General features: G+C 46.7%; 56 protein-coding genes and 1 riboswitch (1 of these 57 running past the window's edge). Of the genes, 3 read left to right on the top strand and 53 right to left on the bottom strand.

The window, feature by feature from the left end:
• The 29 genes from H7T88_RS13300 to pth all read right to left on the bottom strand — a co-directional run.
• On the bottom strand, positions 1–309 hold the beginning of the coding sequence (locus tag H7T88_RS13300) for an aminotransferase class IV (protein WP_221788858.1). The gene continues 585 nt to the left of window position 1, outside the view; the window shows 309 of its 894 coding nt (coding positions 1–309); its start codon is at positions 307–309; its stop codon lies off the left edge, out of view.
• Between the two features lies 1 nt (position 310).
• Positions 311–889 (bottom strand): aminodeoxychorismate/anthranilate synthase component II, encoded by a 579-nt coding sequence (gene pabA, locus H7T88_RS13295; RefSeq protein ID WP_090924635.1) that lies wholly within the window; start codon positions 887–889, stop codon positions 311–313.
• A 77-nt stretch (positions 890–966) separates the two neighbouring features.
• The gene (locus H7T88_RS13290; protein ID WP_154960454.1) at positions 967–2580 is read right to left on the bottom strand and encodes an anthranilate synthase component I family protein; all 1614 of its coding nucleotides are present in this window, start codon (positions 2578–2580) and stop codon (positions 967–969) included.
• Between the two features lie 225 nt (positions 2581–2805).
• Positions 2806–3744 carry a cysteine synthase A gene (cysK, locus tag H7T88_RS13285; protein ID WP_090924634.1) on the bottom strand — a complete coding sequence of 313 codons (939 nt, stop codon included), beginning with the start codon at positions 3742–3744 and terminating at the stop codon, positions 2806–2808.
• Between the two features lie 400 nt (positions 3745–4144).
• Complete coding sequence (locus tag H7T88_RS13280) at positions 4145–5095, bottom strand: peptidyl-prolyl cis-trans isomerase (protein WP_154892084.1); 951 nt, start codon at positions 5093–5095, stop codon at positions 4145–4147.
• A 23-nt stretch (positions 5096–5118) separates the two neighbouring features.
• Complete coding sequence (gene hslO / locus H7T88_RS13275) at positions 5119–6036, bottom strand: Hsp33 family molecular chaperone HslO (protein WP_154892085.1); 918 nt, start codon at positions 6034–6036, stop codon at positions 5119–5121.
• 77 nt (positions 6037–6113) lie between these two features.
• Positions 6114–6884 (bottom strand): type III pantothenate kinase, encoded by a 771-nt coding sequence (locus H7T88_RS13270; RefSeq protein ID WP_090924631.1) that lies wholly within the window; start codon positions 6882–6884, stop codon positions 6114–6116.
• 6 nt (positions 6885–6890) lie between these two features.
• On the bottom strand, positions 6891–7757 hold the full coding sequence (gene nadC / locus H7T88_RS13265; protein WP_221788857.1) for a carboxylating nicotinate-nucleotide diphosphorylase: 867 nt from the start codon (positions 7755–7757) through the stop codon (positions 6891–6893).
• Positions 7754–9391, bottom strand: a complete 1638-nt coding sequence (gene nadB / locus H7T88_RS13260; protein ID WP_221788869.1) for an L-aspartate oxidase — start codon at positions 9389–9391, stop codon at positions 7754–7756. The genes nadC and nadB overlap by 4 nt, the downstream gene beginning before the upstream one ends.
• A gap of 35 nt (positions 9392–9426) precedes the next feature.
• Complete coding sequence (gene nadA / locus H7T88_RS13255) at positions 9427–10365, bottom strand: quinolinate synthase NadA (protein WP_090924628.1); 939 nt, start codon at positions 10363–10365, stop codon at positions 9427–9429.
• Between the two features lie 297 nt (positions 10366–10662).
• Complete coding sequence (ftsH, locus tag H7T88_RS13250) at positions 10663–12705, bottom strand: ATP-dependent zinc metalloprotease FtsH (protein ID WP_221788856.1); 2043 nt, start codon at positions 12703–12705, stop codon at positions 10663–10665.
• Positions 12706–12805: 100 nt separating this feature from the next.
• Positions 12806–13345, bottom strand: a complete 540-nt coding sequence (gene hpt / locus H7T88_RS13245; RefSeq protein ID WP_090924626.1) for a hypoxanthine phosphoribosyltransferase — start codon at positions 13343–13345, stop codon at positions 12806–12808.
• Between the two features lie 52 nt (positions 13346–13397).
• Positions 13398–14837, bottom strand: a complete 1440-nt coding sequence (tilS, locus tag H7T88_RS13240; RefSeq protein ID WP_090924625.1) for a tRNA lysidine(34) synthetase TilS — start codon at positions 14835–14837, stop codon at positions 13398–13400.
• Between the two features lie 43 nt (positions 14838–14880).
• A complete protein-coding gene (locus H7T88_RS13235; RefSeq protein ID WP_221788855.1) occupies positions 14881–15828 on the bottom strand; it encodes a protein kinase domain-containing protein in 948 nt (315 codons plus the stop codon).
• A complete protein-coding gene (locus H7T88_RS13230) occupies positions 15812–16564 on the bottom strand; it encodes a VWA domain-containing protein (protein WP_154960444.1) in 753 nt (250 codons plus the stop codon). The genes H7T88_RS13235 and H7T88_RS13230 overlap by 17 nt, the downstream gene beginning before the upstream one ends.
• An 84-nt stretch (positions 16565–16648) precedes the next feature.
• Complete coding sequence (gene spoIIE, locus H7T88_RS13225; RefSeq protein ID WP_221788853.1) at positions 16649–19156, bottom strand: stage II sporulation protein E; 2508 nt, start codon at positions 19154–19156, stop codon at positions 16649–16651.
• Positions 19157–19654: 498 nt separating this feature from the next.
• The gene (locus H7T88_RS13220) at positions 19655–20182 is read right to left on the bottom strand and encodes a S1 domain-containing RNA-binding protein (RefSeq protein ID WP_090924622.1); all 528 of its coding nucleotides are present in this window, start codon (positions 20180–20182) and stop codon (positions 19655–19657) included.
• 198 nt (positions 20183–20380) lie between these two features.
• Positions 20381–20716, bottom strand: coding sequence for a septum formation initiator family protein (locus H7T88_RS13215; RefSeq protein WP_090924621.1), 336 nt, complete (start codon positions 20714–20716; stop codon positions 20381–20383).
• Positions 20709–21302, bottom strand: coding sequence for a spore cortex biosynthesis protein YabQ (yabQ, locus tag H7T88_RS13210; RefSeq protein WP_221788850.1), 594 nt, complete (start codon positions 21300–21302; stop codon positions 20709–20711). Before yabQ ends, H7T88_RS13215 begins: the two co-directional genes overlap by 8 nt.
• A complete protein-coding gene (gene yabP / locus H7T88_RS13205; protein WP_090924619.1) occupies positions 21299–21583 on the bottom strand; it encodes a sporulation protein YabP in 285 nt (94 codons plus the stop codon). Before yabP ends, yabQ begins: the two co-directional genes overlap by 4 nt.
• Before the next feature lie 169 nt (positions 21584–21752).
• On the bottom strand, positions 21753–22031 hold the full coding sequence (locus tag H7T88_RS13200) for an RNA-binding S4 domain-containing protein (protein WP_090924618.1): 279 nt from the start codon (positions 22029–22031) through the stop codon (positions 21753–21755).
• Entirely contained in the window at positions 22031–22303 is a 273-nt protein-coding gene (locus tag H7T88_RS13195) for an HU family DNA-binding protein (protein WP_090924617.1), read from the bottom strand. Before H7T88_RS13195 ends, H7T88_RS13200 begins: the two co-directional genes overlap by 1 nt.
• Before the next feature lie 304 nt (positions 22304–22607).
• A complete protein-coding gene (yabN, locus tag H7T88_RS13190; protein ID WP_221788848.1) occupies positions 22608–24101 on the bottom strand; it encodes a bifunctional methyltransferase/pyrophosphohydrolase YabN in 1494 nt (497 codons plus the stop codon).
• Positions 24102–24334: 233 nt separating this feature from the next.
• On the bottom strand, positions 24335–26101 hold the full coding sequence (locus H7T88_RS13185) for a putative polysaccharide biosynthesis protein (protein ID WP_221788867.1): 1767 nt from the start codon (positions 26099–26101) through the stop codon (positions 24335–24337).
• 353 nt (positions 26102–26454) lie between these two features.
• Positions 26455–26997: a stage V sporulation protein T gene (spoVT, locus tag H7T88_RS13180; RefSeq protein WP_090924614.1), complete on the bottom strand. Its 543-nt coding sequence runs from the start codon at positions 26995–26997 to the stop codon at positions 26455–26457.
• Between the two features lie 345 nt (positions 26998–27342).
• Positions 27343–28488: a peptidylprolyl isomerase gene (locus H7T88_RS13175; RefSeq protein WP_221788847.1), complete on the bottom strand. Its 1146-nt coding sequence runs from the start codon at positions 28486–28488 to the stop codon at positions 27343–27345.
• A complete protein-coding gene (mfd, locus tag H7T88_RS13170; protein WP_154960448.1) occupies positions 28472–31999 on the bottom strand; it encodes a transcription-repair coupling factor in 3528 nt (1175 codons plus the stop codon). The genes H7T88_RS13175 and mfd overlap by 17 nt, the downstream gene beginning before the upstream one ends.
• Before the next feature lie 340 nt (positions 32000–32339).
• On the bottom strand, positions 32340–32570 hold the full coding sequence (fin, locus tag H7T88_RS13165) for an anti-sigma-F factor Fin (RefSeq protein WP_090924611.1): 231 nt from the start codon (positions 32568–32570) through the stop codon (positions 32340–32342).
• 109 nt (positions 32571–32679) lie between these two features.
• Complete coding sequence (gene pth, locus H7T88_RS13160; RefSeq protein WP_221788846.1) at positions 32680–33240, bottom strand: aminoacyl-tRNA hydrolase; 561 nt, start codon at positions 33238–33240, stop codon at positions 32680–32682.
• Between the two features lie 116 nt (positions 33241–33356).
• Between pth and H7T88_RS13155 the strand changes: the two genes are divergently transcribed.
• A complete protein-coding gene (locus H7T88_RS13155; protein WP_090924609.1) occupies positions 33357–33557 on the top strand; it encodes a hypothetical protein in 201 nt (66 codons plus the stop codon).
• A 104-nt stretch (positions 33558–33661) separates the two neighbouring features.
• On the opposite strand, the gene H7T88_RS13150 is transcribed toward H7T88_RS13155, so the two are convergent.
• From H7T88_RS13150 to H7T88_RS13090, 13 genes are all read right to left on the bottom strand, one after another.
• Complete coding sequence (locus H7T88_RS13150) at positions 33662–34615, bottom strand: ribose-phosphate diphosphokinase (RefSeq protein WP_017691370.1); 954 nt, start codon at positions 34613–34615, stop codon at positions 33662–33664.
• Between the two features lie 99 nt (positions 34616–34714).
• A complete protein-coding gene (glmU, locus tag H7T88_RS13145) occupies positions 34715–36106 on the bottom strand; it encodes a bifunctional UDP-N-acetylglucosamine diphosphorylase/glucosamine-1-phosphate N-acetyltransferase GlmU (RefSeq protein ID WP_260510897.1) in 1392 nt (463 codons plus the stop codon).
• A gap of 353 nt (positions 36107–36459) precedes the next feature.
• Positions 36460–36744, bottom strand: coding sequence for a septation regulator SpoVG (gene spoVG, locus H7T88_RS13140; protein ID WP_017691372.1), 285 nt, complete (start codon positions 36742–36744; stop codon positions 36460–36462).
• Between the two features lie 188 nt (positions 36745–36932).
• Positions 36933–37760: a pur operon repressor gene (gene purR, locus H7T88_RS13135; RefSeq protein WP_090924607.1), complete on the bottom strand. Its 828-nt coding sequence runs from the start codon at positions 37758–37760 to the stop codon at positions 36933–36935.
• 97 nt (positions 37761–37857) lie between these two features.
• Positions 37858–38712, bottom strand: a complete 855-nt coding sequence (gene ispE / locus H7T88_RS13130) for a 4-(cytidine 5'-diphospho)-2-C-methyl-D-erythritol kinase (RefSeq protein WP_154892105.1) — start codon at positions 38710–38712, stop codon at positions 37858–37860.
• A gap of 148 nt (positions 38713–38860) precedes the next feature.
• Positions 38861–39037, bottom strand: coding sequence for a small, acid-soluble spore protein, alpha/beta type (locus tag H7T88_RS13125; RefSeq protein WP_090924606.1), 177 nt, complete (start codon positions 39035–39037; stop codon positions 38861–38863).
• Positions 39038–39249: 212 nt separating this feature from the next.
• Positions 39250–39525 (bottom strand): biofilm formation stimulator Veg, encoded by a 276-nt coding sequence (veg, locus tag H7T88_RS13120; RefSeq protein ID WP_090924605.1) that lies wholly within the window; start codon positions 39523–39525, stop codon positions 39250–39252.
• A 198-nt stretch (positions 39526–39723) separates the two neighbouring features.
• Positions 39724–40620 (bottom strand): sporulation peptidase YabG, encoded by an 897-nt coding sequence (yabG, locus tag H7T88_RS13115; RefSeq protein WP_090924604.1) that lies wholly within the window; start codon positions 40618–40620, stop codon positions 39724–39726.
• A 57-nt stretch (positions 40621–40677) separates the two neighbouring features.
• Positions 40678–41580, bottom strand: a complete 903-nt coding sequence (gene rsmA / locus H7T88_RS13110; protein WP_423246136.1) for a 16S rRNA (adenine(1518)-N(6)/adenine(1519)-N(6))-dimethyltransferase RsmA — start codon at positions 41578–41580, stop codon at positions 40678–40680.
• Positions 41581–41584: 4 nt separating this feature from the next.
• Complete coding sequence (rnmV, locus tag H7T88_RS13105) at positions 41585–42130, bottom strand: ribonuclease M5 (RefSeq protein WP_090924602.1); 546 nt, start codon at positions 42128–42130, stop codon at positions 41585–41587.
• A gap of 155 nt (positions 42131–42285) precedes the next feature.
• Positions 42286–43470: a resuscitation-promoting factor gene (locus tag H7T88_RS13100; RefSeq protein WP_090924601.1), complete on the bottom strand. Its 1185-nt coding sequence runs from the start codon at positions 43468–43470 to the stop codon at positions 42286–42288.
• Positions 43471–43739: 269 nt separating this feature from the next.
• Positions 43740–43993: riboswitch (cyclic di-AMP (ydaO/yuaA leader) on the bottom strand.
• Positions 43994–44234: 241 nt separating this feature from the next.
• Positions 44235–45002, bottom strand: coding sequence for a TatD family hydrolase (locus H7T88_RS13095; protein WP_154960451.1), 768 nt, complete (start codon positions 45000–45002; stop codon positions 44235–44237).
• Between the two features lie 376 nt (positions 45003–45378).
• Positions 45379–46656, bottom strand: a complete 1278-nt coding sequence (locus H7T88_RS13090) for an HD domain-containing protein (protein ID WP_221788845.1) — start codon at positions 46654–46656, stop codon at positions 45379–45381.
• Positions 46657–46984: 328 nt separating this feature from the next.
• Between H7T88_RS13090 and H7T88_RS13085 the strand changes: the two genes are divergently transcribed.
• Positions 46985–47239, top strand: a complete 255-nt coding sequence (locus H7T88_RS13085) for an AbrB/MazE/SpoVT family DNA-binding domain-containing protein (protein WP_017691383.1) — start codon at positions 46985–46987, stop codon at positions 47237–47239.
• Between the two features lie 234 nt (positions 47240–47473).
• Here H7T88_RS13085 and rsmI read toward each other — a convergent pair whose 3' ends face one another.
• From rsmI to H7T88_RS13035, 10 genes are all read right to left on the bottom strand, one after another.
• Complete coding sequence (gene rsmI / locus H7T88_RS13080) at positions 47474–48358, bottom strand: 16S rRNA (cytidine(1402)-2'-O)-methyltransferase (protein ID WP_154892097.1); 885 nt, start codon at positions 48356–48358, stop codon at positions 47474–47476.
• On the bottom strand, positions 48359–49138 hold the full coding sequence (locus tag H7T88_RS13075) for a tRNA1(Val) (adenine(37)-N6)-methyltransferase (RefSeq protein WP_221788844.1): 780 nt from the start codon (positions 49136–49138) through the stop codon (positions 48359–48361). It abuts the gene before it with no gap.
• A 75-nt stretch (positions 49139–49213) separates the two neighbouring features.
• A complete protein-coding gene (yabA, locus tag H7T88_RS13070) occupies positions 49214–49582 on the bottom strand; it encodes a DNA replication initiation control protein YabA (RefSeq protein WP_090924596.1) in 369 nt (122 codons plus the stop codon).
• A 28-nt stretch (positions 49583–49610) separates the two neighbouring features.
• A complete protein-coding gene (locus H7T88_RS13065) occupies positions 49611–50411 on the bottom strand; it encodes a PSP1 domain-containing protein (RefSeq protein WP_090924595.1) in 801 nt (266 codons plus the stop codon).
• Between the two features lie 114 nt (positions 50412–50525).
• Positions 50526–51497: a DNA polymerase III subunit delta' gene (holB, locus tag H7T88_RS13060; protein WP_221788843.1), complete on the bottom strand. Its 972-nt coding sequence runs from the start codon at positions 51495–51497 to the stop codon at positions 50526–50528.
• Positions 51498–51506: 9 nt separating this feature from the next.
• Positions 51507–51950 (bottom strand): YaaR family protein, encoded by a 444-nt coding sequence (locus H7T88_RS13055; RefSeq protein WP_090924593.1) that lies wholly within the window; start codon positions 51948–51950, stop codon positions 51507–51509.
• A 354-nt stretch (positions 51951–52304) separates the two neighbouring features.
• Entirely contained in the window at positions 52305–52634 is a 330-nt protein-coding gene (darA, locus tag H7T88_RS13050) for a cyclic di-AMP receptor DarA (RefSeq protein WP_047914178.1), read from the bottom strand.
• A 62-nt stretch (positions 52635–52696) separates the two neighbouring features.
• A complete protein-coding gene (gene tmk, locus H7T88_RS13045; RefSeq protein ID WP_090924592.1) occupies positions 52697–53344 on the bottom strand; it encodes a dTMP kinase in 648 nt (215 codons plus the stop codon).
• A gap of 287 nt (positions 53345–53631) precedes the next feature.
• Positions 53632–55410, bottom strand: a complete 1779-nt coding sequence (locus H7T88_RS13040) for an aminotransferase class I/II-fold pyridoxal phosphate-dependent enzyme (protein ID WP_221788842.1) — start codon at positions 55408–55410, stop codon at positions 53632–53634.
• 188 nt (positions 55411–55598) lie between these two features.
• The gene (locus tag H7T88_RS13035) at positions 55599–55784 is read right to left on the bottom strand and encodes a sigma factor G inhibitor Gin (RefSeq protein WP_090924590.1); all 186 of its coding nucleotides are present in this window, start codon (positions 55782–55784) and stop codon (positions 55599–55601) included.
• 414 nt (positions 55785–56198) lie between these two features.
• On the opposite strand from H7T88_RS13035, the gene H7T88_RS13030 reads away from it, so the two are divergent.
• Complete coding sequence (locus H7T88_RS13030; protein ID WP_090924589.1) at positions 56199–56723, top strand: hypothetical protein; 525 nt, start codon at positions 56199–56201, stop codon at positions 56721–56723.
• A gap of 291 nt (positions 56724–57014) precedes the next feature.
• Here H7T88_RS13030 and H7T88_RS13025 read toward each other — a convergent pair whose 3' ends face one another.
• Entirely contained in the window at positions 57015–57455 is a 441-nt protein-coding gene (locus H7T88_RS13025) for a hypothetical protein (RefSeq protein WP_090924588.1), read from the bottom strand.
• Positions 57456–57671 lie beyond the last annotated feature (216 nt).

The following is a 57671-nucleotide window of genomic DNA, read 5'->3' as shown; positions in this document are numbered from 1 at the left end:
CGAAGGTAGTCCAAGCGGCGCTTCACCAGCAGATACTGTATAACGCACGTACGCATCCTTAAGTTCGTTTCCCTGCATCAGACGGGATATCCAGTCTTTGACTTCCTCTGCTGTCACTGTAAAAGGAATGCCCAACTCTTCACAGCCTGAAGCCATGCGCTCCAGATGCCTTTCCAGAAGGTAGGGTACTCCTTGGTATGTTCGAAAGGTCTCGAACATACCAAGTCCGTACAAAAAGCCGTGATCCGTTACAGGAACCACAGCGGACGCCAGTTGAACCAGTTCCCCGTTAATCGCGGCATATTGCATATTATACGTTCGCTTTTTGCTGTGCTAGGAAATTGCGAAGCATCTGATGACCATGATCTGTAATGATGGATTCCGGGTGGAACTGTACCCCTTCAATCGCATACGTTTTGTGACGCAGACCCATAATCTCTCCTTCAGCTGTTTCCGCTGTAATCTCCAGACAATCCGGCAGACTACTACGTTCCACGATCAATGAATGATACCGAGTTGCCGTAAACGGAGAAGGCAGCCCCGTAAATACCGATGTACCCTGGTGATGCATCTCCGATGTTTTGCCGTGCATCATCCGATCCGCTCGAATGACATTGCCTCCAAACGCCTGCCCGATCGCCTGATGTCCAAGACAGACGCCAAAGATGGGTATGCTTCCTTTGAAATGTTCGATAACTGCCAAGCTGATCCCCGCTTCATTCGGTGTACATGGACCTGGAGAGATCAGAATATGATCCGGTGCCAGTGCTTCAATACCTGCCAGATCAATCTCGTCATTGCGGCGAACTTCCACCGTCTCCCCCAATTCACCCAGATATTGGACCAGGTTGTAGGTAAAGGAATCGTAATTGTCGATAACCAGAATCATAGGTCTGCTCCTCCTCATATTCCACCGCAGATTACGGCGGATGCCTTGTTTATTTTAACTTATTCCATTTCATTGCTTCATTCTGTTCTGTTCGTGTGTTTCTGCTCGCGTTGGGGTTCTCCTGCTGATGCCTGCGCTGTGTCAGCCTCCACTCGTTCACTGTAGTTCACAGCTCGCATCATTGCTCTAGCCTTGTTGGAACACTCCTTGTACTCGCGATATGGATCGGAATCAATGACAATACCTGCACCAGCCTGCACATACCCCGTCCCATCCTTAATCGCAAGAGTGCGTATAACGATATTCAGCTCCATATTGCCACTGTAGTCTATCCATCCGATTGACCCTGTATATGGCCCCCGTCGTACTGGCTCAAGCTCTTCGATAATCTCCATCGTGCGTACTTTCGGAGCACCCGTTATCGTTCCGCCAGGAAACGTTGCGGCAATGACATCAAACACAGTTAATCCTTCCGCCAGCTTGCCTTCCACCTGTGAAACCAGGTGCATAACATGCGAATATTTCTCGATTGTCATTAATTCAGGAACATGAACCGATCCATACGCAGCAATTCGCCCGATATCATTGCGCTCCAGATCAACCAGCATAATATGCTCGGCTCGCTCCTTCTCACTGCCAAGCAACTCATCTGCCATCGCCTGATCCTCTGCTTCATCTCGTCCTCTTCTTCGTGTTCCTGCGATGGGCCGCGCACTCACTTTGCCGTTCTCCACTTTGACGAGCAATTCTGGCGATCCACTGACCAGTTGGAATTCGGGACTGCGAAGCATTCCCATATAGGGTGACGGGTTCACGATACGCAGCCATTCATAGATATGCTCGCTACTGGATTGGAGCTGCTTTTCATGTCGCAGGGACAGATTAACCTGAAATACATCGCCTTGCCTGATATACTCCTGTACCTGAAGAACAGCTTGTTCAAAATCCTTTTGTGGGAAGGACGTCCTCCATCCCTCTGTTTCCCGTTCGGATTCTTCTGTGCGTAGGGCAAGATGAACCCGCCTGTGACGGAGCTCTAACGCTTGCTGTTGCTCCTCTGCCTGAGCGAAACCCATGATATGAAGCCAGCGTTGCTGCATGGCTACCGCACGTTTCCCAGCCGCAGCATAGAGACTCTGTAGATTGGCCTGTTCCTGCTGTTCAGCACTCACTTCCAGATGCACCATACAGAAAAGAGCCTGCTGCTCATGGTCGTATGCCCATATTTCCTCAAAGCGCATCCACCAGTAATCTGGAAGTGTGGGATTATCCTCAGCAATCGTTGGCAGTTTCTCCAGTGATCTGGCTACATCATAGCTGAGGTATCCGGCGCAACCGCCTGCAAAATCTGGTGCTCCGTCAACCTTGGGTGCTCGGTAAGGTGATGTCCACCGTTTTAGCACATCCAGCGGATTGCCCTGATCTGTTCGACTTGTTCCTTGGAACACGTCATGAATTGTGGCTTCCTGTCCTTTGCCGGAAACGATGGATACCGGATTTAAGCCGAGGAAAGTATACCTTCCGCCTTTACCATTCTCCAGCACAATTGCGTTAGGAGATGCTTGCTGCCACGCTGCCTCCCACGTTAGCGGTAAACCACCATGATACGGTCCCTCATCCGACTTCGTTATATATGGTAACATTGTCCAGCCTTGTCCAGCCCATGCTTCCCAGTCGGCGTATGTTGTCATCAGATGTGTCACTGCGGCCCGCCGCCCTTTCCTGTGTCACTATATAAGTTGTGCAACCGAGTGTTCAACTTATATAGTTCTTATTGTTTGATAGTATACTAAAGCGCCGTTGCTTTTAAAAGCATTACGCAAAAAATCCTCCCTACCCGTCAGGGCAGGAAGGATTGATATAAACTGTTCAGAAACATTAAGCTTATCCGGTAAAAGATAGGTCCTATGTCTGAATTACGCCTCGAAATTGTAAAGCGGTGTGCTCAGATAACGTTCGCCATTACTTGGCACGATAACGACAACGCGTTTACCTGCACCCAGTTGTTTGGCTACTTGAAGTCCTGCGCGAATCGCTGCACCGGATGAAATACCGGACAGAATACCCTCTTCTTTTGCAACAGCACGAGCCGTTTCAAATGCATCATCATTCTCGATGTGAATGATCTCGTCATATACTTCTTGATCCAAAATTTCAGGAATAAAGTTTGCTCCAATTCCCTGAATTTTGTGAGGACCCGGTTTGCCACCAGCCAGAATTGGTGATGCTGCCGGCTCTACAGCCACAATTTTGATTCCAGGGAACGCTTCTTTCAACACTTCACCTGTACCTGTGATTGTTCCGCCAGTACCGATGCCCGCAACAAATGCATCAAGCGTGCCGCCTACAGACTGGATCGCTTCAACGATTTCAGGACCAGTCGTTTCGCGGTGAATCTTCACATTTGCTTTGTTTTTGAACTGCTCCGCCATGAAGTAGGACGGGTTTTCTTTCAACAACTCTTCGGCTTTTTTGACTGCACCATTCATTCCTTCTGCTCCAGGTGTAAGTACAAGCTCAGCACCATAAGCACGAAGCAGGTTACGACGCTCCAAGCTCATCGTCTCAGGCATTACAATAACAGACTTGTAGCCTTTAGCAGCAGCAACCATCGCGAGGCCGATCCCCGTGTTACCGCTTGTTGCCTCAATGATCGTACCACCCGGTTTCAGCTTGCCTTCTTTTTCCGCTTCTTCAACAATGCTAACTGCGATCCGATCTTTAACACTTGATCCTGGGTTCTGGTATTCCAGCTTCACCAATACTTCAGCACTACCTTCAGGTACGATATTGTTCAAACGAACAAGCGGAGTACCTCCGATGAGTTCAGTTACGTTATTAACTACTTTAGCCATATGAATGCCCTCCTTAATGGTATAAATGGTACTTAACTCCTGTAAACTTATGCGGTTTCTGCAAGTCAGCCTCTGGATGTTTATGAAGAACTGCGGAAATCCGGTGGTTATCCGATCCTTTCTGCATAAAGAACCACGCAAACAGGTGTAGGTAGCGCCGAGTTTTCCGAAAGTTTCTTTATTACATTGAAAAAACATTTGAATTCATGCATCTCATGTCATGATGTATTTATATCCGAGTAAACGAGTAGGTTTTGATTATTTTCATCTTATCAACGTTACACGCCATTGTCAATATGAGTACTCAAAAAAATACTTTGCCTTGGGCCCTGAGACCGTAGACAAAGTATTTTTATCAAGATGCAACTTCTATAAGACAGGAAAATTGTCAATCTTCGTTTCAGGAGGCAGGAATCTCGGAGATGATCACAGCCTCGTATTTATCGCGCAGCATCTGCTCTACCTGCGGAAGTGGATCAGCCTGACTTAAGGCCAGCTCCATACGAATCTCTTCATGTACTTCCTTTGCTGACTGCTCCTGGCGTTCGGCTTTGTCATTCAGTTTGATGATGGCATAACCGTCCTCAACTTTCACTGGACCAGCAATATCACCGATTGACATATTGGCAGCCCTTTGCAAAATGGATTTAGGTTGGAAAGGGTCGTTCTGATCAATCCACCCTAGTTTACCTCCCGCATCTCGGGAGTAACTATCCTCTGATTCGGAACGAGCCATTTCTTCGAAATCTTTCCCGTTCCGAAGCTCCGTCAATATAGCCTCTGAATCAGACTTTTCTTTTACCACAATAATAGACAGATCATATTTCTCAGGGGTGATATAGTCTTCTCGATGCTCTACCCAGTATTTTTGAATATCGTCATCCTTCACCTGGATACCTGCGGTAGCAATCTTTTCGAGCAGTAGACGGTAACCTGCCTCTAATTCGAGATCCTGCTTCGACAGGCCAAGCTGTGATTTCATGGCATCATAGTATGACTTCTCTGAATCATACCCATCCATCGCTCCAGCCATTTCTCTTGCAATCTCTTTCGGAGTAACCACCAAATTGCGTTGAAGGGCTTCAGCATAAACCGCTTTTCGATTCAACATCTGCAGCAGGATTTCACTGCCATAACGTCGTTTTAATGCATCTGTCCAATCTTTATCCGTAATCACTTCACCGTTAATCGTTGCAACCGTACTTCCCTCTTCCTTGTTGGCATCATGAGGTGTCTCTGCATCTTCTTTCCCCTGATGAAGCACCTGCATCGCCATGAATGTACCCATCACGAGCACGCCAAGTGTCAAAATAACGACCGCCGTCCATAATCCTTTTTCCTGTCTGGTCATACCTCATCCCGTCCCCGCATCGATCAATTCTTGGCTTGTTCTAGGATGGCCTCTAGCTGCTCTTTGTTAAAATCATACGCTTCATTACAGAATTGGCAGACCACTTCAGCTTGCCCCTCTTCTTCAATTAATTGCTCCAGCTCGGACTGGCCTAGACTGATTAAGGTTTGTTCCAGACGTTCACGAGAACAACTACATCTAAAACGAATATCCAGTTCGCCCATGACCTGCACATCCGGCAGGAGACGGCGCAACAATTCCTCTAGCTCGAGTCCTTCGTTCAACAAGGTTGTCACCGGAGGCAGTGCACCAATGGCATTCTCGATTTCTGTAATCTCGGGATCAGTGAGGCCTGGGAGAAGCTGAATAATAAATCCGCCCGAAACAATAACCGAGTTATCCGTATCAACCAGCACACCCACTCCAACAGCAGAAGGCGTCTGTTCTGACTGAGCAAAATAATAAGTAAAGTCTTCGCCCAGTTCGCCCGAGATAATCGGAATGCTACCACGGTACGGGTCTTTCAGTCCCAGATCCTTCGTTATATTTATGAAACCTTCTGTACCCACCGCCCCAGCTACATCCAATTTACCAAAACGATTGCTGGGCAGATGTACATGCGGATTGGAAACATAACCGCGCACCTCACCTTTGGCATTAGCGTCCGCTACGATCTGGCCTATTGGGCCATCTCCGTTCACTTGTATAGTTAGTTTCTCATCACCTTTAAGCATGGCACCCATAATGGCTGCTGTCGTTACTGTACGCCCCATAGCTGCTGTAGCCGTGGGAAACGTATCATGTCTTCTACGCAGTTCTTCTACCAGTTCTGTGGTCTGAACGGCAAACGCTCTTACCTTTCCATTCATCGCTGTACCACGGATCAACCGGTCATGTTTGTTGTTGTTTTCCAAGTCATTCAGCCTCCTTTGGCGTGTCATTTTAATATCCTAACAGAAAAAAACGGCTCAACATTTAAGCTGTAATCCCAGCCTGCTGTATGCCGCCCTTTGTATGTCTACCTTTCCCGGTTCCGCTCGTAGATGACACGTAGCCCCTCAAGCGTAAGCAGTGGATCAACTTTCTCAATGCTACGGGTTTCTTCTGCAATCAGAGTAGCAAGACCTCCTGTGGCAATAACCATAGGTTCAGCCTTCATCTCTTCGCGAATTCGTTCTACGATGCCGTCCACTTGGCCAGCATAACCATAGATGATGCCGGACTGCATGGCATGCACGGTATTGCGCCCAATCACCTTCTTCGGCTTCTCCAGCTCAATTCGCGGTAGCTTCGCTGCTCGCTCGTAAAGAGCTTCGGTAGCAATGTGAATACCGGGTACAATCGCACCGCCAAGGTAATGGCCCTTCTCGTCAATGCAGTCGAACGTCGTGGCTGTACCAAAATCAACGACCACAAGCGGGCCGCCGTATTTTTCCACGGCCGCCACAGCATTCACGATCCGATCCGCCCCTACTTCACGCGGATTCTCATATCGTAGATTCAGGCCGGTCTTGATACCGGGCCCAACCAGCAATGGCTTTTTGCCCACATATTTCACACACATCGTTTCGATGACACTCACCAGTGGCGGAACCACTGATGAAATAATGACACCCTCAATGTCTCGGGCAGAAATACCGGACATATGAAATAAATTATAAATCAATACGCCGTATTCATCCACTGTGGACTGACGAGATGTGCTCAGACGAAAATGATGCAACAGTTCACGGCCCTGATATACCCCGAGCACGATGTTACTATTGCCCACGTCTACGACTAGAATCAAGGAGGTTCACCCCTCTTTCTTTTCGTTTAAATCCAGGCTGATATCCAGGCTCTCAAAAGAATAGGTTAACCTGCCAACCGAAATTACATCCACACCCGTTTCCGCTATTCCTCGAATCGTTTCAAGTGACACATTGCCGGATGCTTCTATCTTCACATGCGGAGCCTGTTCACGAATCAGAGCGACTGCTTCTCGCATCCGATCAGGCCGCATGTTATCCAGCATAATGATATCTGACCCAGCTTGCAAGGCTTCCTGTACTTGAGCAATGTTTTCCGTTTCAACTTCAATCGTCATCGTATGCGGAATAACTGCCCGTGCTCGCTGCACAGCTTCTGTAATGCTACCTGCACCTTTAATATGATTGTCTTTGATCATAACGGCATCATACAGTCCAAACCGGTGATTGGCTCCGCCCCCCACACGTACAGCATACTTTTCCAGCAAGCGATGGCCTGGTGTTGTTTTGCGCGTATCGACAAGTCTGGTCTTCAATCCATCAAGAGCATCTACGTAGGAACGTGTTCGGGTAGCAACACCGGACATACGCTGTAACAGATTAAGTGCGAGCCGTTCCCCAGTCAGGAGCGAATGTGTACTCCCTTCAACTTCAGCCAATATGGTGCCAGGAGTGACTGTATCACCGTCTTTTACCTTTGCCGTATAACGGAGCTCTGGATCTACGACTTGAAAAACAAGCTCAGCAATCGTCATGCCCACTATGACTCCATGATCTTTGGCATGAATCACAGCCTTGGATTCACTACCTGCTGGAATGGTCACATTCGTTGTGACATCCCCTGCACCTACATCCTCGCGCAGCCAGCCTTTGATCGTCTCAATTAGTTCCTCATTATATCCGTTCAGTATCATGACATCCATTCCTCCACAATCGCTTGTTCTCGCTGCTGCAGACTATGCTTCTGCCATATTATATCGTCTCGTGCAGGGAAGTCCTCACGGTAATGTGCTCCTCGGCTCTCCTCACGGTGCAGCGCTCCGCTGGTTACAAGCCACGCACAAGTCAGAAGGTTCGCATACTCCAGTTCTTCTCTTTGGGTAAGTCTTTGATCAAAAAAAGACAACTCCTGTTGCAATTTATCCATTGCCTGTTGCAAGTTCTTTCCGTTTCTTCGCAGTCCCACTTGACGAACCATCATCTTTTGCAGACGTAAACGTCTTTCCGATACCGGCTTGGAATGTTGCTGTTCTTTTGCACGGCTAATATTCTGATTCTCCATGCTCTGAGATTTCACATCTCTTCCAAGTGGTTCTTCGATGGCCGGCAACGCATGGATACGATCCACGATTCTGCGTCCAAATACAATCGCTTCAGATAAGGAATTGCTCGCTAGTCGATTAGCTCCGTGCACGCCGGTAGAGGATACCTCGCCACAGGCAAATAAACGGGGGATACTGCTCTCACCACTCAAGTCCGTCTTTACTCCGCCCATCATATAATGCGCGGCAGGTGCAACCGGAATCCAATCTGTAGTCATGTCGAGACCGTAACGCATACAAGTTTCATAAATGGTAGGAAAACGATGCTTCACCATCTCCGGCTGCTCATGGGTAATGTCGAGGTAAACAAAGGTACTATTCGTCAGTTCCATCTCGCTGACAATCGCTCTAGCTACAATATCACGGGGTGCCAGTTCAAGCTGGGCATGATATTTCTCCATGAATCGTTCACCCTTCACGTTGCGGAGGCAAGCACCTTCCCCGCGTACCGCTTCAGATACCAGGAAGCGGGGTGCTCCCGGGTAACATAAGGATGTCGGGTGAAACTGGATGAATTCCATATCACGAACTATAGCCCCCGCACGGTATGCCATAGCTACCCCATCAGCTGTAGCTACATCCGGATTCGTCGTATAACGATACAGCTGTCCCGCACCGCCTGAGCAGAGCACTGTTGCTTTTGCTTTGACAAACACCTTTGAGCCGTCTTCTTTCAGAATCAGAGCACCGATACATTCTCCTCGATCCGTAATCAAATCCACCACAAAGTGCTCATCCCAAACGTCAATGCCTGGATGCTCGTGAACCTCAACAGCGAGTGCCCTTACGATCTCATATCCAGTCGCATCCCCATTGGCATGTAAAATACGGCGGTGGCTGTGCGCACCTTCCTGCGTCAACGCCAACTCGCCGTTCTCCAGATCGAACAATGTTCCCAGACGGATCAGTTCTCTGACACCGTCCGGGCCCTCATTAACCAATACTTCAACTGCCTCGGATCGACACAAACCGGCTCCGGCAACAAGAGTATCTTGCAAGTGGTACGCAGGAGAATCATCTTCAGCAATAACAGCCGCAATCCCGCCCTGCGCATATCTGGTGTTACTCTCAAGTAAAGACTTCTTCGTAATCATCAGAACACGATGCTGTTCGCTAGCCTTAATTGCGGTAAACAAACCAGCAATGCCTGAACCGATCACCAGTACATCGGTCTCCACCATTGGCAGCGCAGAGAGGTCAAAATCATATATATATTGCGGTATCATCTTATTCACCTGTCTCGGAGCAAGAGTAACGCATGTTACTTCACCAGTAACATGCGCTCTAGTGATTCTCTGGCTTTATCAGCAACAGCCGGTGGGACATAGATCTGAGGCTTCATCGTCTCCAGGCATTTGACCAGCTTCTTCAGGTTGTTCACCTTCATGTTCGGACATACCAGGAACTTGGTCGCAAAATGGAACTGTTTATCCGGACTGTCGAGGCGAAGCTGATATCCTGTGCCATCCTCCGTGCCGACAATGAATTCCTTAGTGGAGGATTTCTTGCAATATTCCAAAATGGCTGTTGTGCTGCCTACAAAATCCCCCATTTCTACAACTTCAGGGCGACACTCGGGGTGCACCACAAACTCAGCATTCGGATATTTAGCCTTCATCTCAACAACATCTTTTACCGTGAGCATATCGTGTGTATTGCAGTAACCTTCCCAGATGATCATCTTCTTGTCTGTGTGCTGCTGTACATAATGCCCCAGGTTTTTGTCCGGTACCCAGATGATTTCTTCGGAATCCACAGACTGGATTACACGAACAGCGTTTGCTGATGTACAGCAAATATCTGTTTCTGCTTTGATCTCAGCCGAGGAATTAATGTAGGTGACTACCTTGGCGTTCGGGTGTTGTGCCTTCAGCTTACGTAATCCGTCCACGTTCACCATGTCTGCCATTGGGCACCCGGCACGTTCATCAGGGATCAAAACGGTTTTGCCCGGAGCCAGAATTTTAGCGCTTTCACCCATAAAATGAACACCACAGAATACAATAACATCCGCATCTGTTTGCGCTGCCTTCTGGGCCAGCAGGAAAGAGTCTCCGCGGAAATCTGCGACTTCCTGTACTTCATCACGTTGATAATAATGAGCAAGAATAATAGCATTACGTTCCTTCTTGAGTTCCATCAGCCGCTCACGCAGCTCACGATTCATCTCAGCCTTGCGCTCTAAAGCCAGAGCTTCCACCTGTGATCCTCTCCTTATCGGGACAGCGTCAAGCGCTGTTTCATGGACTAACCTATGTCGTTATGTTCGCTGGTGAAACGAATCACAAGCGGTTTAACAACTAATGTACACAACGTTCACGACTCTGTCAATAAATGAAAAAAGGCAGGATATACTGCCTTTTCCCCCTTATGCTATCCGGTTCGCCATATAGCTCTTGATTATCTGTTTCTTCTGATCTTGAATAAATCCTACAAAAAAAAGAGAGCCACAAGGGCTCTCTTTTCATTCCGGTCACATGACCAGACATGTTACATATTAAGATGTTGGCTTTGAGCCACCATCATTCGGATCATTGCTGCCCTTATCCAGGTCAGGAGCTTCGTTTGGAATATCTCCAGCTGGTGGCTCAGATGTTTCATCTTTGCCTTGAATGCGAACGCGAACATCACCGATGTTATCAATGATTGGCTCGCCGCCTTCATTTGGCGTACCTTCTCCTGAGTTATCGCCTTCTGCTTTTGGTGTCAAGGAACCTGTTTCAATCAATTGCTTGATCTGATCCATTTCCAGTGTCTCCACTTCAAGCAGTGTTTCAGCGATCAGATGCATCTCTCTTGTATGTTTGGTAAGGAGAGCTTTACACTTCTCATAACAGTCGTTAATAAAGCGTTGCATCTCTTGGTCGATCTCATATGCGATGGAATCCGAGTAATTCTGTTCATGACCGATATCCCGTCCAAGGAATACCTGTCCTTGTGAACTTCCGAATTGCATTGGACCCAGTTTCTCACTCATACCGTATTCCATAACCATGCTACGAACGATACCTGTCGCTTGTTGGAAGTCACTGTATGCACCGGTACCGATCTCACCGATAAACAATTCTTCCGCCACGCGACCTCCGAGAAGTCCGGTTACTTTATCCAGCAACTCCTGTTTGGTAACGAGCATACGGTCTTCTTTTGGCAACATGATTACATATCCACCCGCACGTCCGCGCGGAATGATGGTCACTTTATGTACCATATCAGCATGTTCCAGGAAGTATCCTACAATGGTATGGCCTGCTTCGTGATAAGCAACAATGCGTTTCTCCCGATCACTGATGACACGGCTTTTCTTCTCCGTACCAACGATGACTCGGTCAATCGCCTCATCCACTTCACGCATGGAAATATCTTTTCTGTTACGGCGTGCTGCGAGCAATGCCGCTTCATTCAGCAAGTTCTCCAGGTCTGCACCCGAGAAACCTGTTGTACGCTTCGCGATGATGTCCAATTTCACATCTTTCGTGAGCGGTTTATTACGGGAGTGTACTTTCAGTACAGCTTCACGGCCCTTGACGTCTGGACGATCCACTGTAATTTGACGGTCAAAACGGCCTGGGCGCAACAACGCAGGGTCCAGAATGTCTGCACGGTTCGTTGCGGCAACGATGATAATACCTTCGTTTGCACCGAATCCGTCCATTTCAACGAGCAATTGGTTAAGGGTCTGTTCACGCTCGTCGTGACCTCCGCCCAGACCAGCACCACGCTGACGTCCTACTGCATCGATCTCGTCAATAAAGATGATACAAGGCGCATTTTTCTTTGCATTTTCGAACAAGTCACGTACACGTGATGCACCGACACCGACAAACATTTCAACGAAATCGGAACCGGAAATGCTGAAGAATGGTACACCTGCTTCACCGGCTACAGCACGAGCAAGCAATGTCTTACCTGTACCTGGAGGACCTACGAGCAATACGCCCTTCGGAATACGTGCCCCAACGGCTGCGAACTTCCGAGGGTCCTTGAGGAAGTCTACGACTTCAACAAGCTCTTGTTTCTCCTCGTCTGCACCCGCCACATCTTCAAATGTAACGCGCTTCTTCTCTTCATTGTAGAGGCGAGCACGGCTTTTACCAAAGTTCATTACTTTACCGCCGCCGCCTTGAGCCTGATTAAACAGGAAGAAGAACAGCAGGAACATAATGATCAAAGGAATAAAGGAAGTCAGCAACGTCAACCAGATGCTGTCACCTTTCATTGGTTCCTGATGATATTCAAATTTGTTAGCTTCACTTGCAGCTACAAGTTCGGTAATTGCCTCATCCGTAGGAGGAATATACGTTGAGAAATTTTCTGATTTGGCCCCATCAGGTGCTTGTTTGTATCGGCCGGTCACGAGATATGTCTGACCATTGAATTGAACAGTCACTTCGGCGATATTGTTGGCTTTAACCTCAGCACGAAACTGATCATATCTAGGGTTTTCTATAACATCGTTTCCATCTGTGATAAATCTAACTAAACCCACCACAACTAAAAAAAGAATCAAATAAAAACCAGAATTCCGGATGAACCGATTCATCCCCTACCTCCTCTCGAGACACTTTAATTATTTTAACATAGCCCGACATGGCTTCTCAATAGAAGCCAAGAACAGCTCAAGGCTTCGGCCTTACTAGATATCAGCTTGTGTAGATTTCTGGTTTCAGAATCCCGATATAAGGAAGATTCCGGTATTGCTCGGCATAATCCAGACCGTACCCCACGATGAACGCATCAGGGATATCAAAGCCCGTGTAGTGAGCTTCCAGTTCCACTTTACGGCCGGATGGTTTATCGAACAATGTCACCACACGTACGGTTTCAGCACCGCGGTTTTCCAACAATTCAATCAAATAGCTGAGGGTCAGTCCGCTGTCGATAATATCTTCGACAATCAGAACTTCACGTCCTTCAACGGATACATCGAGATCCTTGATGATTTTGACAACACCGGATGACTTGGTAGATGCACCATAACTGGATACGGCCATAAAATCCATCTCAACCGGTACCGTTATGTTCTTAACCAAATCAGCCATAAATATAAACGCACCTTTGAGCACGCAAATGACCAAAGGGTTCCGGTTAGCATAATCGGCACTAAGTGTTGCGCCTAATTCCTTAACCTTACTCTGAATTTCTTCTTCACTGATCAATACTTCTTGAATGTCGTTCTGCAACTGTGCGAACCTCCTAAGTTATACTATGAAAGCCTTACCTGAACCATAACCACTACCCCTGAATCGCTGAATCGCCTACAGTCATGTACAGGATTGCGGAAGTGCTCTCCCTGACAGGAGCCATATCGGACCGGCGAACACCCGGTAACCAGATGACATTGCCTGCTCCATCACAAACCACAGGAATGCGTGGTCTGACAGATGGGGGAATCTTCTCGTCGATGAAAATATTTTTCACCTTTTTGCTCCCGTTTAATCCCATTACCTTCATGGTATCTCCAGGTAACCGTGAACGTACAACCAGCGGCATCTGAAGCCCATTCGCATCAAATGCGGCCTGATCAGCCGATTCCGGTACATGATAGTTTTCGGGACTCATCGGCATCAACCGGATATATCGGTTAATCTCGGTGAGTGAAAGCTCATAAGTTCCGCTCCATTGTGCAAGACGATACTCGTAAGATTGACCCTGTGCACTTGCCCGTTCGCCAAAAGAAATCAGATCATACTCCCGGGCACATACGAGTGTCTGTCCTATATCCAGGCTCCAGGTCGTCACCTCGGTCTCCATGACCTTGCGCCGAATAGTTTCAATACGGGTAAAGTCGACAAAATCACTGTCCAAAGGCAGATAATTCAATATTAGTTTAATCAACCTTCGTTGTAAAGCGACATGTAACTTCAAGAAGGAAGGCACCTCAAAGGTCTGCCTTCCGCCGTTCACCTGCACTAGACACCTGTATGTGTCATGAGTACTCTGCTCCATGAAATCGTCTTCGTCACCCACAATTTCGGCAAGTCGATTCAGTGACGGCGTGAGTTGTCCATTATATTGCCCCAAAAATGGAAGCACATCCAGACGAATCGCATTACGCCGATATTTTCGTTGATCATTACTCTCATCATGAAAATAAGTAAAACCCTGTGTAATACAAGCTTCTACAAGGTCTGTCTTGTTTATACGAAGGCATGGACGGATAAGTTCCACATTTTTTTCACGACGTTTGAACTTCATACCTGCCAGCCCCGAAAGCCCGCTACCTCGGAGCAAATGAAGCATAACAGTCTCGGCCTGATCATCGGCATGATGTGCCAAGGCAATACTTGCTGCCCCATATTTGTCAGCCACTTCATGCAAAAAGGCGTAACGCCGGTTCCTCGCTGCCTCCTGTGGACCCTGACCTGTCTGTTTCATATAGGAAGGTATATCGGCTTTGACCCACTCAAATGCAAGGCCAAGCTGACGTGCCACATCCATCATCTGACGGGCCTCTTCATCCGACTCCGTCCGAAATCCATGATGTACATGGGCACAGATCAATTCAAGCGGCACATGTCGCTTGCTGATCTCATGCATGATATGCAAAAAAGCTACCGAATCCGGCCCGCCCGATACAGCGATGACAATCCGGTCTCCGGGAACCCATAACTGATGCTCTTCCGCTGCATCCAGTACGTTATCCACCAGTGTCTCCCAGCGTGAAGCTTCCATACCTGTTCCTCATTCCTTGCGTTATGTATATGCACGCCCAACATCAAAAACGTAGTGCATAGATAAGTACACCGATAAGTAGAATTACCGATAGAGCAAATGCATTTTTCAGCCATCGCGGTGTGCTGCTTCTGGAACGCCGGCGCATCTGTGTAGGACGTGCCATTAATTCCTTCCACGATTTTGCAGCATGGTCTGCATTCTGGAATTGTCCCCGTAGGGCCACTATAATCCATTCACGAAAAGGGGCCAGCCGTTCGCTTTTTTCCACCAACATCACAAGTTGACTCACATTCCGCAATTGTGGGAGGCCATCTGCAGCCAAAGACTTCAGCGCGTCCGCTTCCAAAATGTGAATCATCAAAAGCGCATAGGCAAACACATCATATGTAGCATCCGCAGTTCGGCTACCTGCATTCCAAAATCCCCGGTCATACCATTCCGTGAACTGTTTAACACTTCGTCCAATGGACGTTACCCCGCCATAATCAATCAGCTCGACATGACCGTAATCCGACACGAGTACATTTTGAGGTTTGAGATCGCCAAATACCCAGCCTGCCTGATGTAATTGAGCGAGTCTCTGCAACAATCGTAATCCAACCAGCAGTGTCCAGTCTGTTCCCTGACGCCGAATGAAATGATGGAGAGCCTCACCCCGAACGTAGCGCATCACATAAAAAGGAATATCCCGTCCACGAACGGCATAATCATCCACATCTTTAAGATAGGAAGGAATGCCGCTCTGCCGAAGGGCTTCATGATTACGCTGTAATTGAAATGATTTGAGTACATTGATCTCCGATTGCAAATCAACCGGGTCAAATCCCATTTTGAGCGCATAATGTCTGCCATTCTCTCCACGCTGGACGAGGAAAACAACCCCATTGGCGCCTCTGCCCAGCAACTTTCGAATCGTATACCGACTTCGGTTCCATTTCCCCGTAATGACGGTTCCTGGCGGGAAAGAGGCATCAGACAACGTTGTCACCGAGCATCCCTTCTCTTTCAATGCGATAGTTCCCTTCTATTTCCTGCTGTTCCTCCAGTGTACCATAACGGTAAAAATCAATCACCTTCTGAATTGCAGGGCCTGTCGGCGTTGCCCCCTTTGTCTGCAACCGTCCGAACAAAGAACGAACACGCCCGGGATCATCGGTCCAGTCGATATCCATTACTGCATCCTCTCCGCTGTGGCGGCCTGGGAAATGAAATACAGATAACCGACTTTTGCCTACTCGTGCCTGCAGGCTTAACATCAAATCCCGAATCCCTTCTTCTACTGCTGCCAGCTTCGGTTTCATACTAGCACTGACGTCAATCAGAAGTGTGACCTGCAGGGCGGCATTTTCCGTCAGATTGTCAATCACTTCCACAACCTGCGAGCGCTGGGATGGTTCCAGATCCGTTACTGTCTTGGTCCCCTTCTCTCCCAAAATTTGTGTTAACTCTCTATTAACCGCCTGTTGAATGGTCTGAACCACTGTTTTTCTTGTCATCATCTGCATCGTATGGGCAAGCTGTCTTGTGCCTACAGTCTGACTGATGCCTCCGCCAGCTCTCGCAATATCCTCAATCTCCCGACTACCCAGCTCGCCAATCGTGCCATAATCAATTACACCTACGACATTGACTGTAATCCCCTCTTCCCGTGCCTCAGCCGCTGCCAGTACCGGGCTTACCCCCACATTGGAACAACCGTCAGTGATCAATAAGATTTGTTTCATCCGATATCCCTCCGTTTTTCGTACTCTCCAACTCTATGACTAGCATTGCCAGATTGAAGAGAGTTCAAACGGATTCGCATAGGTTTAACTTACGGTGCGAGGACGCTCCATACGATTAATACCAGGCACACGTAAGGTGGCCCACTCCGGGCGATAATGTTCAACTTTGCCAACCACGACGGTCATGTCATCCAAAATCTCTTGCTGCTGATAGCGAATAACACTCTCAAGCAAGCAATCTGCGAGTTCCTGCGGATCATCCGTATGAATCTCCTGAATAAGTCGTTTCATCCATAGCTCTTTATTGACTGCATATCCTGGAGCATCATAGATGCCGTCCGTCATCATGATCAAGATATCACCCGGCTGTAACTGAAGGGTGACCAAATCGACCTCAATATCTTTAATGATCCCAATCGGTAGATTGCTCGCTGAAACTTGAATAACCTCCTGCCCACGTTTAATAAAGCTTGGGGTCGAACCGATTTTCATAAACGTTGTCTCTGCCGTATATTCATCGATCAATGCCATATCTACGGTGGCATACATCTCCTCTGGAGAACGCAGCATCAGCACAGAATTGACAGATTTGATTGCTAATTTCTCGTCCATGCCCGATTGAAGCAGTTGCTCCAAAATATTTAATGCAGCACTGCTCTCCATACGAGCCCGTTCCCCGTTGCCCATCCCGTCACTAAGTGCCACTGCAAACGTACCGTTGCCAAGTTCCACAGTGCTGAAGCTGTCTCCCGACATCACATCGCCTCCTTTAGCGGCGGCAGCTACACCTGTCGTGATCTCGAATGTCTTCGCTGAACCGAAGGTTACGGTTGCCAGTCCCTGACGGGGATCAGTCATGGTCTCATGCAACACAGCAATATGCTCGTCCAGCACGTTAGAGATCAGCGGAGCGATCATTTTACGGCATTCATCGAATCCTCTCGTATATGCATGTACAATCTCAATCTCCACATTGCCAGCTTCCAGATTAATAATTTCTATAGAATGAATAGATAGTCCCAATGACTCCAGTGCATCCCGAATTTGTTCTTCCTGCTGTACCATCTCCTCACTTTCGCGTTGAATTTCTTTGGCCAAGTCCTCCATCACCTGTGATACACCTGACAATTGCTCAGCAACCAGCTGACGGCTGTCCATAATCTGGCGTTTCCATTGCATATTATGCTGATGCAGGCCATATTGGGCACGCATCACTTCGAGTACCTCCTCCGGTTTGGCACACACCCGGTTCCATTCCACCGGAATTTGGTCACCTGACATCTCCGGGTTTGTCTCAATGGAACTCATCACATCGGTCATATAGCTATACGTTTGAATAAACTTCGCATCCCAGCATTGCGCACGCTTGAAGCACCCCGCACAAGTACCCTCAGCAACCGCGTTCATGAAGTGATCCATCCCGCCTTCTTTATGTACCGGCTCCCCCGTGCCGGACATCTGATCGAAGCTGCGTGACAACTGACGGAATACCTGTGAGAAGCGTGTTACTCGCTCCGCCGTAATATCCCGAATGCGTTTCGCATATTCATGCTGGGATTTGGTATGATCCTGTGTGCCTGGTACGTATTTGGAGATTGCTGTGAACATGCTTTTGGGTGTTAACATAAACAGGACGATAGCTGCACACGTCTCCCACAAGGAATTCATCACGTCACTTGGGCCGCCCAAGTAAATCGATAGAATAGATGAACCTAGCAACATTCCTAGGGCAACCCCCATACGTTTCCCCTCACGAAGCATACCTGCCAACATCCCGGCAAAAGCAAGCAGACTCATCTGATACACGGCAGACATATCGGCGAGACTCAGAATTAACCCCGTAATCACTCCAACCGATGCACCCAGGGGGGCTCCGCCCACCAGCGCAAAGACGAGAATGAGATAACGGGAAAGCATATGCTCCACCGAAAGAGACTGAATGGTCCACCCAACTGCCCCAGTCATCACGGAAGCCAGCAGGATGATCAGACACAAAATCTCCTCGTTCTTTAGGCTGAACTTTTTTTTGCGATACGTAAAAATGGGGATAGCCTGAATGAATACAAGGGTTAATACGAAACTTAGCACGGAATCCATGGTGAGCATCAACATCGCATACCAACTGAACGAAGGCCCAATCACAACGGCGAATAGCTTCACCATAAAAGTTGTCGTAAACACCATCACTGGTGCATAAGATAATTCAGCACGGTCGTAAGACTCGAGCCCTCGGAACAGCAGATAGAAGATGGCAATCTCAGAGGCTACAATTAGCGAAACCGGGAATGGTGCAAACAGACTCCCTGCGAGTAATGCCGCACCAACGGGTATCATATAATCCCTGCGCATAAAAGCAATCACGGCAAAGTATGCAATCGCAAAAGGAGTTAATTCATTGAGGATCATCGCCTTTCCCAATAAGAACCCCATAAAAGTAAGTAGCAACACCCACTTGCGAGATGCCACAGCCTGGACAGCCTTGCGGGAACCCAGCCACTGTTTCAGACGTACCGACAGCTCCTCCCGAGCTGCAGCACCCCCCTTGCCTGCTTTCATCCCCGGAAATTGAATGACATTCCACTTCTCCATCATGCTCAAGGCACCCCATTCGATTATTTGATTTCGTGTTTCACTCTCGATGGTTCTGATTATAGATAGAATAGAAGACATAGTTTGTCAGAATAGCTGGACGAGCTTCAAAAAGTTTACGACAAAAGAAACCGCTGCGGCGCGATGGTGTGAAACCCTCGGCCTTATTGTGCTTTCCAGCATTTTTGAGCAAACTGTTGAACGGTGGCATGTCTGATTTTGAACGAGAAGTTAGAGGGTGTCGTCATGATCTGAGCAGAATAACTGGAGAATGCCATGGAAACCTGTCGGTAAAAAATGGGAGACGACAAATGTTCTTATTCTCCCCTGCACAATGTAAATCATGAAGAAATCATGTCGCGTTTCACCTAAAAATAAACTCCTAGCCGATGTTTCATCGAAATATGAAATGGTCATCAGATTATATAAAATAAGCACAAAAAAACCGTTAGCCAGTAGGCTAACGGTTTTACTTATATATTCAAATCAGGTTGAAACAGATTACACACGCTTAGCGCCGCGGCCACCACGTTTGCCTTCTGTATTCTTCTTGAGCGAAGAGATCCGTTCCTCGCTATCTTTCAGGAAGCGTGACATTTTATCCTCAAATGAAGGTTTGCCTGCTGCGGGCTTGAAAGAACGGCCTCCGCGGTCACGGTTAAATCCACCGCCGCCACCACCACGACCTTGGCCACCACTTGGGCCTCCGCCGCTGAATCGTTCGCGATCTCCTCCACTGCGTTCCGGTCTAGGAGCTCTTGGGGGTCTGGATTGAGTTTGTTGCTCTACCGGTTTGTCAACAGCCTGTTTGATGGAAAGTCCGATCTTGCCGTCTTTGTCAACGTTGATAACCTTTACTGTGACTTGGTCATTCAGCTTCAGGTGGTCGTTGACATCTTTGACGTAATTGTCGGCGATTTCCGAGATGTGAACGAGACCCGTGACACCTCCTGACAGATCCACAAATGCTCCAAAATGCGTGATTCCTGTCACCTTGCCCTCTAACTTGGTGCCCACTTCAATTGCCATAGAATAAAATGATCCTCCCTTAAAAATATACAACCCGATTTTTTGAATGCCAAAATCATGCTGTGCTAAATGTAATTATACCTTATGCCATAAACCAAGGTCAACTGAGCACTACCCCATTGTAACGCCTATTTTTTCCGGTTTACGCGCATAAGACTCATGGAAAACAAACCTTGCTTAGCAAAAGACTGGATTCCATCAGTTCCCTGACCCTTCGACCTGAATTGGTGTTTCTTCAGGAAGATAGTAACCTTTTTTTCGTGCCAGCTGTCCTATGTATTCAGGGTCCTTCAACCGACTGACCTCATACTTCAGCTGCTCGAGCTGTTTCTGCGTATCCTGCTGCGAAGTTTGCTGTGTGGCCAAGTAATCACTCTTGTCCGAAATTTGCGCATTCTGTACAAGAAACGTATATCCTGCCCAGATCGCGAATACAGCAACAAATGTCAACCAAAGCATCAGACGCCTTCGTGCACCAGCAGATTTTCCCTGGTTAGCTGGGCTCTTCTTACTACCCACAGGTGTTCTACTCATTCCCCGGACGACCTCCTTGAAACCAGCGTTTCCATATCGCTGCAATTCTTGTACCCGCTTGGATCATCCATCGAGGCGTTACCCAATATCTCAGTAGCGGCCTAAACATCCAGCGGAACAACTTGCCGAAAGGGATTAAACATTGCAACACCAGCTTGCCCAGGAATAGCAGGATCGCGATGATGAAACCAAATATTACACGAACCAATCTGTATATTCCCTTCGCTGGCACAACAATCAGGATGTTAAGGATATGTCCACACCACTGGATGAGTGTTCTCGCGAGTTTAATTAACATTACCACAAAATGCTGGGTTGTAACACTTAAAAGCCAAAAATAGAAGCAAACTCCGATAATCAGCCCCAAAAAGACATAAAACCGCAACTGTCCGTGGTTTCCGGCATACAACATCCGGAAAACGAACAGTGCGGAAGCGACCCAATACAACAGGTCTAACGTGTGGATGCTCCACCTCGGAAATCGCAGCTGTCCTGACAGTACCCGGTAACTGTCATAAGCTACACCCATCACAACTCCCGATAACACCATCCAGGTCAGTGTGATCCACTGCGCATCCAGAATCATCGGAACATCTTGCCAAACAGGCCTTTACTGTTTTTGGACTGGGAACCGGGATCGAGATACTGAAGTGAACTAACCGTACCCTCAATGGATAAAAGACCTTCCTCCAGGCTCAGGTTCTTGATATGTAAATTGTGCCCCCGGATCGTCAGATGCCCAAGTTCGGTCTGTAGCAAGAACTCCTCACTGTCAAAGCTCTCCACATTCGAAACCCCTGTTAGATCCAGCAGTTTCCTATTTTGCATGTTTAGATAGTGTTGTTTAGCTTTTCCGTGCTCAGCCATGGCATGTACCCCTCCTTCTTTTGTACCTAGCTTATGGATGAGATACCCAGATTAGAACTCCTGTCTCTTTGATCTTTCCATTTGTCTATGGGAAAAAACATAAAAGCGTCCTCCCTTTACTGGGAGAACGCTTCATTTAAATGATCTAAAGATGTATCAGAAATTTCTGTTACCAATCCATCCCGTTATCCTTGGCAATCGGCTCTTCCTTAACCAAGGTATAGAGGCTGCTTGCCTCATCCTTCTTGGTACTCTCAGCAAGACGCTCCACCTTCACGGTGACTAGCTTCTGACCGAACTGAACCGTCAGCTCATCGCCTACCTTTACAGCAGCGCTGGGCTTGGCTTCCCGTCCATTTACAAGAACACGTCCCTGTTCAGAAACGTCCTTGGCTACAGTACGGCGTTTGATCAACCGAGATACCTTCAGGAATTTATCAAGACGCATTATTTTACAGCTTCTTTAAGTTTGTTACCTGCTTTGAATGCAGGAACAGTGGACTCAGGAATCACAATCTCATTCCCTGTTTGTGGGTTACGTCCCGTACGACCAGAACGTTTGCGGGTCTCAAAAGTGCCAAAGCCGATCAATTGTACTTTGTCTCCGCTGGCAAGTGCATCTGTAATTTCTCCTAAAAAGCCGTTCAATACGGACTCGACATCTTTCTTTGTCAAACCGCTTTTGTTTGAAATGTTGTTGATCAGGTCTGTTTTGTTCATGTTAAAAGCCTCCCAAATTGAAAAAAAAGTATCTGCGAGCCTTGGCTGTTTTAAAATAACCAAGTTGATTCTCGCACGGTTACTACACATGTATTCTGGCTTTCATGCTAAATTCCTGCCTTGACCAACGACTTTTTTTAACTTATGCCGTTGCATGACAGAGAATCATCTTAGTCCAGTACCCGATATGATGTCTCTTCAAACACCAGACTCAATATAATGCTGAACACACGTTCGTATCATCATAACACACTGCCGAGCCTGATGGAATACGGTGTCTGGGTATTTTTACAAATCAGTAAAATCAGAGCCCGGCCTTCTTTGCCTGTTGCCAGAACCGTTCCATCTCTTCTACCGTACTTTCCGCAGGTGTTTTGCCCTGTTCACGCAACCGATCCTCAATGTACTGAAACCTTGCCACAAACTTGCGGTTCGTGGCGGCAAGAGCCTCCTCCGGATCTGTGTCAATAAAACGTGCCACATTCGCCGTGGCAAATAACACATCACCGAGTTCAAGCTTGCGTGCTTCTGCATCATGCCCTTGCTGTACCGCTTCTCTGAGTTCAGCCAGTTCTTCTTCGATCTTGGCAAAAACGCCCTCCACATCATCCCAGTCAAAGCCAACTTTGGCGGCCTTCTTCTGGAGCTTATATCCTTTCATAAGTGCAGGCAGATCACGGGGGATACCGTCCAGTACGGAAGTTTTTTCTACGTCCTGGCCTTTACGTTTTTTCTCCTCTGCTTTCATCTGTTCCCAGTTTTGCAGGGCTTCATTCGCGTCTTGTGCTTGATTATCGCCAAATACGTGCGGGTGACGGAAAATCAACTTGTCATTAAGTCCTTCTATAACGTCATATACGTTGAATGTGCCAACCTCTTCCTCCATCTGAGAATGCAACATAATTTGCAACAACAGATCACCCAGTTCTTCTTTCATGTGATCCGGGTCATCCTCATCGATAGTTTCAATCACTTCGTATGTCTCTTCAATCAGGTTTTTACGAATCGACTGATGTGTCTGCTCCTGATCCCATGGACAGCCACCCGGACTGCGAAGAATGTTTACGATCTCGTGCAATCGCGCGAAAGAACGGCGGCGTAATGCATCATCTGTATTTTTCGGCACATAGATCAGTGACAGGTTGCCATATCCCGGGGTACGATCCAACTCATGCAGTGGTACCTTATGGATGACTTCCTGATCTTGTACGCCAAGTGCATGGCCCACAAACACCGGATAATCATCCGGGTATACTTCCATTAGACATAGCTTCACATCGGATGCAGTAAAACCGTCGTAGACTTGTCCAATCAACGTATGCAGCTGGGGTTGTATCAATTCGGGGCTGAGGCTACTTGCATCAAGCAGTTGAAAGCCTTCAATAGGGTCGAATCCAAGTCGGATAAAGGCTTCATCCAGGAAGCTCTCTCCGCCCATAATACGTAAGGAAATGCCCTGCTGCGGACAACGTTCTTTCAAAAGTCGTACACTGGCTTCGGCCACCATTGGATGGCCTGGTACAGCATAGACAATCTCGGTGCCTGCATCGCCGCTACGAGCCGCGTCGATTAATTGGTTCGCAATCTCATCGTAAACCTCCGGGAAGGAGGATTTGGACTCATAGATTGTGTCAAACGACGTCATCTCTAGCCCTTCCTGCTGTAAATCATTCAAGACAGGATGATCCAATGTGCGTACATACAATGTAGCCGCATGTTTCATTTTTTTAATAATACCTAAAGTCAGTTGGTCCGCATCTCCAGATCCAAGACCTACCACTGTCAAAGCTGCACTCATTACACTTAACCTCCATCCGAACCATCCTGCTTTTCCGAGCGACCTCTAACTCATGTACCATTTCAATGTGCGCATGAGCATCTCTCTTTTTTATCTGAACAGGATGGCGCTCAATAATTAAACGTATTATACCAGAATCTGTCGATATCCTATAATTGCATCTGCGTAGCTGTTTCATGCTGTTCAGTCGTACTGGCCCTCCATCAACTTACACTATAGCAACTATGATTTGGCTAGTGCAGTACACGCAGTCTGCGCAACAGCTGCGCCAGACGCGGCCCCAGCTTCGGCAAGGCCGCCAGCTCTGCGGCGGTCAGTAACCCTGTCCGGGCCGCGGCCAGCACAAACACGGCTGCGCCTGCGGCAATGCCCAGCAGGCTCACGCCCATCGCAGCCAGCCGATGCGTGGCTGCGATGCCCAAGCCGCCGAGCACTGCTTCGGCGGCCCAGGCCATGCCTAGCGCCGCCAGGCTCATGGCGGCGATCACCAGCGCCGGCTTCGCCAAGACGGCGCCAAGAGCAGGGCGCATGGCGGTGAGCCGCGCCAGAAGCACCACATTCAGGCCAGCCGCCAGCATATAGGCGGCTGCACCTGCAAGTGCCGCGCCGCTGATGCCTAGCGCTGGCACAAGCATGACGTTCAGCAGCACCTTGACGCCTGCTGCGGCCAGCATGCTGAACGCAGGAGCACGCACGGCGCCGAGGCCTTGCAGCAGCGCCGCCGCGATGATGCTGACGGTGCTACCTGCAGCCGTCAGCGCCATATACCGCAATGCTTCGGTGCCTGCGGCATCCCCGTACAGCATGCGGTTAATCGGGTCTGCCAGCACCGCAAGTCCTGCAGAGGCTGCCAGACCGATCAGCCAGAACCAGCGCAGCGCCATGCCCGCTTGCTTCCTGACGGCTTCTGGCCCGCCCTTCAGGCGCGCTTCGGCCATCGCCGGAATAAACAGCACCGAGAGTGACGTGGCAAGCATCGTCACCAGCTGCACCAGTGGCAATCCGCGGTTGTATATGCCGAAGGATACCATCGTTTGCATATCATCCAGCCCTTCACCGCGTAGCAGACGTGGAACGGTAAAGGTGTCCACCAGATTCATCAGGGGCACTGCCAGTGATCCAAGACAAACCGGAATGGCATAGACAAGCAAAGTACGCATCCATTCGGTATTTGAGCGTCTGATCTTCCGAGCTTGACCGCTTCCTCCAACTACTGCAACATCATGTTCCACTACTCCAGTATGCCGATCTGCCCCTGAATCCAAAGACTCTTCACATACTGTCTCTCCCTTTTTCTTGCGATCTTCTGTGTACATCGGCTCTCTATCCATCGAATGTACTTCCTGCTCTTTCCGCCGATGTCTATTTACGAATCCCAACATGACGATGAGCCCTGCACATCCTCCGGCTACCGAGCCTAACATTGCCCCGGAAGCAACCGTTTCAAGCGAAGCATCCTGGCGGATCAGCCATAATAACACCACAATCATGACCGTGACCCGCACCGTCTGTTCGACCACCTGAGATACGGCTGTAGGCACCATCTGCTGCATCCCCTGGAAGTATCCACGTAAACCTGTCATCAGCGGTACACATAACAAGGCCAGGGATGCTGCACGGATGGAAGGAATCACATGCTGATTTCCAATCAGACCTGCGATCCACGGTGCACTTCCATACATCACCATCGCGGTAATCATACCTAATCCGCCAAGCAACATCGAAGATAATCGTATAATTCTTCGGCTCTCGTCTGGTCTGCCGAGGGCATTCTGTTCAGCTACGAATTTGGATACAGCCAAGGGCAACCCAGCCGCAGCCAGCGTAATAATGAGCATATATAACGGATAGACCGTATTGTAGATACCAAAGACACCGTCTCCCCCCAGATTTTGAAGAGGAATTTTTTGAAAAGCACCAATGATTTTGGAGATAATGACGGCAAGCCCAAGGATAAAAGCACCCTGTAGCAGCCTTGTTCCTGAAGATGGCTGTTTTATCAATTTCCCGGTTCCTTCCATGTGTATTCTGGCATTCAAACGAAGCATAAAGCTTCCTTTGCTATTATACCTGCCAGAAGGCACACAATACGAACATCCTTTGAGCCACAACCTGTGATCAGATCAAAACCTCTAGCCTCCCTGAAAGAAAGCTGCATCGGAAGCATATGCCTCGCCTTTATCACCGGATTTTCCCCTTTGGAAAAGGGAATCCAAAAAAATCTGGGGATAACAGCGATTGAAAGTTTATTCTGTCATCGGAGTACTTGTGTAAACACTTATAGTTCAACTTATATGTAAAAAGCAAAAACTCCCGTATGCCCGGTTCAGGCTCACAGGAGTCCATCTGCTATCTATTGTTCCATTTGTTTGCCAAGGAAGCCAGCAGCCGTCTCAGCCATTTTAGTCTCCATCTGAGACATCTTCACGGATTCATCCTTGTTGAACAGGATAACGGTTCCGATGGGATCACCACCAGAGATAATTGGCGCGATAACAAAAGAGGATAACGTCTCGTCATGATCTTTGCTAAGCTCATAAGTACCATTGGTTGCTTCCATAATTGTCTTACGGTTTTCCATGCAACTCTCCACAAGGCTGCCAACCTGTTTATCCAAATACTCTTTCTTGGATCCGCCTGCCACCGTGATAATGGTATCCCGGTCAGAAATCATCGTAACGTGACCTGTACTCTCATACAGCGATTCTGCATATTCTTTGGCAAAATCACCAAGTTCTCCAATGGGCGAATATTTTTTAAGAATAACTTCTCCATCCCGATCCACAAAAATTTCAAGCGGATCTCCCTCACGAATACGCAACGTACGACGGATTTCTTTAGGAATGACCACACGACCCAGGTCATCTATACGGCGGACAATACCAGTAGCTTTCATTTACATGTTGCCCCACTTTCTCGAGAAGATTTTTCAACTACTGTTCCTTAATGGGTAGAGGAAAGTCCCAGAACGTTTAGTGTGATTTCTTGACCATAGTATTCATCTGTTCCCATATCCTTATACATGCTTTGCGGAATATCGTGAATTAACTTTTTTATAAAGTAATAAAAATTGTATCTCCAGTCGTTTACGCTCCATGTAAACCAAAAAACGAAGCAACAGAAAGAACCGTAGTTCTCCCTGTACTTCGTTATAGGTTGTCCATATTACGGTGAATATAACCCGGTTCAGCAAGCTTCTCAGGCTTCTCTGAAACGCATGTTAAAATCACTGTGAGTCAAACTATTTACTGCTTGTACCTTCTTCGGTTTTTGCATCTTTGTCTGTTCCTGTTGTACCTTGATCTGTTTTCGCATCCGTACCTTTAGAATCGGTTTTTGATCCATCTGTTTTCGTGCCTTCTGTACCAGTACCTGTCGAACCTTCAGTAGTGCCTTCCTCTTTTTTCTCCGTTTTTGGAAGTTTCACTTCTTTGATGATTTTATCCAGCTCTTTTTGCATAAACGTATCGATTTGAGCAGCCGCCAGTTGGCTTTTCAGTGTCTCTTTTTGCTCTGCCGTCAACTTGGAGTAATCTGCTTCCGTACGTGCTTCCACTTTCATGATGTGATAACCGTACTCTGTTTCAACCGGATCACTGATTTTGTTCAGCGGCAATGTTTTTGCAGCTTCCTTGAAAGAATCTACCCAATTCGCAACAGGTGTATTTTCATAAAGTCCACCTTTTTCAGCAGATCCCGGATCTTCGGAATATTTTTTCGCAATCTCGGCAAAATCAGCGCCGCCATCCAGTTTCGCTTTTACTTCTTTTGCAAGCTTCAACGTGTCTTCTTTTTTACGATCTTTTTGCGTTTTAGGATCTTTAAAAGTAATCAGCACATGACGTACAGAAGCTGTTGTATACTGATCTTTGTTTTTCTCAAATTCTGCCTTCATGGCATCTTCGGTTACGCCTGTTTCTTTATCTTTGATTACCGTCATAATACGAGTCATGTAATCTTTAATGTTTTGGTCAGTCAATTTCTGAGTCTTTAACATTTCAGTCCATTGCTCTTCCTTCACGGAAGCCTTCATTTTGTCGAATTGTTCAGATGCTGTTTTGGCTCCAGCCGTTTTGGCTTCTTCACTTGCTTTGCCACTCAAATATTCATAAGCAATCTCTTGCTTCACGAGATATTCTTTAAAATCATCCATCTCCATCATTTGTGCATATTCCGGATAGAGGAATTTCATGACACGTTGTTCCATGTCGAATTCATTCGCTGTAATTGTGCCACCATCATACGTAGCTACAACAGCACTTTTATCTGTTGATTCCGGTGCTTTTGCTTCTTCCTTCTTGCCACATGCAGCAAGCAAGGACAGGGACAGTACTGCTACCATACCTACGGACAGCACTTTTCCCACTTTTTTATACTTTGCTAACATCTTTTAGTTCCCCCTTTGATTTAAAAGCAGTCTTCATGGATTCCAGAAACTTTTCTACCAGCTCCATCAGTTGCTTATCCCCAAGACCCTTGCCTTTGACATGAATCAGCATATGGGGTCCTTGTTCAAATTGTACACGTCTTTCGAACTGATTTCCAATGTGTGCGATTTTTGACAACTCGAAGGCATGTTCACGTCCTTCATAGAACTTGACTGTAAGATCATCGCCACGCTGTGTGATGGACTCAATACCATAGATTTTGCCATACACTTTGAGGCGGGCTACTGCCATCAAATTAATTACAGCTTCCGGTAAATCACCGAAGCGGTCAACCAGTTCGTCTTCCAGTTCCATTGCATCGTCGAAGGAAGCAATAACTGCGACCTTTTTATAGATCTCAATCTTCTGAATACTGTCATAAATATAATCCGATGGCAAGTAGGCATCGATACTGAGATCTAGCGTTGTATTCCACTGATCGGAAGGTACAGGCTCTTCGCCCAGCATTGTAACTTTACGTTTGTTGATCTCTTCCGCCAGCATCTGTGAATACAGATCGAACCCGACGGAGGCGATAAAGCCATGTTGCTCTGCTCCGAGCAGGTTACCGGCCCCACGGATGGACAAGTCTCGCATTGCAATTTTGAAGCCTGAACCAAGCTCTGTGAATTCCTTGATGGATTGCAGACGCTTCTCGGCAACTTCCGTAAGCACTTTGTCCCGTTGGTATGTGAAATACGCGTAGGCAATCCGGTTAGACCGTCCTACCCTTCCACGCAACTGATACAGTTGGGAAAGTCCCATTTTGTCTGCATCATGCACAATGAGTGTATTTACATTCGGAATGTCCACACCTGTTTCAATGATACTCGTGCTCACCAGTACATCATACTCTCCGTCCAGGAAGTCGAGAATCGTCTTCTCCAGCTCGGTTTCTGTCATCTGCCCATGCCCAACACCCACTTTGGCTTCTGGCACCAGATCCGAGATTTCGGCTGCCATCTCCTGAATGCCTTGTACCCGGTTGTAGAGATAATATACCTGACCACCACGCGCCAACTCACGCTCAATCGCTTCACGAACAAGAGCCTGACTATGCTCTACCACGTAGGTCTGAACGGGGAAACGGTTCTCTGGCGGTGTCTCAATAACGGACAAGTCACGTACACCCAACATGGACATGTGTAAAGTACGCGGAATCGGGGTTGCCGTGAGGGTCAACACATCCACGTTGGTTTTGAGCTTCTTGAGCTTCTCTTTATGTGTTACGCCAAAACGTTGCTCCTCATCGACAATAAGCAATCCCAGATCTTTGAACACCAGATCCTGTGACAGCAAGCGATGTGTACCAATAACAATGTCTATTGTACCGGCTTTGATACCTTTGGCGGTCTCATTCTGTTCCTTGCGGGAACGGAATCGGCTAAGGACATGAATGTTAAACGGATAACCGGAGAACCGCTCACGGAACGTTTCATAGTGTTGCTGAGCCAAAATTGTGGTCGGAACCAATACCGCTACCTGTTTGCCCTCGATTGCCGCTTTAAATGCAGCCCGAATCGCAACTTCAGTTTTCCCGTAACCAACGTCTCCACACAATAAACGATCCATGGGACGGTTTTGTTCCATATCTTTTTTGATTTCTTCAATCGCGCGCATCTGATCACGTGTCTCATCGTAAGGGAACATGTCTTCGAATTCTTGTTGCTCTGCGGAATCCTTGTCGAACCCATAGCCTTTAGATGTTTGACGTTCTGCGTACAGCTTGATCAGATCATCGGCGATATCCTGAACGGATGAACGAACCTTATTTTTAACCCGTGTCCACTCGTTACCGCCCAGCTTGTAAATTTTCGGCTCCTTCTCTTCGGAACCCACATATTTCTGAATGAGATCAATCTGTTCAATCGGAACAGACAATTTGTCGCCGCCTGCATACAGAATGTGCATGTAGTCTTTGTGAATACCAGCAACCTCAAGCGTACCAATCCCGAGGTATTTACCAATTCCGTGGTTCTGGTGAACGACATAATCGCCCACTTTCAGCTCGCTATAGGATTTGATACGCTCGGCATTATCGATGTTTCGAATCGGTTTACGGGCTTTACGCTGCTTCTGTGAGAACATCTCACCTTCTGTGATCACCGCCAAATGAATGGACGGCATCTCGAATCCCGTTTGCAAATTGCCATTCAGCATCTCCGGCTCAGGAATGTCGTAATCCTGCAATACCCGGCGCATCCGGTCCATCCGTTCCTCACCATTCGCAAGCATCAACACCTGAACACCGGCTTTCTGCCAGCGTTCCATCTCCGCCTTCAGCACGTTCATCTGTCCGTGGAAATCCTGCATGCCCCGGCTGATAAAGTTCAGAATATTCTGTGGCTGGGTATGCGGAACCTGACGCAAAAAGATCGACATAAAGATGGTCTGGAATGGACGCTCATAGAGCAAATCATCCCCATCTGCCGATAACGGCAGATCCGGCAAGGTTTTACCATTTTGCATCAGATGCAAGTTCCACTCCGATTCGTCTCTGTCCAGTTGTTTCGAGGTTTCCGACAATCTCGCCGGCTCATCCATCACTAGAATGGTATCTTCTGGCATATAGTCATAAATCGTTTTATTTTCAGGATAAAGCGGGGAGATGTATTTGTACATTTCTGAAAAGTAGACATGCTGACGCAGCAACTCAATCTCTCGATGCATCTCTTCCCGAAGGCGCAACTTGGCCTGGCGATCCGTCATTTTCTCCAGCTGCTGTTCAAGCAAAATTGCCGCCGTATCCGCTGCCTTCTCCATACGCTCCTGATCAGCGATTAATTCTTTACATGGCAAAACAGTAATTTCCTCTATCCGTTCAATGGAACGCTGATCCGCAGGGTCAAATGTACGAATGGAATCGATTTCGTCGTCAAATAACTCCACCCGATATGCAATCGATGAAGTCACTGGATAGAAGTCGATAATGCCTCCACGTACACTCATCTCTCCGCGAGATTCAACTCGCTCAACCCGTTCATAGCCAAGCGTTACCATCTCAAGCAAGAACGAATCCAGTTGAAGCGTGCTGCCTTGCTTAATCTGGATATGTGCATTTGCCATGACTTCCGGGAGCGGAACATAACGTCTTACCCCTGAAAAAGGAATGACAACAATGCCCCTGAAACCCTGGGCGCAACGAACCAATACTTCAATGCGCTGAGCAAGTGTCTCCGGACTAGATACCGCTGCCTCAGCAGCAACAAGTTCATTCGCAGGATAGATCAACACCTGATCTGATGAAAGCGCTTCCTGTAAATCTTCCGCTATTTTTTGTGCGGCAAACATATTATGTGTCACGACGAGCAGTGGTCGATCCATCTCTTGGTGCAGCGTAGCCAGCATGATCTGACGAGCCGAACCGGATAGGCCCGAAACCAATTGCTCCTTCATGCCGGATTTAACCCCGGCTGTAATGGACGCAAAGTCCGGATCTTTGGAAAAAGCCTGTATGAGTGCTTGTAACAAAAGGGGCACCTCTCTTATAACTTTCTTGATTATAGATTATTGCACATCGATGTGCAGCATCTTCGGTCATTGGAATTTTTTTAAAACTGGATACTTATTCCTTTTTGTCCTGTTTCATCATAAAGGATTACTCCAAATATTTCCACATCTGTTCCTACAGGACCACTCTGAGTTCTATTACAAAGTTGAATACACCCTTGATTCTGTCCCAACTGAAAAGAAGCCTCAGCAGGCTGCCAAGGCTATAAAAAGGGCAAACCGCTGTAACCGCGGTCATCCTCTCTGTCATTTTTCAACATTTATCCATTCAATAGATTAATTAAATCCCTACAGGCAATAGCTACTGGAGCGGATTTGCAAGCAGGCTCAGCTCGGGGTTGTGTTCCAACGCTTCCTTACAATAATCGCATGTAATCCGAACGGTAACATCACCACCGGAATTATACGCTATTATATCCCTCCGCTCGTCGGGGGTCAAGAAATGAAAACCGAGCTGTGCTTCCGTAATTTTAGCCGAATCAATCTGGCCAATAAAGGTACGGCAATGCCGACATACATAATTCACTGACATAGTTATGCCTCCTGAACATGGTTTATACATCCAGTATGCCCAGGTTGTCCGAATCAAAGTCGTCACTTTAATCTTTTTTTCAGTGTAAATGCCATATTACTGGAATGCATCAGCCGTTGAATTTCGCCATCGTTTGCTCGAACGTATTCGTCAAACTATATTCCAGTGCATCACATGTTTGCTCAATCGTCTGCTCCAGCGCTTCTTTTTCTTTCTTCATGAACGTTGACAGTACGTAGTCTACAATGGCATGTCCCGGATCAGGCCTTGATATCCCCATACGAACCCGGTTGAACTGCTGTGTACCTGTGTGCTGAATAATGGACTTGATTCCATTATGTCCACCGGCGCTACCCTGATAACGCAATCTTACCTTGCCTATTTCTGTATCCATATCGTCGTATACAACGATTAGATCTTCCAGGTTCACTTTATAAAAATCCATGTAAGCTCGTACCGATTCACCCGAGAGGTTCATATAGGTCATCGGTTTGATCAGTACTGTTTTGACGCCTCCAATGTTGCCTTCTCCGATCAGTGCTTTACACTTGTTCTGTGTAACCGAAATGTTATGGCGATCTGCCAATCGATCCAGTGCCATAAAACCGATATTATGCCGGGTTTTGGCATAGTTTGAACCTGGATTCCCAAGTCCGACAATCCACTTCATCTTGTTCCCTCCTTCGAGCATCCATTAGGTGAGGCATAGACTTCGAATGTTATATTTCATATAATATCAGGAAAGTACGTATTGAACATTTATCCACCCAGGAAGGTGAGCGGGTTTTGCGCGAAGATAACGGACAACTGACTCAACATAGTGACTTTATTTATCATCTGGAACATCACGTGCCTGTGCAGGTGTACGACCGTGATACCCATATCGAGATTGGTGTGATTACCCGTTTCGATAGTCAATTTGTCGAAATTGCCGATACACTCTTTCACAGACGCCGCTTCCGTTTTATTTCCCGCCCGGGATATTAATGCGCCAGGCGGTTTTCTATCACATTAAAAACGGCACGCCGACAGGGGTTACATTTTCCGTTCAACCGGAAGACGTAACCCCTCTACTACTTTATGCAGACATCCTATTCAATTTCAAACAGCTTGCTGATTGACAATTCCTCATGAACCCGGATGATGGCTTCCCCAAGCAATGGTGCTACAGAAAGCACTTTAAGTTTGCTTGTTGGATTTGCATGTGTAATTGGAATTGTATCCGTCACGATGACTTCCTTCAGCGGTGCATTTTCCAAACGTTCCATCGCAGGGCCAGACAATACCGGGTGAGTACAGCATGCATATACTTCCTTCACGCCGCCTTCCATGAGAGCATTCGCTCCCAGTACAATTGTTCCGGCAGTATCAATGATGTCATCTATCAGAATCGCTGTTTTACCTTCGATATTACCGATAATATTCATAACTTCGCTGACGTTCGGCTCAGGACGACGTTTGTCGATAATCGCAAGCGGTGCATTCAGGAAATCAGCCAGTTTGCGCGCACGAACCACACCACCGTGGTCAGGTGACACCACAACCGGGTTTTCGATCTGTTTCGAGCGGAAATATTGCGCCAGAATCGGCACACCCAGCAGATGATCGACTGGAATGTCGAAGAATCCCTGAATCTGCATCGCATGCAAATCCATTGCGATTACACGTGTTGCGCCTGCTTTTTCAATCAGGTTGGCAACCAGCTTTGCCGTAATCGGGTCACGTGAACGTGCTTTGCGATCTTGGCGCGCATAGCCGTAATACGGAATAACTACGTTGATTGTTTTGGCCGATGCACGTTTCAATGCATCAATCATGACCAGCATTTCCATCAGATTGTCATTAACCGGCAAGCAAGTTGACTGCACGATATATACGTGACAGCCACGAACACTCTCGGAGAGTTTCACTTGAATCTCGCCATCACTAAAGCTGGTTGTATGAGATTCACCCATAGGAATCCCGATATAATCAGCAATTTGATGAGCAAGCTTGGGGTTAGAATTGCAAGTAAATATTTTTAATTTCGAGTCAAAATAAGTCATAAAATAAAAACCCTCCGTGCTGGTTCATTGGAATCTATAAGCGTCTGCGACATGTCGGCACCTCCCGGGTAACGGGAGGCAATTGGTTATCAAAACCCCTTATTCGGGTTTGGCGTTTTGTTTCTTGGCTTTTGCACGTCCGCGGATTTTCTCCGCATAACCTGCTTTGTTTTCCTGACGTGGACGAGCAATCGCCAGATCATTCTCAGGAATGGAATGTGTTACGGTAGAGCCTGCAACGACATAAGCGCCTTTACCAACCGTAATCGGTGCGATCAAATTAACGTTGCTACCTACAAAAGCATCATCTTCAATGGTTGTTATAGCTTTATTATATCCATCATAATTGACCGTTATTGCCCCGCAACCAACATTTACGTTCTTACCTACCTGCGCATCCCCGATATAACTGAGATGTGACACTTTAGATCCTTCATCAATTGTAGCATTTTTCACTTCAACAAAGTCACCAATTTTTACGTTACGACCTAACTTGGTGCCAGGGCGCAGATTGGCAAAAGGACCTACGGTTGCATCAGGACCAACTTCTGCCTGGGATAGCACCGAATGTTTAATCGCAGCACCATCTTGGATGATACTGTCTTCAATATCTGCATGAGGACCGATATGACATGCTTCACCAATCGAAGTAGTGCCTTTAAGAACGGTTCCCGGATACAGCACAGTGTCTGTTCCAATCGTAACATCTGCTCCGATATATGTCGATGAAGGATCAATAATCGTTACCCCGTTCAACATATGGCGCACAGCCAGACGTTCCCGCATATATGCTTCTGCTTGTGAAAGAGCAAGTCTGTCATTAACTCCAATGGACTCCGCGATATCGTCAGACATATAAGCTTCGACGACTTCGCCCTCGCTCTTGAAAATGCCGACAACGTCTGTCAGATAATACTCGCCCTGCGCGTTCTGGTTCGTAACCTTCTCCAGTGCCGCAAACAGCTTTGCATTGTCAAAGCAATACGTGCCTGTATTAATTTCCTTTACGGCATCTTCTTGCGGTGTGCAATCCTTTTGTTCAACAATACGCTGTACGGAACCATCCTGCCCGCGGATTACGCGTCCGTATCCCTTAGGATTATCGAGCTCAGCTGTGAGTACTGTAGCGGCTGCGCCACTTTCCTCATGCAACTTCATCAGACCTTCCAACGTTTCGCTGGTAACGAGAGGTGTGTCGCCACAGACTACAATCGTTGACCCATGTTCATTACCGAGCAGGGATTTGACCTGTTTCACGGCATGACCAGTACCGAGCTGTTCCGCTTGAAGAGCGTACTCCGCTCTGGAACCTAAAAATGACTGCACCGCTTCGGCCCCATGTCCGACAACAACTACGCTGCGTTCAACGCCTGCGCGAAGCGCTGCATCCAGCACATGTCCGACCATCGGTTTACCGCATACGGGATGCAGTACCTTGTACAATTTGGATTTCATTCGTTTGCCCTGCCCTGCGGCTAGAACAATTGCCATGCGTTTCAAAATTAACGACCTCCTGTTCTGAAAACCCCATTGAATTCCTTACACATTCATCTCCAATGAGAATCATTCAGCCGGCTTCAAGCCGGTCTTGTTCATCGCCTGCTGTCTCTGTAATCACGCGTAACAACATAGTCACGAGTGGACCATGACCTCATAAGTAACGCCGTGTACCTGTGAGCTTAACTGAATCCCACGATTCCTAAGATGCCGCTCTGCTACCGAACGCAGGATGCGCTCCGGTTCTCTTTTGAATAAACTCAATACTGAATATATCTTATTCCGATCAAAAAGAAAAGAGAGCCATAAGACATGGCTCTCTTTTCCTTCGAACCCCAATAATGTTCTCAGGCACCTTCTTCAATGACTTCTTCCTCAGTAGCTGCACGATCGTACTCAGTTAATACTGCTGCCTGAATCTTCTCACGCGTACCAGAAGAGATCGGGTGGGCGATATCACGGAACTCTCCGTCAGGAGTCCGCTTGCTCGGCATTGCAACAAACATTCCGTTGTTACCATCGATGACACGAATGTCATGAACGACGAATTCGTTATCGATGGTAATGGATGCGATAGCTTTCATTCTCCCTTCCGAGTTAACGCGGCGGAGTCTGACATCCGTAATTTGCATGTGTGTGTTCACCACCTTTTTCCATCAGAACTTGGTGTATAATTCCACACAGCCTATACGAACTCCTTCTTTTCACGACCATAAAAATATCCTAATTTCAGGAATTTTTTTATTTAATACACAATTCGACAACGTTAGTGCCAGGTCGATGGAAAAGAACCTTTCCCGACATGTAATTCGTCATTATTCTACAGGTCGAAATAGTTACCCGGCGAGACAGAAATGTGTCTGCTCTTGGCATCAACCGCTGTCAGCTTCGCGAGAGATACATAATCCGTCAGCAGACGCTCCTCTGAATCTACAGAACCCGATTCCACCAACACGCCAACTCCCGCCACCGTTGCATTGAACTCAGCAAGCAGATCAATCATGCCTTGAACGGTACCTCCGGCTTTCATGAAATCATCCACGATCAGTACACGGGAATGCTCTTTCATCGCCCGGCGAGATAGGGACATGGTATGCAGACTTTTGTGCGATCCCGATACATAATTAATACTTACGGCCGATCCTTCCGTAGCCTGATGGTCCCTGCGAACGAGTACAACAGGAAGGTTAAGCTGGGCTCCAGTCGCATAAGCTAGCGGGATGCCTTTGGTTTCCACCGTCATGACTACATCAATATTCATATCGCCAAAAGCCGTTGCAAAGATTTTGCCCGCTTCATTCATCAGGGCCGGCTGTCCAAGAAGATCTGACATATACAGATACCCTCCCGGTAAAATCCGATCCGGCTGCGCAAGCTGTGTAGACAGCCGCTCAGCAAAAGCAAGAGCATGTTCTTCCGATACTTTCGGAATCCACTTGACCCCACCAGCAGCTCCTGCCAGCGTATGCAGTTCTCCCGACCCACCTTCTTCGAACACTTCCTTGATAATAGCCAGGTCCTCGCTAATGGACGACTTGGCAGCACCATAACGTTCGGCAAATGTGGTGAGCGGAATCACCGTATGTGGTCTGGATAATAAGTATTGCGTCATTTCAACCAGCCTTGCGCTTCGTTTTAACTTCTTCACAGAGATCCATCCTCACGATCACGGAAACATCCAAATCCGAATAATTATTTAAAAATATACCACCTTTATACGTGTTTGTACATTATAAATAGTAAATTTACGTTAACAACCGTACAGCGTATACCTCTTTGCAGAACCCCCGAAGTCCGTTATAAATACGTGCAACTTTGGCTTCTTTGGACACAAGTCCAAATACCGTTGGTCCACTCCCAGACATCAACACTCCGTCTGCTCCAAGACGAATCATCGCATCTTTGAGATGCTGCACTTCCGGATACAGCTTGAGCGTCACATCCTCCAGCACATTACCCAGCTGACTACACACCTCTGTAAAGGATTGGCTGCGAATCGCCTGCTCCATTCGGGATGCACTTGGATGCCGAACAATCTTGTCACTGCGGAATCGTCCATATACATCTGCTGTGGACACATTGATTGGGGGTTTGGCTAAAATAACCCAGCATTGAGGCGGATTAGGAATCGGGGTTAACTTCTCCCCCCGCCCTGTTGCCAGTGCAGTGCCGCCTGTAATACAGAACGGAACATCCGAGCCCAGTTCTGCACCAAGCTCTTGCAACTCCTGATCCGGTATATTCAGCCGCCATAGACGGTTTAATCCACGCAACGTTGCGGCTGCATCACTGCTACCGCCGGCAAGGCCAGCAGCTACCGGAATTTTTTTATCCAGATGAATGTGGACCCCTGTACGCACGTTGTAACGTTCTTTAATTAGTCTTGCCGCCTGAAAGGCCAGATTCTTCTCATCCAGCGGAATATAACCCGCTTGGCTTGAGATGACAATTGTATCTCGAGGAAGTTCCGACATCTCCAGTCGATCCGCCAGATCAACCATCGTCATGATCATTTCAACTTCATGAAATCCATCACTTCTTTTATGTAGAACATCCAACATCAAATTAATTTTAGCAGGCGCTTTTTCGTAAATTTTCAAGACGTTCACCCGTCCTCACCTTTTCCCTAAGACAACTTAACATATTATATCAAAATGGGGCTGTCAAGTCATTTGTATTCCACATCTATGGGGAAAAAGCGGGGTGATTCCTGAGAATTGCCCCGCTCTCCAAACTGGATGAACCTGATTATGATTTACGCGCTGCTTGCTCAGCCATTTGAATCGCTCGTTTCACCATGTTACCGGCATCCTTGGCTTTAATTCCGCCCCAGCCTTCCTGCTGAACGGTATCATAGAAACCCAGATCCTTCGCCAGCTCGTACTTCAGTTCCTCCGACATGACACTTCTTCTTCTTCGACTCATGAACCATCCTCCTCCAGATCTTATTCAAGACACAATGAGTCCCTGCAGTTCGGGATTGTTCATCCCCAAGCCCCAAATCCTGGTTTAACATTCCCGTCTTAACAGGGAGCTTTCCCAGGACCTGTCCACATAGTATGCCGCCTGCATTCCGTAGTCATTCCTGCATACAAAAAAGCGACCCACCTATAAGTGAATCGCCCGTAAACCAATGCTTACGTCTCCATGTTGTAAGAGCTAGTCTCACTGCCCGGGTCAAAGACCATGACTTCCACAGACTCCGTAAGTATATCCGCATAGCTGTATGATACTCGCTTGAAGGTTTCTTGTTCCTCATCAAGCTTTACAATAAAAACAGAAGGGTACGTTTCTTCCAATACACCCGTACGCTCAATCGTCTTACGGCGGCCACCATTAGCCCGCAGCGTGATTTTCTGACCAATATGTGCATCGAGATTGCGTTTGATATCCAACAGCGTATTTTTAGCCATTGTGGACGTCCACCTCTTTTCTTGTCCATTATACTGTATTTTACAGTCATTGTCAAATCAAAGCTAAATATTATATCAGCACTAAAAAGTCGTTGTCAATGAATTTTTTCGCAAAATAAAAAAGCCCTTTTCAGGGCCTTTTTCGAATCGCAATGTGAACTTCACATGACTTCATCATTGTACTGCCACATGAATAAATCATACTGCGGATGGATTCACTTTTAGCGTAGATAGATCATTAAGTCCCGGCAATCCTACCCGGTAACTTCCCTTCGTTTCCACACCGCCTACACCTTGGATGCCGCTAATCGTGTTATGCAGTATATCATTCATGTTCAAGGTATCACGAACAGACGTGAAGGAAGCCTTAGCAGCCACGTAGACCGGATCAAGCGCATGAATGAGAATTCGCCCCGGCGAACTAGCAAAGTTCGCACCCGCGCGTAGCAATGCCTCAAAGTGAGACTGACATGCTCCTGCAATAATCGTCAGCGCATCCAAATGGCGCTCGTATTGCCTTGCAACCTGAATAGCCGAGACAAAGTTTTGTGAATTTTTATAGCTCCCCAGACTGTAGAGGTCATAGGGCTGGCGTGTCTTTAACACACCATCATGACCCGTGATCACAACGATATCCGGACGAACCTTGGGTAGCAGACGATATAACGTATCAGCCATCGCTGACTCATGTACATACTGCCCTTCTGCAGGAACACGAAGCTGTTCATACAGATTCATACTTTTCTTGAGATAATTCGGGTCGCCATCCAAATGCAGTACCTTACCAGGCATTTCAAAATAGGCGGGTTCTTGCTGTGCAGTCCATTCTTGCATCAGGCCTTCCCGGTTACGCTCAGCCTGCTCCATGCGATTCTGCTGCAAGCGTGAGAGCGTCTGATGAGCTTTAATATGTGCCTGGCGTGTCTTAGCACTCTGTGGTTCATAAGGAACCTGTATCAAATCGTTCACCGGGGAGTCTGCCAAGAGCCGGAACTCAGTCCCTTTAATGACCGCAGCGTCCGACTGGAGTCCTTCTACCCGGAAAGTCACATCGCCGCCGTATGACTTCCGAACGACCAAGTCTCCGATATTCATCACCATTATCACCTCTACCCCATCGTATGGGCAGAGACCCGGATTGGTTCATTGAAATTAAAGCTCGCCGCGAACCCCAGCCTCCCACATCACGGTGCTAAGGGTCGCATACTCCTGTAGACTCAATGTCTCACCACGCCGTGAAGGTTGAATGCCTGCCTGTTCTAACAGGAGGTCTGCCTGTTCCCTGTTCTCCTTGGTGAAGAAACGAGCTTTGAGATTATTGGAGATTGTTTTTCTCCGCTGGGCAAAAGAAGCCTGTACCACCTCGAAATAGTGTGCTTCGTTCGGAACCTGTACTGGTGGGTGCTCACGCACCTTCAGCTTAATTACTGCAGACTCTACATTCGGCTGTGGGATAAATACCGTAGGCGGCACCACACAGACCAGTTCTGGCATACTGTAATACTGCACGGCGATGCTTAGGCTACCATAATCTTTGGAACCTGGTGCAGCCGCCATGCGCTCGGCTACTTCTTTCTGAATCATGACCACAATGCTATCCACTGGCAACTTTTCTTCCAAAAGCTTCATCATGATTGGGGTCGTTACATAATAGGGCAAGTTCGCTACTACACTTACCTTATCAACGGAGGCAAAGTCCGTAGCAAACAGTTCTGCCAGGTCCAGCTTGAGTACATCTCCATGATGAACACGTACGTTAGGGTAGGGTTCCATCACTTCTCCAAGAATCGGTAACAGGCGCTGGTCAATCTCAACAGCTGTAACAGGGCCAGCTATACGCGCAAGGCGCTCTGTAAGTGCTCCAATACCCGGACCAATCTCCAGCGCTCCCTTGGACTCGTCCAAATCAGCTGCGCCTACGATTTTGTTCAATATATTTTGATCGATCAAGAAATTCTGACCCAGACTTTTCTTGAAGGAGAATCCATGCCTTTGAATAATTTCTTTGGTACGTTTGGGTGTTGCTATTTCAATGGTTTGCTCCATATCCTTCATATGCTCACATTCCTTCACGTTCAATTTGCGCTAATGCAGTGGAGAACTCTTCTCTTGTAATCTGAAATACACTCAGCCGTTTATGGAACTGCTTGCCGTTACAATACCCGATACCAAGCAGATTGCCCATCTCCATACGGCGTGCGGCTGCTTGCGGGTGTATGATCAATCCTGCTTCAATGAGGTCCTCCCAATCGATTAGACTAGGTGCACCCTCATAGGATGTGTGTACGCGAGCAAGTGCATGACGAATCGCTTCCGGTGAAGCATTCTCTACCCCGATATCTCCTTTGCGCGTTGCATCCGCTTCTGGAATAAAAGCATGCTTGCAGCCAGGGACCTTATTGGCGATAATTTTGCGGATACGCTCTCCCGCATGATCCGGATCCGTCAGGATAATGACGCCACGTCTCTCTTGAGCAAGTGCAATTCGCTTCAGAATACGCTGATTAATGGCAGAGCCTCCGGTTTCAATCGTATCCGCTTCGACCGCCCGACGAATCGCTACCGTGTCGTCACGACCCTCCACAACAATCACTTCTTTTATCATGTTCCTTTTCTTCCTTTCTAACGCAAAAAGAAGAGGAATATCCTCTTCTCTGCCAAACGGCGGAGGAGACTGAATTCAGACCCCTCCGCCGCATATTCCGCATGAATCATTCATGCAACTATTTTATAGCATTCCCATTTCAAAGTAAAACGATTTTAGTTCGCTTCCGGCTTAACTGGACCAATCACATAGACCGTTTTGCCTTTTTTACGTCCGAAATTCAGGGCGTGCTTCACACTGTCGTAATAAACGTCAATTTTGTTGCCTTTAATAGCGCCGCCTGTATCTTCCGCACGACGGAAGCCGAGGCCCTCAATGTATACCCACCAGCCGATTGGAATGACCTTGGGATCAACTGCAATGGTGCGCCCCTCCGTTACACGAGTACCGGAAGCTGTTTTTGTACCAATACCCGGCTCTTCAGAAGAGTAGGCTGTCATCGATACATTTTTCAAAACTTTAGAGTATTTAAAAGAATTCCCGGAGACCGTAATCACCTTGCTGCCCGAGGCAGATGTTTTCTTCGAGTTCGTTGTTACAGCTTTTTTGGTCGTCGAAGTTTTGGCCGATACCAATTGAACCTCAGGTTCCTTCACAACCGGTTTAGCCTTTGTACCTACCGCAATCACTTTATCTACACGATTGGTGGCGACCGTTTTACCTACCACTTTTTTGGAGACAAGTTCTCCATCTTGAAATACCTTTTCGATATGTTGCACAATTGTGCCTTCCTTGCCTTTCACTACAACACGGTTATCCCCTTGGAACAAACTTGGGTCTGCCGTTTTCACAACCTTGTAAGCAATCGGTTGTTTCACATCCACTGTATGCTTTGTTACACGCACTACACGAATCTTCATATCCGCTTTAATTGCGGTTCCGAGCGCTGGATACACTTTATCATGATCTTCAACTTGAATACCTGATTGCTGAATTACACCCTGTACCGATGAATCGGTTGTATAAAGAGTCTTGGTGTCTCCGTCTGCCGTGATTTTAACTGGAACGGCCCGCTCAATAACGATTCGGTCTCCGTCGGTAATCGCCCCATTCATGGGCATGGATACCTTGTCGTGAGGGCTGACTGTGATTGACTGCTCCTCCAGCATTTCCTGAAGCATTCCTGTACGAGTCTCTACCACTTGAGCTTTGCCGTCAATAACCAGTGAAACCTGCTTCCCGGCCTGACCGTAAACGACTAACAAGATCATGATTGCAAGCGCAATTGAGAATATCGCGATCAATGCCATTTGACGCAAGTTCTCATGCTTCCACCGCAACGCGAAAGACTTACTGGATGATCGTGACTCATGGGTCTCTTCTGGTTGGAATATGCCCACTTCTCCGTCCTCCTTCATAGCCTCGCCGTCTAAAGTAATGCATGATGTCTTTGACGCGACTATAACAATTTTTCTACAGAACACAGATCAGAGATAATGACCGGTTCTGCACCATGAACCCCTCTTCGCAACATGATGTCATCCTCCTGAATACATACCGTATGATGACAATATTTCTTTTATTCAAAACAAAAAAAGCCAAAGAAAGAGTGTAAGAGACCCTTTCGTGGCTTCCGAATGATTTTGAATATCGGAAATTCATGCACGAGGTTGCCTCTCTTTTTCCGCTTGCGAGGTTAGCTGTCGGGTTCGGGCGAAAGAGAGCCGCCCTATCTTAGGTCACCCGCTCATGGCGGACGCCCTTGAATTCACCCCGAGACCCAAAGAAGAAATCAAATACGGCTTCGCAGAACATTCCGCTGCTTTTGGGTCAGCGAACGATGCGCACCGGCTAGAATCACCGATGTTTAAGCCCTATTGGTTCCCCCGCTCTCCGTTAACGGAGACTCAGCGAGATTGATTCATGAAAGTAATGTTGTCTCATCGGAAAGTGTCCCTTTGTTCATCCCCCGAACATCTGTCCAATTTTCCGCGCAACAATTCACTGAAAAGATGATATCCTGTTTTGATGCATGTTGTAAAGCACGGATCAAGTACGTTTTTCTAAATATTTGGTTAAAATATTGTAATATTCTGCAATTATTCGAGACAAAGAGCAAATTACCTCTCTGTATCTCCCTTTTTCACCCGATTTACTCGTTTTCTTATCGAATCCCAAATCGTTCCATGGCATTTTTGGTGGTAATTGCAGCAATTTCCTCTACCGAAATGCCTTTAATTTCCGCAGCTGCTTCAGCAACCAGACGTACATGCGCTGTCTCATTTCGTTTTCCACGATAAGGATGCGGTGTGAGATACGGGGAGTCCGTTTCTAAGAAAAATCGATCCATCGGAACCTTGGCGAGCACCTCTTTCGGTTGCTTGGCATTTTTGAAAGTGACCGGTCCTCCGAAGGACAGATGGAACCCTAAATCCAGACACATTTTCGCCGTTTCCCAGCTACCGGAGAAAGAATGCATCACACCTCCAACCTCACCAGCCTTCTCCTCACGTAAAATACGCACAATGTCCTCATGAGCATCCCGATTATGGATGACGATAGGCATACTCAATTCACGTGCCAATGCAATTTGTTGTCGTAATACGCGGTGCTGTACCTCCTTAGGGGAAGTGTCCCAATGATAGTCTAGACCGATTTCTCCAATTGCTACCACTTTCTCATGTTTGCACAATGATGCAATCCATTCGAGATCTCCCTCTTGCATCGTAATGGCATCCACCGGGTGCCAGCCTACAGCTGCGTGGATAAAATCATACGTTTCGGCCAGTTTGATCGTTGTTGGAATCGTCTCCCGGTTAAAGCCGATATTAATCATGCGAGTAACTCCGGCCTGAACGGCCCGTTTAATCATGTCCTCTCGGTCTTCGTCGAATTGTGGTGCATCCAGATGAGTATGTGTGTCGAATAACATGCTTTCTCGTTCTCCCTTCATGTCGAAAGTCAAATGCCGATGATTTTTTCATGGGAACTCCCTTATTCTTGTACAGGAATTCTTGCGTTTGAATTTCAAATTTATTTTTTTGCATCATTAAATGATTGGGACAAGCATCAATTTCAGTATTTTCAGTTTTAGCACTCAAGCTACTATATATAGAAGGAAAATAAAAAGTCAAATCAACATCTTGCAAGAAAAGGCGTTAGAAACTGTATAATTACTCACTCGAATTACAAAATTATGTCGATCTACACATCCTCCCCATTAAAGCAGATTACTGTATCATGTAAAATAGCTCTCTTAGAAAGTCTTTTGATATCAAAATGTTTCACCCTGCTGCATCGACTCAAGCTTATAGAAAATAGGGGCGTATATGGGACGGTAATTCATGAAGGATGGCATCCACCTTGTTTTGCGGATAGTACAGATGATGTTTGCCCAGATGAAGTCCACTGATGGAACGAACAATATCAGAAACTTCTGACAGCTCATGCAACTTGTCCTGCCGATCGAGCAGAAGAATTTGCTTATCTGTGGATTGATCTGGACGAAACACATCATACGGATTATCCGTCGGAAAATCAATTTCAAGATCGTACTCGGGATTCAATCCTGCTTGTACAAATGCTTCCCGAATCTCTTCAATGATGTCCAAGTCGATCTGTTCAAGTTCCACATACTTATATAACCTGCGATCCATAAAACGTTCGCACAACTCACTTAGAACAGAATCGTCCTCCTTACGCCACTGCATAAAGGCTGTTTGAATTAACGATTCATCAAGCTGCAGATATTCATGAACTGAAATTTCTCCTTCAAACAGTTTGGGCAGAGGCTCTACCATGAAACGGAATGGAAAGCCTTGCTTCACAAGTTCTTTTGCCCGCTTAAAGATTTGTCGCAATATAATCTCGGAGCTACGCGTCACAGGATGGAAGTAAATCTGCCAATACATCTGGTATCGTGACATCAGATAGTCTTCCACAGCATGCATACCAGACTCTTTAACTACAATTCGTCCATGAAATGGACGCAGCATGCGCAGAATACGATCCAAGTCGATCGTGCCATAATTTACTCCTGTAAAGTAGGCGTCCCTGAGCAAGTAATCCATTCGGTCTGCATCAAGCGGACTGGTTACCAGGTTCACGACAATCGGTTTATCATACGTCTTCTGGATAACGGAAGCCACCTTTTCATCAAAATCAGGAGCATACCGTCTTAGAATCGCCCCTACTTCGGTATCACCCTTGATAATGCGGCATGTCCAATCCTCATGATTCATGTCAAAAGCCTCTTCAATTGAATGAGAGAATGGTCCATGTCCGAGATCATGAAGTAAGGCGGCGCACAACGTCACCAGCTTTTCTCCCTTGGGCCAGTCCGAATAGTGGCTACGTTCAAACTGAGAGATGATTTTTCGGGTAATTTCGTATACACCTAACGAATGGGAGAACCGACTGTGCTCTGCCCCGTGAAAAGTAAGATAAGATGTCCCTAATTGACGAATGCGGCGTAGCCTCTGAAATTCAGGTGTATTGATCAATTGCCATATAATCGGTTCTTGCACATGAATATAATTATGTACCGGATCTTTAAATACTTTTTCTTCCGTCAGACGATGTTCCATTTCGATTCACTCCTTATAAATTGTTCTCTTGCCATAAAGAATAGCGCGTCCAGCTTCAATTTTCACCAACAATTCGACATGTAATGACGAATTTTGTCGAATAAAGCACTTTTGTCGTTTTCCAAATCGACAAAGCTGACATGGATGTTTAAATACGAAAAATTGCTTTCAATCCCTTACCACCAGCAAACTTAAGAAAAACACCCTTTATTTTAAGCTAATTTTAAGGTTGACTGTTTTGGGAATCGTTGGTATGATGGGTATCATAAAACATAAAATAATGTCGAATAATGACAATGATAGTTAGCTGAGAGGAGCACTGATTATAATGATGAAATCAACAGGTATTGTAAGAAAAGTGGATGAACTGGGACGGGTAGTTATTCCAATCGAATTGCGTCGTACACTCGGTATTGGCGAAAAAGATGCTTTGGAAATCTACGTTGATGGTGAGCGCATCATGCTCAAAAAATACGAGCCAGCTTGTATCTTCTGTGGTAACGCTGAGAACGTAACTTACTTCAAAGGTAAAATCGTTTGTAACGAATGTATTTCTGAAATCCCTGCACCTGTAGCAAAATAAGAAAAACAAGTATACTGGAATTATTCAAATCGTTAATTCTAACCTTTTTATATTTCCTTATCGCCTTCCTGGTGTAATATCACCTTGGAAGGTTTTTTTCTAACTTTAAGAGCAGACACATATCTTTCACATTTTGGTGTGCTGCTCTTTTTACATTTTAAGGTTATATTAAGCTTGGTTTTAATCTCTCTTTAAGGTAATTACAACTAAATTTGGTATTTTTGAAGTTTTAGACTACCCAATTAACGCATTATATACGTCCCGTTTTGCCAAACCTCGATCTACTGCTGTTTTTTTCATCGCATCTTTACGACTGTTTCCTTCATTTTCATAGTGTTCCACGTGTTCTTCCAGCGACAAAACCTGCCACCAAGCTTCCCGTTCAGCCTTACGTTCCTCTTCCCTGATTCCTTCAACCAACAAACAATATTCACCTAGAGGCGGGTGCTCTTCGAGCCACTCTATGCATTCCTTCAGACTACCTCTAACAAATTCCTCATGCCGTTTGGTCAACTCACGAGCCAGTACAATGGAACGTTCGCCCAAAATTTCCTCCAGATGCATTAACGTTTTACGAATCCGGTGAGGGGACTCATAGAAAAGCAACGTACCATTGGACTCATTGAAAGCTTCCAGCACCTTACGTATGTCCTTTTTCTCTCGTGGCAAAAAACCACCAAAGGTAAACCTTTCCGTAGGTAATCCGGATACGATCAGTGCGGATAATGCTGCATTCGGACCAGGAATCGGTATGACCGTAATTCCGGCTTCAATTGCAAGCTTTACCAGATCAGAACCTGGGTCAGAAATAGCCGGTAAACCGGCATCGCTTACCAGTGCCAAATTTTTTCCTTCTATTATATAGCGTATCAGTTCAGGGCCACTTGCCCCCTTATTGTGCTCATGATAGCTGAACAACATTGAAGGTGTAATCTCAAAATGAGTGAGCAACTTTCGCGTCTGACGAGTATCTTCAGCGGCAATAATATCGCAGGCCTGTAACGTCTTGATGGCCCGGAAGGTCATATCCTCCAAGTTTCCAATCGGTGTCCCAACCAGATATAACTTACCTGCATGTTCGGCCTGCTCATTAAAGCTTTTCTGCACTTGTAAAGACATCTAGTTTCCTCCTTCCTTCGAGCGTTCAACAACCTGCTGACCATAGTAGATCTCCATAATCTCATCACAGTAGCTTCCCTGTTCATTGTAAACAATAAGTGGCGGCAACATGCGTACCTCCGGCTTGCCATCTTTCATCGCTTCAATTAACACCATGTTCGCTTCCAGATGAGCACGCGGGTGCACCATACGAATACGTTTGGGTTCCAGCTTGTATTCACGCATTAATGATATGATCTCACCTAGGCGTTGCGGTCTATGAACCATGGATACTTTGCCACCATTACGCACAAGACGACTGCATGCTTGGATGACTTCCTCTAGGGTACACCCGATTTCGTGACGTGCCATAGCCTGATGGGTGTTCATCTTGAGGTCACTTCCATTCAGCGGCATGTACGGGGGATTCACCGTAATGGCATCATATACTGCATGTCCTGTTTCTTTAACCAATTCGCGCAAATCTCCCTCACGAATATGGATGGACTCACCCAATTCATTCAGCTGCACACTCCGGCGTGCCATATCGGCCAATCTGGGCTGGATCTCAATGCCTTCCAGGCTTGCTTGTGTACGTGTTGTCAGTAATATAGGCACGACCCCATTTCCTGTGCACAAATCCAGAACACGTCCTCGTTTCGGCACAGAAGCAAATCGGGCCAGCAATACAGCATCCATAGAAAAACTGAATACTTCATCACTTTGAATAATTCGCAAATTATGAGAAAGCAGATCATCGACCCGCTCCGATTCCTTTAAAATTACTTCTTGGTCTGTCATAGGGTACTCTCATCCTCCGGTACGTTAAACGTTTATAACCTTGAAAAAAAACCGTAGGGAATCCCTACGGTCACTTCATTTATTCAAAAAAGACAGGCAGAACAGACAATCGCCTTCCGTCCGCAAGTGTCCATAATAGACATTGCAGATATGGAATCCTTCATGATACAGCCGAGCCAGGTTGTCATAACCCTCGCCCACTACATCTTCACCTGGAGCTGGACCCGCAGGTCTTGCGACAGGAGCAAGAGCAGATGAGATCGGCAGATCTGCTGGCGCTTCACGCTTAAGCAGTTTGCGTAACTGCTCATTTTCGATGGTAAGCCGCTGATTATCTTCCAGCAACTCTTTCACAATCATTTTTAATTCTGCTAAATCACCGTGCAACTGACCCATTTGGGTTTCCATTTCATGAATGTGCGTAAACAGATTTTTCTTTTCCAAGTTTCCACCCCGAAGCAACCTTTATGGTTTACTTGATAACGACGTCATCCAGCGGAAGTTCTTTGACTTTACTGATGTCGAACAGTTGAACATGCACCGTGCGGTTACCGGCATTAATTCCGACAACTTTGCCTTCACCCATTGAGGTGACGACCAGTTTGCCTACAGCTGGCAACTCTTCTCTCACGCTCTCGTAATTATCATGCTCAAATTTCAGACAGCACATAAGTCTTCCGCACAACCCTGAAATTTTCGTCGGATTCAGTGACAGGCTCTGATCTTTAGCCATCTTGATAGACACAGGCTCAAAATCTCCCAGCCAAGAGGAGCAACACAACACACGGCCGCAAGGCCCTATTCCACCAAGCATTTTTGCTTCGTCGCGAACACCAATCTGTCTCAGTTCAATTCGTGTCCGGAAGATGCTTGCCAGGTCCTTGACCAACTCGCGGAAATCGACTCTGCCCTCTGCTGTAAAATAAAAAATAATTTTATTGCGATCAAACGTGAATTCTACATCGACCAGCTTCATTTTGAGGCCATGGTCTCTGATTTTATTTAAACAAGTGCCGAATGCTTCTTTGGCTGCACGCTTGTTCTCATCCACCACACGGGCATCTGTATCGCCTGCAACGCGGATAACCTTTTTGAGCGGCAAAACCACATCAGCCTCGCCCACTTCCTTCTTGCCCACGACAACCTTACCATACTCAACCCCTCGCGCCGTTTCCACGATCACGCAGTTTTCTTTCTCAATGGGAAGGTCCAGGGGATCGAAGTAATAAATTTTGCCCGCCTTTTTGAAACGGACACCCACTACACTGTACAAAAAATTAACCCCCTTGTAAGCCAACCCCACTTCGTCTGAAGCCCTGACTTCTTAGGGAACCCGCCGAAGTTATAACCGTTTGCATAGGATTGGAACTCACGCGATCCTCCACTCTTATGCCAAACCGATCAAAAATTGCTCCAGACAAAGCTGGCCATTGACATTAAAACGCAATTTTTTTCTGCATGCCGCGGCCAAATCCATATAGGAGACCCACTGCTCTGTGCTGCGGGTATTTGCCAACTGAGACAGCATGTCTAACTGATCTATAAAAACGATATGTTCATGCCTACCATACTGAACATACAGCATGTCCCTAAACCACAAATGGAACAAACTAAGCAGCATGTCCAGGTGTTCCGAGAGTCCTGTTTTGAAAAGCTTCTGCTGTGCCGAGATCAAAGATGTACTTCCTCTGCCCAGGGACTCCTTCCCTAATTGTAACATTACGTTTCTAATTTCTGCAAACCAATTCTGCTGGAGAATTTCTCTACATGCTTCCAATCCTGACGCTAAATGGACGGCAGACCGTGCAAGATTCGCAGGATAACCTTCCTCGATCAACGATTGAAGCATTTCCTCCGGATTCAGTGCACTGAACGGCACCATCTGAGAACGTGAGCGAATGGTAGGCAACATGGCTTGTCCATTATCTGTAATCAGAATTCCAACCGCCGGAACTTGAGGTTCCTCCAGAAACTTCAACAAGCTGTTTGCCGCTTGAACCGTCATTTTCTCAGCTTGCTCTATAATATATACTTTGGGATGCCCCGCCTCTGAACGGTAAGAGAAAATGCGTTGCAAATCCCGAATCTGATCTATTTTAATGTTATTTCCATCCGGCGCAAGCATCGTCAGGTCTGGATGGTTTCCATGTTCTACTTTGCGGCATTCAAGACATTGCCCGCAAGCGTCATCCTCAAGCTCTGTGCAGAAGATTGCCTTGGCAAACGCCATTGCTGTCTGTAACTGCCCACTTCCAGATGGACCGCTAAACAAATATGCATGACTGATGGCCTGACGTCTCAAACTGCTCTGTAACAATTGCTTGGCTGCCTGCTGACCCATAATCTGTTGAAAGGACATACTTCCTCCTCAGAAGCTTAAATTAATAAGCATTCCCCGAATTTCTCCTACTTGTTGCAAAAGAGAGATTTTCCCCTCTTCTGTATCCAGTAATTCATCTGCCATAGATAACAGAGCAGAGTCAATCTCATCAATAAGCTTATATCGTTTACCCCTGCCCCGGCGATCCCAACCCCTTGTCTCTTTCATAGATACACCACGGCGGACCGTCTCTTCCAGAAATCTTTTGACAAGCTGTTTATATGCTTTCAGTTCACGAATCGTCATGGATCGAGCCAAACGATCACCCTGAAGCTGGATTTCGCTTAATCGGCGGTTGAGCTCTGCTTGGGAAGCACGTTCTCCCTGGTGATTCATCATATCAGAGAAGTTTTTGGATTGAACCGGCTTTGAGCCTGAATCATTCGTATTGATTCCAGTCTGTAGCGGTCTGAATCCAGGATTGATTTTCATGGACACGCCTGCTTTCTATCATCGTTAGGCCAATCGCACATCAGCACAGAGCGCATTGCGCCTGTGCGTAAGATGGACCTTATAGGTTGAGATACACTGTATATATAATGGTAGAAAGATAGTCTTATCTACGATTGTATTCTAAGTCGCCTCTCCCAGAAGAAGCATATTATTTCGGAATAAAGTCTCCTTTGGGAGAGAGTGTGCCGGTTCTTGTCATCAAGAAGGGCGCTCCATAAGTGGCACGTATGCATACCGGATACGTCCTTTTACATCCTTCGTTATCATCATGCAAGATGCAGTCATGCTATCGATAAATGAAAAACACTCATGGAGTTCATCTGCGAAACCGGATTAGAAATGCTCGAAACGATCTACTGGAAGAACAAATACAGTTGCTCCACCAACTTGGACCTCAACAGGCAGCGGCAGGTAAGAGTCGGTCGTTCCGCTCATCGGTGTAACCGGAGTTACGAGCTGTTCACGAACCTTACAGCTGCTGCGAATGACATTCATAACGGATTCGACTTGACTATCATCGACACCGATCATAAACGTCGTGTTGCCTGCCTTCAAAAATCCACCGGTACTGGCAAGCTTGGTTGCCCGAAAATTCGCTTTGACCAATGCACTGGATAATCGGTTGCTGTCTTTATCCTGTATAATCGCAACAATCAGTTTCATCCTGCATAACCTCCTTTATAATAAGCACTTCTAACAACATGCCCTGTCTATATATTAGACAATTACTCGTCAAAATCCTTCAAAATCCCGGCTTCTAGCGACAAAATCATCGCTTTCTCTACCTCATCCGGGGTCTGTGAAGCATCAATAACTTGGATACGCTCCGGAAACTGTTTCTGAAGCAAGAAGTAAGCTTCACGTACTTTACGATGGAACTCCAGGTTCTCCAGATCAAGACGATTGACTTCACGACCATCATGAGCTTCAATTCGACCAAGCCCCTGTTCTGGCTCAATGTCCAGATAAAGTGTCATGTCCGGCATCAGATCTCCAATAGCAAAACGATTAATTGCCCATACATTCTCAATTCCGAGGCCGCGCGCATACCCTTGATAAGCAAGACTGCTGTCTACAAACCGATCACAAATCACGGTTTTGCCAGCTTCCAGTGCAGGCTCTACCTTCTCCGCCAGATGCTGACTGCGTGCCGCAGCATAGAGCAGTGCTTCGGTCCGTGCATCCATCGCCGTATGAAGAGGATCGAGGATGATGCTACGTATTTTTTCTGCAATCTCAATTCCGCCAGGCTCTCTTGTAACTACGTAGGGTATACCCCGTTTTTCAAAATACGAACCGATCCTGCCGATCATCGTTGTTTTCCCCGATCCCTCTCCTCCTTCCAGCGTAATGAATTTACCTCTGCCCTGCATATGCTTCCCTGCTTTCTGTATTCATTGCTGCATCCATTCATGGCTATTATGCATGTGCCTAGACCCTCTTGCTTCAAGATATGATTTCCTTCGCCCAGAGGTGTATTGTTAAACAACTGCATTTAATAACACAAAAATAAACCAAGCTAGTTTTTCTTTCTATCATACTATAAGGTGGCTTTTCCTCCAACATGAAACGTTAGTCCTTTTTCAACCATACGACTTAGTTTCAAGACCCCCCTTGTCAAGCAGGGCACTGCTCGCTGGGAGCTGCAAGATTACTTTTTCTATGACTCAGGTTTCATGACTTTTATTTTCTGATACATATGATCTGAGATCCCCTGAAATTTGGCTCCTCCATCGCGTAGAATTCGAATTCGCTCAGCAATCTTTGAACTTATTCGCTCGCCGGGATACACCAGCGGAATACCTGGAGGATATGGAATAACCATCTCCGCCGACCGATATCCTGCGCAGTCTTCGATTGGAACTCCGATCGTATCCCTCTCTATTATCGGTTGCAGGGAGAAAGCAACAGGCTCTGATAAGCGTTCACGATCTTCTATATTGTTCCACGTGGAAACATAGATTGGAGGATCAGTCTGAGTTTGAGAAGCCGTCCTAACAGACGCAGTTGACTCCAGTGAATGCTGTAGCTTGTAGGAAACGTTAATATGCCGTAAAGCCTGTAACACATGCTCCGCATCCTGCAATGTGGAGCCAAGACTGAAGAGCAGGACGACGTACCGTTCGTCGCTCATCTCTGGCACGCAGCCGCAAGCTTCCAGCTGTTGCTGCAGCTCATAACCGCTCAGTATACCTGTGTCGTCATATATGACGACCTTGAATGGGTCCTGAGCGGTGTATCCTTGGCGGCCAGGCATCGCCGCCGGATTTTCATTGCCGTAGGCCGGCTCCTGTTGCAGCGAATCCGCAGGCTGCAACAACTGGAAGCGCGGTAGCTCCGCGAGACCGCGCTTCAATGCCTTCACGGCAGCAAGCCCTGCCGTGAAAGCATCCGCGCCGTGCACATGCAATAGCCGGCGCGATAGATCAAGCGAAGCCATCACAGGGTAGGATGGGCTTGAGCTTTGCACCATGGCCAGACGTTGCCGAAGCAGGGACCGATTCAATCGCGGCCCCTGAATGTGCAACATGGCTCCCATGGTGAATGCGGCCAGCATCTTATGCGTCGACTGCACTACACCGTCCGCTCCGCAGGACAGTGCAGACACAGGCAGCTCCGGATGCTGCCCATAATGGGCGCCATGCGCTTCATCCACGAGTAGTGGCATGCCTGCCTCGTGGCAAACCTCGGCAATGGGTGTCAGATCCGCACCCATGCCATAATAATTTGGCAACGTGACGAATACACCCTTTGCCTCAGGATACATCTGGACAGCAGCCTGAACCGTCTCAATGGACGGCATGACAGCAAGTCCAGATTCAGGGTCAACCCACGGCTCCAGAAATACTGCCCTTGCGCCAGCTAACATCAGTCCATGAATAACCGATTTATGTACGTTACGCTGCACCAGCACAATACTGCCTGGCTCATCACAGATCGTTAGTAATAAAGACAGGTTGCCTGCTGTACTTCCTCCAACTAGAAAGAAACTTTCCTCTGCACCAAAACAATCCGACGCCAAGTCCTGTGCTTCCTTGATCACTCCCTCAGGATGGTGAAGATCATCCGTACCCGTAATCTCCGTAACATCCATCTCCATCATGTCCAGATAAGCACGTACGGGTACAACATGTCTGGATTGATCTGTATCCTTCAAGGAATAATCTGCAGAAAAAACAGTCTGTTCTCCCTCTTTTACATTTTCCTCCTGTCTCCTTTGTTCTCTTCCTAAAATATCCCCGGTTTCTGTATGATCTACTATCCCTTTTTGCAGAGCATCTTCTGTCCCCTCGGATTGATTCATCCATTGATGATAGACTTGTCCATTTTTATGTCCTGGCACATGAAATGAACGCTGCTTCGAATCGCGATATGCGAGCAATGCTTCATATAATGGAGCCCTTTTTTTTCCTACACCTGATGTATTATGTTCATTCATAAGATATCCATCCTGTAACTGTTATTTTCGTAAAACATGCATCTCCATTCTTTATTTCAGCATACGCTTTCTGCACAAGTCAGACAAGGTAGTCCCCTCTCCAACAAAAAAAGGCCTCTCGGGCCCCTATACAATCATTCATATTGATCATGTGAATTTCTAACTTCACAGTGAAGCATATAACGTCCTTAAGCGTTCTTTTGCACCCAAATCTGTTTCATCTGATGAATAAAAAAGTTATACTTCGCATCCTGCGCATCGGTGTGAACCATCTCTGCTTCACAAGCATCACATATGAATTCAGATACAATAAAAATGCCTTCTCTCTTCCGTTGCTCGCAAATGATACATGTGTGTTCGGCATGTTCTTCCATGAACCATCCCACCTTGTTTTACGTTTACTATCAGTATTGCACAGTTTCTATTATTTTAAACATTTTCATAGTGCTTTCTTTCTATAAAATATATATATTCGCCTATCCCTTAATAGGTGTCTGTACAGAAAATATACATAGTACTGTCCCAAGTCACGTTTATTCTTGACCTGCAACCTCTCCCGCTTCCATGAAACAACAAGGGATTTCTCCATGCAGATTCAAACTGATTCAAACTACGATATAATAACCTTAAAAAAACTTGGAAACTCAGCCGATAAATAAGATATGATAACGATAACAAAGTCCTATCTGCAACACTAATTATTTCATCAACACCTTTATCTCTCTCCATACATATGTATACACCAATCTATCACGTACTCGTAAATTTGAAGGAGGATTTATAATCGTATGATCGCCGAACCGGAGAATAAGGCAACCTTTTATCAGTATCGCCTTCTGAAAAAAAAAGCTATCGCTCGTAGCGTTATATACAGCTACCTGTGTCTACCTGTTATCATGCTCATCTTTAATCTGCTTGCCTTCTCCTGGAACGGCCTCTTCTTCTTTTTACTGGCAGGGCCGATTACCGTCTGGATCCATTATGTCATTGCCAGAACTATATTGTTACTCGTTCGCACCTCGTATGCCAAGCGTTGGCACTGGAACCTGCGTATGCCTTGGTTTGGCTATATACCAGATCAGCACTTTAGTTACCGCATGTTTGTCCGAGTTCATCTGAATATGAGCTGGATTGGATTGTGTATCATTACTGTGTGCATGCTATGGTCTCCAGTCTCCTTTACGCTTTCCCTTATATTCTGGCATCTGTGGTTGCTTGGACCACGCCTATACGTAATACTCATTCTATCTCGTGGACGTAAAGATGGTCTTATTAAATTAAATGATCAGGATGTCTCTTATTACTTGCAGTGAAAAATAGTTCTATTCGTTGTCCTTCTCCAAAAAGGTTATCCACAGTGGATAACCTTTTTATTCTCTTCTCTCTTCTATCCACAAATATAAGTGTGTTCATCCTTATCCATTTTGAATGATTACTCAGCTCCGCTAACTCACTCTAGCCTTCAATGTAACTTATATTTAACGAAGTTCGCATGTACTGGAATCTTCAACTTGTAGACACAAAAAAAGCCCTCATCGCTATTGATGAGAACTTCACTTTATAAGAACATCACAATGTTAACTCGTACGCTTTCAAACAATACGTTAGTTCTCTTCTTCCAGTGACTTTACTGTCGTCTGGGTCGTTTCATTTCTGGGAACCATTAGAGTAAACGAACCATCATGCACAGCCAACTGTACAATATGGCCATCCTTTGAGAAAACATGAACGTTACTTGAAGCATTCGATGAACGCTTTGCTTGCCTTTCTGTCCAACCCCAACTTTTAATCTCGTTAAGATATACCTCAGGCAAACTTGTGCTTTCACTGATTCCAGACAACGTATATCGAACATAATCCATATCCGAATTGTTTTCGGACTGGTCAGATTTATTTGCTACTTTGGGTACAGGGAAACTCTTTTCGTTAACTGCACCTTCATATGAGATCCATACAGATCCTGAAGCTTCACCGCATCCTGCAAGAACAATTACCAGACAAAGCAACAGAAGTGAGTGGAGTCCAACTCTCCGCCAACTTAACACACACACCCTCCTTTTCACAGCTGCACAATCCAGCTCTTCGGTCAGGTACTTTTAGCATATTTAACATAGTCCTATTATACTGGTTTTATCCCTGCCATCCGTAACAAAAATGTTACCTTCCCATAACGAAGCTGTCAGAGCTTTCGCTTTGATAGGAGCTATCTCTTATACTTTCATATAAATGAACAAAATAAAAACCACCACCGAACATCATCG

The organism is Paenibacillus cucumis (ex Kampfer et al. 2016), from assembly GCF_019748695.1.
In the GTDB taxonomy this organism is placed as follows: Bacteria; Bacillota; Bacilli; order Paenibacillales; family Paenibacillaceae; genus Paenibacillus; species Paenibacillus polysaccharolyticus.
The sequence above is the reverse complement of the archived record's forward strand: the minus strand, read 5'-3'. Positions and strand labels throughout refer to the sequence as shown.

Excerpts from the sequence above, each read along its gene's own strand:
- tilS (WP_090924625.1), bottom strand. The coding sequence starts at position 14,837 with ATGGAAGCTTCACGCTGGGAGACACTGGTGGATAACGTACTGGATGCA.
- fin (WP_090924611.1), bottom strand. The coding sequence starts at position 32,570 with ATGTCAGTGAATTATGTATGTCGGCATTGCCGTACCTTTATTGGCCAG.
- yabP (WP_090924619.1), bottom strand. The coding sequence starts at position 21,583 with ATGGCTGAGCACGGAAAAGCTAAACAACACTATCTAAACATGCAAAAT.
- pth (WP_221788846.1), bottom strand. The coding sequence starts at position 33,240 with ATGAAGTGGATTGTCGGACTTGGGAATCCAGGTTCAAACTATGCCAAA.
- H7T88_RS13095 (WP_154960451.1), bottom strand. The coding sequence starts at position 45,002 with ATGTTATTCGACACACATACTCATCTGGATGCACCACAATTCGACGAA.
- H7T88_RS13030 (WP_090924589.1), top strand. The coding sequence starts at position 56,199 with ATGATCGCCGAACCGGAGAATAAGGCAACCTTTTATCAGTATCGCCTT.
- H7T88_RS13090 (WP_221788845.1), bottom strand. The coding sequence starts at position 46,656 with ATGGAACATCGTCTGACGGAAGAAAAAGTATTTAAAGATCCGGTACAT.
- H7T88_RS13125 (WP_090924606.1), bottom strand. The coding sequence starts at position 39,037 with ATGAGTCGAAGAAGAAGAAGTGTCATGTCGGAGGAACTGAAGTACGAG.
- H7T88_RS13220 (WP_090924622.1), bottom strand. The coding sequence starts at position 20,182 with ATGGCAATTGAAGTGGGCACCAAGTTAGAGGGCAAGGTGACAGGAATC.
- veg (WP_090924605.1), bottom strand. The coding sequence starts at position 39,525 with ATGGCTAAAAATACGCTGTTGGATATCAAACGCAATCTCGATGCACAT.
- H7T88_RS13280 (WP_154892084.1), bottom strand. The coding sequence starts at position 5,095 with ATGACCAGACAGGAAAAAGGATTATGGACGGCGGTCGTTATTTTGACA.
- H7T88_RS13200 (WP_090924618.1), bottom strand. The coding sequence starts at position 22,031 with ATGCGTCTTGATAAATTCCTGAAGGTATCTCGGTTGATCAAACGCCGT.
- rsmA (WP_423246136.1), bottom strand. The coding sequence starts at position 41,580 with ATGAAGGATATGGAGCAAACCATTGAAATAGCAACACCCAAACGTACC.
- yabQ (WP_221788850.1), bottom strand. The coding sequence starts at position 21,302 with ATGATTCTGGATGCGCAGTGGATCACACTGACCTGGATGGTGTTATCG.
- H7T88_RS13175 (WP_221788847.1), bottom strand. The coding sequence starts at position 28,488 with ATGTTAGCAAAGTATAAAAAAGTGGGAAAAGTGCTGTCCGTAGGTATG.
- H7T88_RS13040 (WP_221788842.1), bottom strand. The coding sequence starts at position 55,410 with ATGAATGAACATAATACATCAGGTGTAGGAAAAAAAAGGGCTCCATTA.
- H7T88_RS13215 (WP_090924621.1), bottom strand. The coding sequence starts at position 20,716 with ATGAGTAGAACACCTGTGGGTAGTAAGAAGAGCCCAGCTAACCAGGGA.
- tmk (WP_090924592.1), bottom strand. The coding sequence starts at position 53,344 with ATGCAGGGCAGAGGTAAATTCATTACGCTGGAAGGAGGAGAGGGATCG.
- H7T88_RS13055 (WP_090924593.1), bottom strand. The coding sequence starts at position 51,950 with ATGAAAATCAATCCTGGATTCAGACCGCTACAGACTGGAATCAATACG.
- H7T88_RS13150 (WP_017691370.1), bottom strand. The coding sequence starts at position 34,615 with ATGACTTATTTTGACTCGAAATTAAAAATATTTACTTGCAATTCTAAC.
- H7T88_RS13290 (WP_154960454.1), bottom strand. The coding sequence starts at position 2,580 with ATGACAACATACGCCGACTGGGAAGCATGGGCTGGACAAGGCTGGACA.
- ftsH (WP_221788856.1), bottom strand. The coding sequence starts at position 12,705 with ATGAATCGGTTCATCCGGAATTCTGGTTTTTATTTGATTCTTTTTTTA.
- glmU (WP_260510897.1), bottom strand. The coding sequence starts at position 36,106 with ATGGCAATTGTTCTAGCCGCAGGGCAGGGCAAACGAATGAAATCCAAA.
- nadB (WP_221788869.1), bottom strand. The coding sequence starts at position 9,391 with ATGATACCGCAATATATATATGATTTTGACCTCTCTGCGCTGCCAATG.
- H7T88_RS13195 (WP_090924617.1), bottom strand. The coding sequence starts at position 22,303 with ATGAACAAAACAGACCTGATCAACAACATTTCAAACAAAAGCGGTTTG.
- holB (WP_221788843.1), bottom strand. The coding sequence starts at position 51,497 with ATGTCCTTTCAACAGATTATGGGTCAGCAGGCAGCCAAGCAATTGTTA.
- cysK (WP_090924634.1), bottom strand. The coding sequence starts at position 3,744 with ATGGCTAAAGTAGTTAATAACGTAACTGAACTCATCGGAGGTACTCCG.
- spoVT (WP_090924614.1), bottom strand. The coding sequence starts at position 26,997 with ATGAAAGCTACTGGTATTGTCCGCCGTATAGATGACCTGGGTCGTGTG.
- darA (WP_047914178.1), bottom strand. The coding sequence starts at position 52,634 with ATGAAACTGATTGTTGCGATTATACAGGATAAAGACAGCAACCGATTA.
- H7T88_RS13075 (WP_221788844.1), bottom strand. The coding sequence starts at position 49,138 with ATGACAGACCAAGAAGTAATTTTAAAGGAATCGGAGCGGGTCGATGAT.
- yabG (WP_090924604.1), bottom strand. The coding sequence starts at position 40,620 with ATGAATATCGGAGACTTGGTCGTTCGGAAGTCATACGGCGGCGATGTG.
- hslO (WP_154892085.1), bottom strand. The coding sequence starts at position 6,036 with ATGACACGCCAAAGGAGGCTGAATGACTTGGAAAACAACAACAAACAT.
- nadC (WP_221788857.1), bottom strand. The coding sequence starts at position 7,757 with ATGATACTGAACGGATATAATGAGGAACTAATTGAGACGATCAAAGGC.
- yabN (WP_221788848.1), bottom strand. The coding sequence starts at position 24,101 with ATGAGTGCAGCTTTGACAGTGGTAGGTCTTGGATCTGGAGATGCGGAC.
- spoVG (WP_017691372.1), bottom strand. The coding sequence starts at position 36,744 with ATGCAAATTACGGATGTCAGACTCCGCCGCGTTAACTCGGAAGGGAGA.
- spoIIE (WP_221788853.1), bottom strand. The coding sequence starts at position 19,156 with ATGATGGAGAAGTGGAATGTCATTCAATTTCCGGGGATGAAAGCAGGC.
- rnmV (WP_090924602.1), bottom strand. The coding sequence starts at position 42,130 with ATGATAAAAGAAGTGATTGTTGTGGAGGGTCGTGACGACACGGTAGCG.
- H7T88_RS13035 (WP_090924590.1), bottom strand. The coding sequence starts at position 55,784 with ATGGAAGAACATGCCGAACACACATGTATCATTTGCGAGCAACGGAAG.
- rsmI (WP_154892097.1), bottom strand. The coding sequence starts at position 48,358 with ATGTCTTTACAAGTGCAGAAAAGCTTTAATGAGCAGGCCGAACATGCA.
- H7T88_RS13085 (WP_017691383.1), top strand. The coding sequence starts at position 46,985 with ATGATGAAATCAACAGGTATTGTAAGAAAAGTGGATGAACTGGGACGG.
- H7T88_RS13230 (WP_154960444.1), bottom strand. The coding sequence starts at position 16,564 with ATGAAACAAATCTTATTGATCACTGACGGTTGTTCCAATGTGGGGGTA.
- pabA (WP_090924635.1), bottom strand. The coding sequence starts at position 889 with ATGATTCTGGTTATCGACAATTACGATTCCTTTACCTACAACCTGGTC.